The following is a 57,671-nucleotide window of genomic DNA, read 5'->3' on the forward strand; positions in this document are numbered from 1 at the left end:
GAGTAGGGGTTTCCGTCCTTTACGTTCTTGGCATCCAAGTTTGTTCCGATGACTAGACGTGGACTTTGGGAAGCCTCCCTGAAGACTCGGTCATTCATTTCCTTAAAATCCGGAATATTCTTTTTCCCTGGCTTATTTGGTTCCAAAAAAACCACCTCCATTGTTATTCTTGCATGAAATGGAACGGGGTATTCATCAATATTCTCATGTTTGGTGACTGTAGAGAAACAGGTGAAGGGAAGATGAACCGATCAAGCCGCTCTTGAAAAGATATTAGAGGCACAAGCTTTGCACCTGGAAGGTTCCGAACTGGAAAAGCAGGGTGCGGAAACCAATGCCCAAGATCGATTAACTGACTGAATGGTTTGTGGGAAATTAAAAAAATAAATGGATGAAAGCTTGATTGTAAAACGACAGGACAACTGAACAAGAAACACAAAAACGCTTGGCGGTGGAACCAAGCGTTTTTGTGAATGGTGATCGGTTTGTCAAGAACGCTTTTGCTTTTTTAGGGAAGAGGGCCGATTGAAGGACCCGGTTTCTTTCGTAGTGGTGCCTTGCCCCTCTATTTGAGAAGAACCTAAACGAGTTTGTGTGGCATCTTTTTTGTTTTTTCCATTCATAATTCATCACCTCAAGATTACTTTCCCTATTTCCTTTCCCTTCTATACATATATAGAAGGGAAAAAGGACAGGTTAGCAAGTAGAGGGGGTGTGTGTTCATGTCAAAAATCGGTGTTGAAGAATCATTAACGAACATTCAGGAAGCACTTCGTGAAAAAGGTTTTGATGTAGTTGAGATTAAACAAGAAGCTGACGCAAAAAACCTGGATTGTTGTGTAGTGACAGGATTGGAAAGCAATGTGATGGGAATCAGCGATACTTCATTGAAGGCGTCCATCATCGAAGCGAATGGTTTAACGGCTGATCAAGTGTGCAGTGAGGTTGAAAACAAGTTGAACGCAATTCAATAGTTCCAAAAAATGCCTAACCCTTTTGCGAGGTTAGGCATTTTCTTTTGGTCAGGTTTGCTGAGCAATAGAAATGGTTGCGTCCAATTCTATTGCTACATTCCCTTTGACCGCTCTTGATATCATACAGGAGGATTCTGCTTTTTCAGCAAGTTTCCTCACTTTTTCGGCCGTTTTTTCAGAAGTGTCCGGTGCCAATACAAGTGTCGGGCGATGAATGATTTTCTTGTAGGTGAATACACCGTTCGTAACATCGACCAATGCTTCGGACTGCATGGTCAAGCTATGATTTTTGATCGAGCTTCTCTCCAGCATTGCTGCCAAGGTGATGATATAGCAGGTAGAGGCTGCTCCAAGAAGCATTTCATCGGGATTGGTGCCAACCCCGGGTCCTTCCATATCGGTGGGGATGCTTATCTCTGTCTGGAGATTACCCGAATGGATTGTGCCAATATCATTTCTGCCGCCAGGCCATGAGGCCGTTAAATGAAAGTGATGCATTGTCATAGTAAAACCTCCTTCATAACCCTTAGTCTAAACGATTAAGGCAGTTTAGTATGTGATTTTGCTCTAAATTTTAGAGGGAACAGTTCGAAAATAGTCATTCGAAGGAGAACGGCTCGTGAAACAAAAGGCTAAGGCATTAGGCTATTTTAAGCACAATATCGGCCGGGCTTTTCTATAATGATATAGATAGTTTATCTCCATAATAAATCATGACAGAAAGGGCTGAAAAGTTGACAACATTGAGTGATATGTTCGATTTAACAAATAAAACGGCTATTGTCACCGGAGGCGGAAGAGGATTGGGCAAGCAGATTGCCATGGCATTGGGCGAGGCTGGAGCTAATGTCGTCATTGCATCCAGGAATCTTGCGGCATGCAAAGAAGCATGCGAGGAGCTGAAGGCTCTTGGCGTACAAGCAAGGGCTTTTGAGTGCGATATCACCAGCGAGAGTGAAGTTGATCTTGTTGTGCAAGAAACGGTTGCTCAATTCGGAACGATCGATATTCTCGTCAATAATAGCGGTACGTCCTGGTCAGGCCCGATGCTAGATCTTCCTAAGGAAAAATGGGAGAAAGTATTGAATGTCAATGTTACAGGCACATTTTTATTTTCACAGGCGGTTGCAAGGATCATGGTGCAGCAAAATTCGGGAAAAATCATCAATATAGCATCCGTTTCGGGTCTTGGGGGCACATTTCCGGAACTATTGGATACCATTGCTTATAACACGAGTAAAGGCGCTGTCATTACGATGACCAAGGACCTGGGAGTCAAGCTTGCTAGACATAATATCCAAGTCAATGCAATAGCACCAGGTTTTTTTCCGACCAAGATCACCAAGAAAATCCTTGAAAAATCAAATTATGATATTCTTGGCAAAACCCCTGCCCGCCGCTTTGGAAATGAAGCTGATTTGAAGGGGGCAGCCGTATTTTTGGCTTCACAGGCATCTGATTATATGGTTGGACATGTGTTAATCATTGACGGAGGAATATCGGCATTAGTGTAAACGGAGAAGAAAGGAAGATATATATGGCGAAAAAGACAGATTTTTATAAAGGGCTAAAATTGCTTGGATCTCAAAAAGAGCAAGAGCTGAATAGCCGCATTCAAGGCTTGCTCAATAATCGCAAACTATTGGAATCCGTAAGTGAAAACGCACAACTGCAGGTTCCAAAGATAAATAGGATGCAGGAAGCGTCAGAAAGAATGTCAATCATCATGAATTATCCTACAAAAAAAGACGTGGCAACTGTAGCAAAATTGGTCATCCAGCTAGAAGAAAAAATTGATAGGTTAGAAGAAATGCTTTCAAGCCTTGAAAAGAACGGGTATGTGAAAAGCGGGAGTTCTTCATCACGGGGAAAGAAGAAGTCAAGAAGCAGCTCCTCTGAAAAGGAAGGGAGTAAAAAAAGGATATCGGATTTCATCACGGAATCCTTGTTATTAAGTGCAAAGTTACCTGAGGGCAATGGACAGAATAATAATGTCTAAACGGAAAGTGCCATCAAATCAAGCTGGGATCGAGCCCAAATGGAAACATTTTTTGAATATTCCCAATCAACCTATGCCTGAAATGGGACTCACACCGAAAATTCCAGTGTGGAAAAAAAATAAATCCACACTGTGGCACTATCCATCGGCACAAAAAAAATATGATGTGCCGGTTTTTCTCATTTATTCATTGATTAATACTCCCTTAATCCTTGATTTGTCTCCGGGGAATAGTTTAATAGAGTCTTTCGTTAATGAAGGGTTCGACGTATATTTACTTGATTTTGGAAGTCCAGGATTTGAGGATGGAGAAATATCGATAGAAGATTATATCGTCGATTATATCCAAAACGGAGTAAAGCGTGCTTTGCGCCATTCAGGGGCATCAGAAATTACCGTCATGGGGTTTTGTCTGGGTGGCACGATATCGGCCATTTATGCAGCCATTGCAGACGAGCCAATCAAGAATTTAATCCTCTCCGTTACCCCGATCGATTTCAGCGCCTCGCAATTTTTCGATCAGTGGCAGGAAGCCATGAAAGAAGGCACTGCTGATTTCGACGAGACGATCGATATATATCAAACGATTCCAGCCAGTGCTGTTAAATATGGAATTCGCTTAATTACCTCACCCGTCTATCTATCACCCTATTTATCCTTGCTGAATCAAGCCGATGACGAGAAATATGTACAAAATTGGCGCCGTTTCAATGCCTGGGCCAATGGACATGTGCCATTATCGGGAGCCGCCGCAAAACAGATAACCAAGGATCTTTTGATAAAGAACCGCTTGGTCAATGGCGGATTCAAGGTACGGGGAAAAAAAGCGAAATTATCGAAAATCAATGCCAATGTATTGGTCATTGCTAGTAAGTATGATCGTTTGGTCCCCCAGGAAATGATTCATCCGGTCATGGACCATTTAACTTGTAAAGATAAAACATATAAAGTATTAAAAAGTGGACATGCATCCAAGCAATATGCGGGGAGTTTACCATCTTATTTAAAGGATTGGCTGCCTAAGCGTTCTTCTCCCATTCAATAAGATCTGTATAGGAGATGCAATAGGGAACGCAGCGGATAAAAAAGGGAAGTTCATGCCATTCCCGAGGTCTAGTGCAACATTCCTGGATTGTTAGTCGACATCATATTAAGGGGCTGGCTCGGCATATCGAGCCAGCCCAAAATCATTATTGGTAATACTTCACTCGTTCATCTATTGGGTTGAATGCTTTATCACCAGGTTCCGCAGTAGCCTTTCCAAAGGGCATCTGGGCAATGAGCTTCCAATGTGGGGGAATGTCCCATGTCTTTCTCACTTCATCGTCAATCAACGGATTGTAATGCTGAAGACTCGCACCAAAGCCCTCGATTTCCAATGAAGTCCACACAACAAACTGTAAAATGCCTGATGATTGGTAAGACCAAATCGGAAAGTTTTCGGAATATGTTTTGAATTGATCTTGGAGTCTTTCAATTATAACCTGGTCTTCAAAGAATAACACAGTACCATAGCCATTCTTGAATGATTGAATTTTTTCCTCCGTTTTGCCAAAGTCCTTTTCACCGACGGCCTTTCGTAATGTCTCTTTCGTAATATCCCATACCAGATCATGGTTTTGACCGGTTAAAACAACCAGCCTGGCGCTTTGGGAGTTGAAGGCGGAAGGAGAATATTGAACGGCATGGTCGATCACTTCTTTAATCCGATTATGAGGGACAACCTTTTCCTTGCTAAGAGAATAAAAAGAGCGCCTATCTTCAATTGCGTTATAAAAATCCTTAGTCAAATAGCACACCTCCATCATCTATACCGACCTTATTTTGACCTGAATTCGTTTTTTTATGATACGGGTGATAGGAAAGGTTGACAAATGGGCTTTCATCAATTATCTTTAAATCAAGATATTTTTATTAAAGGTATTTATTGTTGATTTAATATCTCGGATTCGAGATAAAATATCAGCGTTAATTTTTCTTGGTTAAGGAAAGATTGATAATAAAGATAGGAGTGATACGGATGGAACTAAAGGGATTGCACCATGTTTCGGCCATTACAGCAAAAGCGGGAAACAATTTTGAATTCTACACGAAAGTGTTGGGAATGAGATTAATTAAAAAAACGGTGAATCAGGATGATATAAATGTGTATCACTTATTTTATGGCGATCAAATCGGGTCACCGGGTACGGAACTGACATTTTTTGAAATTCCCCATGCTGCACGGACGCATGAAGGAAATAATAGCATTTCGGAAATTTCTTTACGAGTGAGTAATGATGAAGCACTCGAATTTTGGAAAAAACGTTTTATCGAGTTCGATGTGGATCATGATGAAGTATCGACCCGCTTTCGGCGACGGGTCCTGCCATTTAGAGATCCGGAGGGCCAGAGGCTTCTTCTTGTATCCGATCAGGAAAATAGGGGCGTCCAAGGTGGAATCCCCTGGGAGGGAAGCCCTGTTTCCCAAGAGTATTTCATTCTTGGTCTGGGACCAGTCAAACTTACCGTACCAAATATTGAACGGACAGAAGCTGTTTTAACTGAATTGCTAGGGTTCAGGAAATCAGGCACATATCCGTCGCCTATAAGCGGACAAAATCCGATTGTCGTTTACGAGACAGGTGAGGGTGGAACAGGAGCGGAAATCCATATTGAAGAAAGGACGGATATCCCCCGCGAACGATTAGGTAGGGGCGGAGTGCACCATGTCGCTTTTAGGGTCGATAATGAAGAAGAATTGAGAAATTGGATAGCAAAAATCAATGAATCCAAATTCACGAATTCGGGATATGTGGATCGCTTTTATTTCCGCTCCCTTTATTTTAGGGAACCGAATGGCATATTATTTGAATTGGCTACCGATGGCCCCGGATTTGCAACGGATGAATCGGAGCAGCATCTAGGTGAAACCCTTGCTTTACCCCCTTTTCTGGAATCGAAAAGAAAAGAAATTGAATCTAAGCTAAAACCGCTGAATACAAAGACGACCAATTAATCTTACGGAAAGGGAGGTATCGGCATGATTAAGCAAACGGATGGAATCCATCATATTACCGCAATAGTCGGTGATCCCCAAGAAAATGTTGATTTTTATGCTGGAATATTAGGGTTAAGGATGGTGAAAAAAACCGTCAATTTTGATGATCCAGGGACCTATCATTTATATTTTGGAGATGAGTCGGGGTCCCCAGGCTCCATCATCACTTTCTTCCCCTGGCCTGCAGCCTATAAAGGTCAAGTCGGATCAGGTCAAGTCGGGACTACAACCTATGTCGTTCCTGAGGATTCGCTGGCTTTTTGGGAAAGGCGATTGGATAAATTCAACATAGATTATGAAAAAACGAGCCGGTTCGGCGAGGATTATATGAAATTTCAAGATCCACACGGATTACAACTTGAACTGGTTGAGCGTAAGGAAGGGAAAACGAACCGGTGGTCTTTTGGCGGGGTCCCCTCTGAAAATGCTGTCAAAGGATTCGGCGGTGCCGTTTTATTGTCAGCGCATCCGACCAAGACGATGGAATTATTGGAACATGTGATGGGCCTGCAGAAAGTGGGGGAAGAGGGGGACTACATCCGTTTCAAATCCGCTTCGGACATCGGTAATTTAATCGATGTGAGGAAAACGGTCTTGCCAACTGGTAAAATGGGAGTTGGAGTGGTTCATCATATTGCATGGCGGGCGAGTGATTCTGATGATCATAAAGATTGGAGACTGCATATCGGAAACCATGGATACGGGGTGACGCCATTTAAAGACAGGCAATACTTCGATGCCATTTATTTTCGGGAAGATGGCGGCTTGCTTTTTGAAGTTGCCACAGATCCTCCCGGATTCGCCCACGATGAAACGAAGGAAACGATGGGCAGTAAATTGATGCTGCCCCCTTGGCTCGAAAAAAAGCGGGAGCACATGGAAAAAACGCTGCTGCCGGCAGTGCCGCGAGTATTGGAGGAGGATAAATCATGAAACATATTTATCAAAAAGGAAGTAATGTAGAAGCACCGGTGCTTTTGCTTTTACATGGTACAGGCGGAACGGAAACGGACCTCCTGCCACTAGCGGAAATGGTTTCACCTGGTTCTTCGGTGTTGAGCGTACGTGGAAATGTGCTTGAAAATGGAATGCCCCGTTTCTTTCGGCGGTTATCTGAAGGGGTTTTTGATGAAGAAGATTTAATCCTTCGTACAAAGGAACTTTATGATTACTTGGAATTGGCGTCAAAAGAGTATGATTTTGATAAAAACAAGGTAGTGGCATTAGGCTATTCCAATGGTGCCAACATAGCTGCAAGTTTGATGTTCCATTACAAAGGGGCTTTGCAGGGGGCGATCCTTCATCACCCGATGGTCCCAAGGCGGGGGATTGCCTTGCCGCCCCTTTCTGATATGCCTGTCTTTATCTCTGCCGGGAATAACGATCCGATCTGCCCGGCAGCAGAAACGAACGAACTTACCCGGATTTTAGAGGAAGCAGGCGCCAAGGTGGATAATCACTGGGAAAGCTTCGGTCATCAGTTGACGCGCTCAGAGGTTGAGGCAGCAGGATCTTGGTTTCATAGAAACTTTTTATAAGAATGGAAAGGGGGAAATAAATGATCTCCGTAATTCCTGAAAGCTTAACCGAGAGGGAAAACTATAAGTTTTTGACAGGAAGCATCATTCCTAGACCTATAGCCCTTGTTTTGACAAAATCTGCGAATGGGACGCTCAATATAGCTCCCTTCAGTTTTTTTAATATTGTCAGTTCCAATCCTCCGATGATTTCCATTTCTGTGCAACGGAAAGAAGGAGTTTCCAAGGATACAGCGAGAAATGCCATCCAAACTGGAGAATTCGTCGTTCATATCACCGATGAAGAAAATGTTGCGGAAGCCAATCGAACGGCCAAGGAACTTCCGCCTGAAGAAAGCGAGCTTGCATTGACCAATTTCACAACCACTGAGAGTGATGTCGTATCCGTACCAGGGTTACTTGAAGCGAAAGTCCGTTTTGAATGCACATTGGAAAAAGCCATACCGTTAGCAGGCACACCGGAAAAACCGGGTTGTGATTTATTGATCGGGAAAATAGTCCGCTACCATATAAAGCAAGAGATTTATCATAATGGACGAATTGACCCAAATGGACTGAAGCCTGTAGCCAGATTGGCAGGCCAGACCTACACAAAACTGGGCGAGTTATTTGATATCGTTCGTCCCTGATCCATATAAAGGTATCGGAAGGGAATCCATTCCGATACCTTTTTTTTTGAGACGCTTCCTATTGCCGGATGTCACCCGTCATTTCCGCCACAAATCCACTGCCATTTGGATTCGACCAAGCAAAAATCAGTAAAAGTTTCATAGAAAACGCCTTGTTCCCTTTTCCGATTGGATTATTGTCAGACAGAATATCTTGTTTTCGTTAATTAAGGGTATGTGGGAGGTCATTCAATTCTAATGATGATAAGGGAAGGGGATGTATATGTGGCAGTCCCCGAACCAGTGGATGTACTCCTGAATTTGAGCGTGATGGTATCGTTGCTGTTCATTGATCTGATAATGCTCTTACTAACCGTTCCAGACTGGGCCAACGTCGCCGCTACGCCTGAAAAGTTTGTAATGGAATAGGTACTGAAGCTATTCGGATCTTCCGTGCCGTTTATGTTCAGGGCAACATCCACAATCCTGCTTGAACCAGCAATCAAAGTAGATAGAACCGAAAATCCCAGGCTAATATTATAGTGAATCAAATATGTGCCGGACGCTGCCACCGTTACGGTGTTTGCAAGTAAATTGACAGTTGTATTCAATAGTGGACCAGAAGAAGTAAAATCAACTACTGAATCAGCAGTTACAGGGCCGGCGGAACTCGATCCGTAAACGGAGCCATACGCCAAAGCCCCGGATGCGTTTAATCCGACAGGCCCGATCGGCCCGTTGAATGCTTGCTTAGTCAGCTCATATTCACTGACAGCATGTTCTGATGGATCTGCATTTTCATCGTTGCTTTCGAAAGAGCTGGATCTCTCTTTTGACATATCATTTTCCATTGCGGCGTTCCTTTCAAAATGTTCTTTACAGCATGATATGTAGTAAATTGGAAATGTACTGGACATTTCCCGTAATACGGTTCTGGTCTGCCTGATCCAGGCATACAGTAAAAGGATGGAAGGAAAATGATTAAGGGGGTACTGCTTTGTCGGAAGGACTGCATAGTATCATTTTACCAGTGTCAATTGAAAACGTATGGGGATTTGTCAGTGTCATAGATCGATGGGCACCCCTTGTCCCCGGTTATATCAATCACGAGATGGTGGATGATGAAACACTCATATGGGAGTTTAAAGGCGACCTGGGATTGATGAAAAAGAAAATTAAGCTTGAAGTGAATATATTGGAATGGAACGAACCGGACAAGGTGACATTCAAACTTAAGGGAATAAATGAAAAATTTGATGGGTATGGCTATTTTTTAGCTGAAAAATATGGAATGGCAGAAACTAAAATGACAGGCTGTCTCGCCATCGTCGCAAAAGGAGCAAAAGCCCCAATTGCCAATGCCTTGCTCAAAACCTATGTTCCTCAAATGACAATCGAGTTTTCCGAGGCTATAGCACAAAATCTCCTCCTGCATAAATAGTTATACATATCGACTATAGATGCTATAGGCACTTGACAATCATACCTAGGGGATATGTATTATAATTTGTAACAATTTTATTCAGCTTCATTTTAAGCGGAAGCCGCTAGGGGATGAAGCCGGCTAAAAATGATAAGCTATAGGTATGGCAGGAGGTAGGCCTCACATGGAATATGAAAAGCAAATGAAAAATAGAGTGAAGCGAATCGAAGGACAGCTTCGCGGGATATTGAAAATGATGGAAGAAAATAAAGATTGCCGGGATGTTGTAACGCAGCTATCCGCGACTAGGTCTGCAATCGACCGGACAATCGGGGTTATCGTAAGCTCCAATTTTGTGGAATGTGTCCGCGAGGCTAATGAAACGGGAGAAAAGAACCCCGAGGAGCTCGTTAAGGAAGCCGTCAATTTGCTGGTGAAAAGCAGATAGGCCGTTTTGCCCTTGCGGCCTGAACAGGATGGACGGTAAATCATTTAATAAGTGGATGTTGGGCCTCTGAAGGAAGAGGCCCTTTTTTGCGAATTCTCTGTTTTCCTTTTCTAATAAGCAAATCCTTTGATATAAAGAATTTGCATGGTATCCTTAAAGGGATAAAATTTGAGTGAGGGTATGCTATGGAATTTACGCATGTTACATCAGTTTTGCTCGGCCTCGTTATCATTCTTAATATATTATTCGCAACGATCGTTATATTTTTTGAAAGAAGAGAAGCGAGCACGACCTGGGCCTGGTTATTGGTGTTATATTTTTTGCCTGTAGTTGGTTTTATTTTATATCTTCTTTTTGGCACTAGCTTAAGACATGCCCATTTATTCCAATGGGAGGATAAAAAGAAGATTGGGATCGAAGAAATATTGGATAAACAGATGGAGGAACTTTCAACGGAGAATTTTCCGTTTCGAAATACGTCATCTAGTCATTATCGGGATTTGATCTATATGCATCTGAGGAACAATGATGCCGTTCTGACTGAAGATAATAGGGTGGACATATTTACGGAAGGAAAAAAGAAGTTTGAACAGCTTTTTAAAGATATTGAAGCGGCCGAAAACCATATTCATGTACAATATTACATCATTCAAAGGGACGGTCTTGGTAAACGGTTCCTTGAAGCTTTGACTAAAAAGGCTAATGAAGGCGTCAAAGTCCGCTTGCTATATGATGAGTTGGGGTCAAGGGGAATGACAAAAAGCTTTTTCAAGGAATTTAGGCAGGCTGGCGGCCGAGTCGAAGCATTTTTTCCTTCCAAGTTGAAGTTTATTAATTTACGCCTGAACTTCCGTAACCATCGAAAGCTCGTCATCATTGATGGAAAGGTAGGGTATGTGGGCGGATTCAATGTCGGGGATGAATATTTGGGACTCAATCCGAAATTCGGTTACTGGCGTGATACTCATCTTCGCATAATGGGATCTGCCGTCAAAGCCATTCAAACGCGTTTTATCCTGGACTGGAATCAGGCTTCCAAAAACCATGATATCATTTATCAACCTCATTATTTTCCTACTTTAGAGCCTCAAGGCAATATAGATTTGCAAATCGTGACGAGTGGGCCGGATTCCGAATGGGAACAAATCAAAAATGGCTATATTAAATTAATTTCTTCAGCAAAGAAATCAATTCTCATTCAAACCCCTTACTTCATACCCGATGCAAGTTTATTGGATGCACTTAGGATTGCCAGCTTGTCAGGATTGGATGTTAAAATCATGATACCGAATAAACCTGATCACCTTTTCGTTTATTGGGCAACAACATACAATGCAGGGCAATTATTAAGGGCGGGAGCCAAGGTTTATATCTACGATAACGGCTTCATCCATGCAAAGATGATCGTGGTGGACGAGGAGGTTTCTTCTGTTGGGACGGCGAATATTGATGTCCGAAGCTTTAAATTGAATTTTGAAGTCAATGCCTTCATTTACGATGAAGGAATGGCGGAAACGCTGACCAGGTTTTTTTATAAGGATGTCAAAGTCTGCAGGCAGCTTACTATTGAAGAATTTGAAAAACGATCGAAATGGATCCGCTTTAAAGAATCGATTGCAAGGCTGCTTTCACCTATTTTATAATCATTAAATGAAGCGGTCCTTACAAAAGGGACCGCTTTTTTTGTTACAATGATGGTGTCGAAAAAAAAGGGGGATATATCATGAAAACTTTTATCATAACAGGAGCATCAAAAGGATTAGGGGCTGCCATTGCCAAGCGAGTTTTGGGCTCAAGGGATCGATGCATTTTGATATCTCGTACGAAAGATCCCGAGTGGGAGGGGGTGGCTAGCCAATCGGGGACGAAATTCACTTTCCTTCCGATGGACTTAAAGGAAACGGAAAAGCTTAGTTCGTTAGTCCGGGAAATGCTCATGGAAGTCGATGCAAAAAGTGATATATATTTCATTAATAATGCAGGTGTCATTGACCCGATTAAGCCGATTGGAAATCTAGGCCAAGAATCCTTGGAAACGAGCATGAGAGTTAATTTCATGGCACCCGCCGTCTTGACCGATGAATTCATTAAGCAAACAAAGGATTCCGACAGGAAGAAGGTAGTGGTCAACATCTCATCAGGAGCCGCAAAAAATCCTTACCATGGCTGGGCCGCATATTGCAGTACGAAGGCTGGACTGGAAATGTTCACAAGGGTGGCAGGATTGGAACAAGGTGAAGCACCTTTCCCTGCGTCTCTCATTTCTTTCTCTCCTGGTGTAATGGATACGGATATGCAGGGGACGATCCGGTCAGCAGATGAGCAAGACTTTGCCGATCGGGACAAATTTCATGAATATAAAGACAAGGGGCTGCTGAGGAGCCCTGAATTGGTAGCTGAAAAACTGCTGCAGCTACTTGACGCGGGAGATTTGGAGAATGGGAAGTTCTATGATATTAAGGATTTGCTTTGAAGGCTGAAAGGATGAATGGATCGGGAAGCAGGTGAATTACATGGGGGCATCCTTTTGGATTGCCTCCTTTTTTTGATGAGATTTGCTTATTGGCAAGTTAAAGTCGCTTTTGATCGAACAGGCTAAGGCGATATTCGTCTCCGTGAATTTGTGAGAATCCGTTCTATCCAAATGCCTGAATATCATAAACTTCTTGAAGGGAGTTTGGAGGGGTGTAAATGACGATCATTGTTGTGGAAAAAGGTGATAGTCTTTGGGGAATCGCCGAAAAAAATCAAGTTACCCCGTCGCGGATAATGGAAGTCAATGGATTGGACTCAACTGCTTTGGTTCCTGGCCTGGCGTTGTATATACCGGATGCAGCCGTCGCAAACCGAAAATATATCATAAAAAGCATGGATACACTTTCAATGGTTGCCCGTCGTTTCGGCACGAGTGCAGCATCCATCATCAAGGCCAATCCAGGCATTGTCGCAAACTCTTTGAAGGTAGGCACGGAAATTTTGATTCCGTCGCCTTATAAAAACCAATTGATCACGCTTGGCTTTGCCTTTCCGACTTCAGGAGGAGCGGTGTTTGAGACTCTTGAAGAGCATGGTGATAAATTAACTTATTTAGCGATTGTAGCTTATTCCTTTACGAGGGAGGGAAATGCTTACGTTGAAAGCGATGATCGACCGCTTATCGTGAAATGCAAGCAATCAGGGGTGACGCCGCTGTTGATGCTTCGCAATTTTCAAAACGGTGATTTTGATGCCGATTTAGCAGGAGAAGTCCTCGCAAGTTCAGTATCCAGGCGGAATTTAATCAATAGTTTGCTTAATTTCGTCAGGCAGAGGGAATATGGGGGAGTCAGTATGGATATCGAATTCATTCCTCCCGCTAGACGTTCCGATTATGTCCAATTTTTAAAGGAGTTAAAGGAAGAGTTGAACGAACTGACCTTACATGTGAACGTGCATGCAAAAACGGCAGATAACCCTGACAATCGCATTGTCGGGGGGCATGATTATCGGGGGATTGGGGAGGCAGCTGATCTTGTTGCAATCATGACGATTGATTATGGGTACCCAACTGGTCCGCCGGAACCGATTTCCCCGCTTTGGTGGATGGTCGAGGTTCTCCGGTATGCGTTGACGAATATACCTGAATATAAATTGCAGTCGGCATTCCCCATGTATGGGTATGACTGGATTATCCCAAGTCATGAGACAAAAGCCTTATCGGCTCAAAGTGCCCAAAATTTGTCAATTGCAATGGGAGCCGAAATCTATTTTGATACGACAGCGGCTTCCCCTACCTATTCCTATTGGAGAGAAGATGCAAAACATGTCGTTTGGTATGAAGATATCCGTTCGATTAGTGCAAAATACGAAATGATTGATGCTTATGAACTGATTGGTGCAACGTATTGGCAAATCGGTTTGGCATTTCCGCAAAATTGGGCGTTTTTGAATCAGAACATTATGATTATAAAATAGCATGATTATGTGAAGGAATAGTGGGCGTTTTGTCAACAAACTGAAAGGAGCCTTAAACAAGGCTCCTTTTCCGATATGTTGATGCTTTAAGACTCTTTCCTGCCCAGTTCCTTCCTTTTTAGAAGGGCATAAAGAAAGGCTAGGAACACGATTGCGGAAGAAAATTGAAACGTCGTTTTGACACCATATGTTTCCGTTATATATCCTAATAATAAGACAGAGCCGGCGAATGTAAGGTTGATTACCGCTCCCCAAACGGCATGAATTTTGGCTAACGTCTTTTCCGATGCGTGATCTTGGAACAGCTTGGTGTAGATTACATCGCGAATTTGTTCTGGGAATCCGTACAGACATGCAAACAACAAAGCCAATGCAGGCATCGTTGTCGATCCGAAAAACAGGATCAGCAAGGAATTGAGTAACAGCCCGATGATAATGAAGTCACGGGTATGCTTTTCAATGAATCTGGCAAAACGGATGACGATCAATCCACTGATGATCATGCCGATGAAGTAGCTTGTGTTGATGTATCCCCACCATTCCTCACTTAATTGCAAGTTCTGTTCAACATATACATATATTACGGCAGCCACCCAAACGCTTGAAGCTAAAGATGTTATGAAATCAAGCGAAATGAGGGTGCGGATGGTTGGGATTTGACGAATCGCCATCCATCCGGATGTAATCGAATCCCAGCTGGATGGATGGGTGTGGCCTGTAGTTTGTTCCTCATGAACTTCCATTTTCACAGCAAGGCCCGTTGATGCGGCAAATAAGATGACCGTAAACCAAATGATGAACTGGCTGTTCGTATTGATTAATAACACGGAACCAAGTGGCCATCCTGCTACAAAGATGGTCTGCGTGAGTACATTCAGGAAACCATTCGCTTTCATCAGTTCTTTTGCCGGGACCAATTGCGGAACCAAAGCTGCACTCACTGGGGCAGCGACTCCATCCAATAATGAGATCGAAGCAATGAAGCATATGACGACAATGGCAGAACCGTGACTGAAATGAAGGGTGATTCCCATGATAACGAGCAGGATTGTCTTCCACCATTGCGATTGGACAAGGATCTTTTTTAATGGGAACCTGTCGATAACGAGTGGCGCAAGCAAACTGCTGATAAACCGGAAAATCGTTGTGGTGAACGGAAGCAAACTCAAATAAAAGGCCGATCCCGTCATGGCATATATGAGTGAAATCAACCCGACTACATAAAATATATCACCGAGATTTGCAAATGCTTGCCCGACCCATAGGAAGCGAAACGATCTATTTTTCATGAATACCATCCTTATAAGATTTTTTTAGTTTAATAGAATGGTTGTAATCGTTACATTGGATTCACTCCTTGATTTGTTTTCCATGGGTCGGGCCGGTTTGGTTTATACAGATGATTTTACCATATTTCATCTACATGAAACCGTAATGCTTGCCGAATATCCAATATCGAATTATACTCCTTAGTATATGTATAAAAGGAGAAAATTTGATGATTCGACGTTTTGCTTCATATTATCTGCCGCATAAGCGGTTATTCATTATCGACTTTTTCAGTGCAGTCGTTGTTGCTGTACTTGAACTCGCATTCCCTCTCGCGGTTCAGTGGTTTATAGATACGCTGCTGCCTGGCGATGACTGGTCTGCAATTGTTACTGTAAGTGCAGGTTTATTGCTGATTTATATCATTAGTACCTTCCTGCAATTCATTGTAGGATATTGGGGTCACAAACTAGGCATAAATATTGAGACGGATATGCGTGAGGAATTATTCCAACATGTGCAAAAGCAATCTTTTCGTTTCTTTGACAACACGAAAACAGGCCATATCATGAGCCGTATCACCAATGACCTGTTCGATATCGGGGAACTCGCCCACCATGGTCCTGAAGATTTATTCATTGCCTTCATGACTTTTGTCGGTGCCTTTTGGATCATGCTGACCATCAATGTGAAACTGGCACTCGTATCTGTTTGTATATTGCCGCTCCTCGTTTTATTAATTGTCATAAGCAATTTAAAGATGAATAAAGCGTGGAAGCAAATGTATACAGAGGTTGCCGATGTCAATGCCCGTGTCGAGGATAGTGTCTCAGGAGTGAGGGTCGTTCAATCCTTCACGAATGAAGCATATGAAATGGACAGGTTTTCAACGAATAATCGCAAGTTCCGCAAAGCGAAGCTCGTTGGATATAAAGTGATGTCGTTCAGCTTATCGGGCATATACATGATGACGAGATTCATGACCCTGGCCGTATTGGTGATGGGTGCTTGGTTAACCTACCATGGGCAGCTTTCTAACGGGGAATTAGTGGCTTTCGTATTATATGTCAACGTGTTATTCAAGCCAATCGACAAAATCAGTGCTTTGATGGAGCTTTATCCAAAAGGGATGGCAGGTTTCAAGCGATTTACTGAACTGCTTGACGTCGCTCCTGATGTAGTCGATAAAAGTGATGCCATCGCAGTCAATTCCCTTTTGGGGGATATAGCTTTTAAACAGGTATCGTTTAATTATGAAGACAAAAAGCCTGTATTAAAAGGTATCGATTTAACGATAAATGCTGGGGAAACGATCGCATTTGTAGGTCCGTCAGGGGCAGGGAAAACGACGATTTGTTCATTGATCCCCCGATTTTACGATGTGAATGCGGGCTCCATTTCCATTGATGGAATCGATATCCGGGAGATGACGAAAAAGTCGTTGCGGTCCCAAATTGGGATTGTCCAGCAGGATGTATTCCTTTTTACAGGTACATTAAAGGAAAATATCGCTTATGGAATGCTTGATGCGACGGATGAAAAAATTCATGAAGCTGCTCGTAAGGCCCATTTGGAATCTTTTATCGGAGGACTTCCAGATGGTTATGAGACTCAAATCGGGGAACGGGGCCTGAAGCTATCGGGAGGACAGAAACAAAGGATTGCGATAGCGAGGATGTTCTTGAAAAATCCGCCAATATTGATTCTCGATGAAGCAACCTCCGCCCTTGATACGGAGACTGAAAGAATCATTCAGCAGGCCCTTACGGAACTTGCCGAAAACCGGACGACATTGATCATTGCGCACCGATTGGCAACCATTCGGAACGCTGACAAAATCATCGTGGTTACGGAAGAAGGTATTGCCGAAGAGGGACGTCATGATGATTTGCTTAAGAAGGGCGGCATTTTTGCCAATCTTCATCAATTACAATTTCAAAAATGATTGCCAAACCAATCCCTGGAGATTGATGGCGCTTATGCAATCTCCTTAAGCAGTGATATGATGGTGCACAAAATGAACTTGGATAAATGCCAAGTGCGTTCAGTTTGTAGACAAAAGAGATTCGGCATTATTAAATCTCGAACTTCTTTTGAACCTAAAGTTAACCCCCATTAACTGCAAAGGGAAACATGCGACATAAAGAGGGCTCTTCCACATTTTTGGTGGAAGGGCCCTTTTCTTTATTCTGCTTCTCCCACAAGCGTGAATCTTTGATTGACGTGTTTTGGATTCTCAATCTCATCTACAACGGCAATCGCGTAGTCAGCATAACTGATATAACTATTTCCCTGACTGTTTACGATGACATGATCTTTTCCTATTTTGTAAGATCCTGTGCGTATTCCTTCTGGATCGAAGAATGAAGCAGGACTAATGTATGTCCATGTGATGTCTTCTCTATTTTCTAGCTCAACCAATTGTTTCGTTGCATTGGATGCAGTCGGAATAACAAAATCAGGGAAACCAGGTGTTTCAAACAATCTTGTTGTTTTCTCTTCGTCTGCAAATAGACTGCCTGCGCCGCCTACAACCATTAATTTCGTATTCGGAGCACCTTTGAAAGCCTCAATCAACGCTTTACCGGATTCAACATACAGATGTTCTTCTCCATCCGGAGCTCTGTACGTGCTTACGACAACGTCAAATGGCTTAACATCGGATGATGTAAGACTAAAAAGATCTTTCTCCAAAACGTTTACGTCTGTGTCCGTAATTTTTGCTGCGTTTCGTACGATGGCTGTAACGTCATGCCCTTTCGTAATCGCTTCTTTCATAATAAGGCGTCCTACTTTGCCGTTTGCGCCGATAATTCCAATCTTCATGGTGAATTCCTCCAAAAAAATTAATTTATTGTCATTAGGTTGTATATCGAACCATGGTCATATAATATTACATTAGACGTGATTATGTAAGTAGTTATTTTTATGTAACATAGTCTTAAAAACAAGACCATAAGAGAGGATGGGGATTGGATATGGTACAGAAAGGTAATTTAGATCAGGAACAACCAGAATTTTGTCCCATTACAGAAACGCAAAACGTAATCGCGGGTAAATGGAAAATCATTATTTTATGGCAACTTACTAAAGGAACAAAACGATTCGGGGAATTACAAAGATTGGTTCCGGGCATTTCCAAAGGTATTTTAACAAGTCAGCTGCGTGAACTAGAAGCGGATCGAATGGTTATAAGAAAAGTGTACCCAGAAGTGCCTCCAAAAGTCGAGTATTCCCTAGCGGAAGCTGGAAAACAGTTTATACCTACGATGGAAAGTATGGGCGCGTGGGGACGAAAATATGCGAACAATCAATGAAAGTTTCAGCTCGCTCCTTATTGGTAAATAGGCAGTGAAAATTCCTGAAGTTAACGTTGGATGATAGGAAATGATTGCGGTAAATAGCGTAACCTTTCAGACATCCTTTTTAAAGCTTTTCCTATGAAACACCGTTAGGACATCGTAAGTGATCTTAACGGTGTTTTTTTATTGGCTGTTTTCGCCTGCTTTGTTGCTATTACCAAAGCAATGCGGTGTGGTTGATTTCCCCTCCAATGCCCAGCTTTACAATAAGGGCTCATCTGTCCCGCTGCTCCCGCAGGGTACTTGCAATCTGCTCCAATCAACCTTACCTTAAAAACAAAAATCCTTACAAAAAGTTCCTTTTTATTTTATGAGAGGGTTTTCTATGTCCTCTTCATTCTGAATATTTAATTAAAATGATTTTATGGCTATTCATTCCCTTTCGTATCACAAAGGTACCCTTTATATAACCATGTTATGTAAAAGAGACTACTTACAAAATAAACACTAACCATTTAATATGAACCATGGATCGAGTTCAATTATGCGCACAGCTTTTCCATACGAATTGATCTTGCCGTTTTATTCTGTGCTGCTGTATTAATAAAGTGCATTAACTGTATTGAGCGCTACGATATGAGTCGGAGTGCTATCATTGGGGGAAATGGAATGAATGGAAAAATAGATACAAAAGTAAACTCGAAAGCGATTATGATGACTTTCATGGTGGGAGCATTTTTCGCCATTTTAAATGAAACATCAATGAATATTGCTTTGACAAAGTTAATGGATGTGTTTCACGTCGATGCTTCTACCGTACAATGGTTGGCGACCAGTTTTCTGCTCGTCATGGGTATATTGATGCCCGTTTCTGCATTATTGATTCAATGGTTCACGACGAGGCAACTGTATATTGGAATTATGACCATCTTCTTAATTGGAACCGTGGTTGCAGCTTGTGCAGTGAACTTTCAAATGTTGTTAGTGGGACGTATGTTGCAAGCCGTCGGGACGGCAGTGTCCATACCGCTTACGATGAATGCGGTCCTTCTTATGTATCCACCTGACAGACGCGGAAGAATCATGGGTATATTCGGGATCGTCATCATGTTCGCCCCAGCAGCGGGAACGACGCTATCAGGCATTGTCGTGGATACGTTAGGATGGCGTTGGTTATTCATAATCATTATTCCGTTCGCAATTTTTATCGTGCTGTTTGCATGGAAATTACTGCAGAACGTAGGAGAGGTGACTCGTCCGCGTGTGGATATCCTCTCGATTTTGCTATCCACAATCGGGATCGGCGGGACGATTTATGGCTTCAGCAGCATAGGAGAAGGATCCGGAACAGGATCTTCAAGCACCATCTGGATTATCATTGTGATAAGTAGTATGAGCTTAGTGGCGTTCGTCCGTCGACAGTTAAAATTGGAGCAACCTTTATTGGATGTACGCGTGTTCGCGTATAAAGAGTTTTCAAAAGGTATGGTTTTATTCGTCATGATCAGTATCATCATGTTCTCTTCCCAAGTCCTGCTGCCGATGTTTGGACAAGGACCACTTGGATATGAGGCGAAAACAGTTGGATTGCTATTATTGCCAGGAGCCTTGTTAAATGGTGCTTTATCACCGAAAATTGGGATATTATTTGATAAGTATGGCTCAAGAAAATTGATCATTCCTGGAACATTCCTATTGATGGTGACTATCATTATTTATAGTACCATGTCATCTTCTATACCAGCCTGGGCATTTATCTTGGTCTATATGGCATTGATGTTGTCAATCGCATCCATCATGATGCCGTCTCAAACAGGCGCTCTCAACCAATTGCCGCCTCACTTGTTTCCGCATGGAACAGCCATGTCGAATACATTACAACCAATGGCAGGTGCTTTAGGGGTTTCCACTCTCGTAAGTATCATGACGCATGGCCGGACAAGCTTCTTGGAACAAGCAGGGGTGACGCCTACAAAAGGATTGTTGAACGAAGCGATGACATATGGTTTCCATCATGCGTATTGGTTCGCACTTGTTTTATGCTGCATCGGTTTTATGACAGCCCTATTCCTTAAAAAGAAAACAGCATAACAAGGAAAACCTTCTATCACTATATGAACAGCCCCCCGTTGTTCACCGTTATCGACGATGCAGAACAAATAGATCGGAAAAAAGCACTGCCTAAATGTTAAAACTTATTGGAGTGGAGTTGGCTTGCAAGACTCCTGTGTTAAAACGCGTCCAATCGAGTGCCTTGGACACACTTATAAAAAGACTCTAGACAAGCTGTATTTCAACAAGCTTGTCTAGAGCATGAAAGGACTTGGAGATACTCCAAGTCCTTTTTTGGCGGGGAACGATCATTCATCGCATCGTGGGCCTTGGACGGAAGTGGCGTTTAAAAGCCGCTAATTGCTTAAATAGAGGCTTAAATCTAATAGGTTAGCCTATATCAATAGGATTTGAGGTGCATACAATAAAGGGTAGACGGAGAGGACACATACTAGAAAAGAGTAAGGAGTGCAAATCGTGAAAGTAATGACCATATTAGGGACTCGGCCTGAAATCATCAGATTAAGTCTCATTATAAAGAAATTGGATCAGTATGCCGATTCACATATTCTCGTACACACCGGACAGAATTTCACCTCATCCTTAAGTGAGATTTTCTTCCAACAGCTTCAGGTAAGGAAGCCTGATTATGTCTTGCTGAATCAACAGAAAACCCTCGGCGAACAGTTAGCTGCCATTTTCAAGGATTTGGAAACCATCCTCTTAAATGAAAAGCCGGATAAAGTATTGGTGTTGGGGGATACGAACTCCGGGCTCAGCTCCATTCTAGCAGAAAGACTGGGAATACCGGTCATTCACATGGAAGCTGGAAACCGTTGCTTTGATCTTGAAGTACCAGAGGAGAAAAACCGACGGATCATCGATGCCGTTTCAAGCTTGAATTTACCTTACACACCTCAAAGTAAGGAGAATCTGTTGAACGAAGGAATTCCAAGTAAAAGGATCTATTTATCGGGAAACCCGATTCATGAGGTCTTGAACCACTTCAATAATGAGATTGAGCAAAGCTTTATTTTGGACAAAATCAACTTGGAAAAAGAGGATTATTTCCTCGTAACTATCCATCGTGCGGAAAATGTTGATTATGAAGACCGTTTGCTTGAAATCATGAAGGGCATTAATTTAGTTGCCGAAACGTATCAAAAAAGAGTCATTTGCAGTTTACATCCCCGGACAAAATCCCGCATAGAACGCAGTCCCCAATTAGATGTACACCCGCTGATTGAATTTCACGAGCCCTTCGGTTTTTTCGACTTCGTGAAGCTTGAGAAAAATGCCTATTGTGTATTGACCGACAGTGGTACCGTCCAAGAAGAATGTTGTTTATTCCATGTTCCTGCCGTTACCGTCCGGAAAACGACTGAAAGGCCGGAAACGATTGAGTCTGGCAGTAATATGTTATCGGGGATAAATGCTAAACAAATCCTCAATTGTGTGAACATTATGGTTAACCAACAAAAAGACTGGTCTTTTCCAGAGGGGTACGACCATAAAAACGTATCAGATAAAGTCCTTAAAATTATACTGGGAGGCCATGAAATTGATTAAGAATCGTAAAATTTTAGTAACAGGCGGTACAGGCTCGTGGGGATATGAATTGGTTCGGCAATTATTGGATTTTGAACCAAGTGAAATTCGGATTTTCTCCAGGAATGAATCAAATCAATTCACGATGAAACAGGAATTCGATAATAATCCAAAGCTGCAATTCATCATTGGCGACGTAAAAGAAAAGGAAGCATTGGTAGAGGCATGCCAAGGTGTCGATTATATTTTCCATTTGGCAGCTTTAAAGCATGTGCCTGTATGTGAAGATCAACCGATCGAAGCGCTAAAAACGAACGTGATAGGAACACAGAATGTAATAGAAGCAGCCATTAGCTGTAATGTACATTCCGTGGTGAACATTTCCACCGACAAAGCGTCCAATCCATCCAATTTTTATGGTCTTTCAAAAGCTATGGCGGAAAGATTGATCATCCATGCTAATACGTTAAACACGAAAACCAGATTCGTGTGTATCCGCGGTGGCAATGTTTTAGGAACCAACGGAAGCGTCATTCACGTCTTCAAAAAGCAAATTAAAGAAAAAGGGAAAATCGGTATAACCGACTTGAATATGACCAGGTTCTTTTTGACCATTCAAGAAGCGATAAAATTAGTATTCAAAGCAACGTTTGAAAGTGTCGGCGGAGAAATATTCGTGATGAAGATGCCTTCCTGTAAAATCATCGACCTTGCTGAAGTGTTGATCGAAGCATCGAAAAAGACAGATGTGGAAGTCGAGGTCCTGGGTATACGTCCGGGCGAAAAGCTCCATGAAATCCTGCTATCGGAATATGAAAGCACGACGGCCATTGCTTATGATGATGAATATTATGTCATCCTTCCAGCCATCCACATCAAGGGGATAAAGGAGCATTATGCCCAATACCAGCCTGTCAGTTTGGAAGATTATAACTCTGCCACTGGGTTGATCGATAAATCAAAAATCAAGGAAATGTTAAAGAATGGGGGCTTCATTTAACATGAAGGTACTAGTACTTGGTGGACAAGGAATGGCAGGCCATGTAATAAAAGACTATTTCACTCAGGACTCCAAGTATCATGTAACATATACGACGCGGGATCCGAATGATGTAAAGGGATTGTATTTGGATGTAACCGACGTAACGAGTCTTGAAGAAGTAATGGATAAGGTGAAACCGGACATCACGATAAATTGCATCGGTATTTTAAATGATCATGCAAGTGATAATACAAAACTAGCTTTTCAGGTTAACAGTGTATTTCCGCATCAGCTTGTTAAGCTGACTGAACGCAATAATGGGAAATTGATTCATATTAGTACGGATTGTGTCTTTTCAGGTTCAACAGGGGATTATACGGAGAAGGATACACCTGATAGTTCCACGATTTATGGTCAATCAAAACACTTGGGTGAAATAATAAGTGAAAAACATTTGACCATCCGTACCTCCATTATTGGACCGGAGTTAAAGGAAGACGGAATTGGTTTATTTCTTTGGTTCATGAAGCAAAAAGGTGAGATCAAGGGATTCGAAAAAGTGTTTTGGAACGGGGTGACAACGCTCGAACTGGCTAAGGTGCTGGACAGGATGATTCAGCAGAAGATTACTGGATTATATCATCTTGGGTCAGATGAAAAAATATCAAAAGCGGCACTATTAAAATTGCTGCAGCAAATTTTTCAAAAAACCGATGTCGAAATCATTCCTGATTCATCCATGCATTTAGATCGATCCATAAAGAATACAAGAATTGATTTTCAATATAAAATGCCTACGTACCAAGAGATGTTAGCGGAATTGAAAAAATGGATGGAAAAGAAATCCGGACAAACGTTTGAATAAGTTATCATGACATTCAATTAAGAATGGACTCGGTATGTAACTATCTCTTCGTACAGGAAACTTACCATTTAATAGGGCGAGCCAAAAAACTCCATCCTATTAAATGGTATCCACTTTTTAGTGATGATAAAGGTGGATGAATCAAGTTTCCTGGCGGGGAGTTGAACAAAATGTAAGCGTTATCATTATTGAGTTAGTTCCTGCTTAGGTTTATTTTTATAAGAAAGAAGGGTTAAGTCATGGAATTCCCTTAACCCGAAGAATCATCGATTGGCACCTCATCAAAAGGTTCTTGAGAATGTCCAGGTAACTACCGTTCACTTGAGAAAGAATAGGTTTCGGATAACCCTTGAAAGATATCTGTCTTTGGATCCCAATTCAGCGATTGCCGGGCTTTCCTGTTATCGAGGCAGCTGTGCTTGATATCGCCAGTCCTTTCGACTGAATGAAGGGTTTCCACGGCAGAGCCATGTATTTGCGTAAGCATATTCAGCAGTTGGTTTACTGATGTTTTTTGTGCAGTACTGACCTGGATCGTTTCTTGATTGCCGTGATTAACCGAGGCGGTATTTGCTCTGACAATATCCTTCACATAGATAAAATCACGCGTTTGTTCACCATCACCGTGTATGCGTAAAGGCAGCCCTTTTTTTATCCTTTCTAAAAAGACAGCGACGACTCCGCCTTCACCCTTTGCCGTCTGTCTAGGACCATACACATTTCCATAACGGAGAATCGTATACTCGAGACCATATAGCTGATGAAAAATACGGATATAAGCTTCCGCCGCTAACTTGGATAGACCATAATAAGAAACCGGTCCGGTCGGGTCACTTTCTGAGATCAAGTCCTTCTGTAAATTCCCATAGACTCCTGAAGTGGAAGAGAAAATCAGCTTCCTTACAGAAGCTTCCTGACATGCCTTGAGCATATTGATCGTTCCGTTGACATTAACATCAGCATCATACTGGGGATCGAGGATGGAGCGAGCCACATCTGCCTGTGCTGCCAGATGGAAGACCACGTCAGGCTTTACCTTCATGATCGTTTGAGCAGCTTCCTTGCTGCGTATATCTTCAGTATGGATGACGGCATTGGGATGTACATAATCGATGTGTCCGGATATCATATTATCCAATACATGTACCTCGGCACCATTCATGATAAGTTCTTCCACAAGGTGGGAACCGATGAACCCCGCCCCACCAGTTACTATAGCCTTCATGCATCATACCCCTTTTATCTATTTTTAGTATTGTATGTTAGCTGATTCATATTGGCTTAAGCTGTTACCTAGCATTCTTTAGAAAAAAAGCTACAGAAAGATGCTGAAATCCAATTGCCGGTCAGCATCTTTTTGTAGCTAGATATTATTTCTCTTTTGGGATAATGCATTTTCGTATACACCCAGCACATTTTGAACCGCTTTATCTGGGGACCAATGATCCATTCCCCACGTCAGGGCATTAACTCCAAGATTGTTGCGATAGGAATCATGTTCTAATAAATATTGGATATGGGTGGATAACATCTGCTCATCCCCGGCAGGTGATAATACCCCCGTGATTCCATGATCAATGATTTCAGGAATTCCTCCAACATCACTGGCAATGACAGCCATTCCGGAGATTTGCGCTTCTATTACCGACAAAGGTTGATTTTCCATCAAAGTAGGCAGTACAAAGATATCCGAAATGGATAATAAATAAGGAATATCATCCCGTCTGCCTAAAAAGACCACATCATCTTCCAAACGAAGAGCTTTCGTTTTATTTTTCAGCTCCGTTTCCATCGGGCCGTCCCCAGCAATCCAGCAAACCCAATCGGTTCTGGATTTTTTTAATTGAGATAGTGCATGTAATAAATGATGCACTCCTTTGAACTCACTCAGCCGGCCTGTATAAATTAGCACTTTCTTCTTTTCGGGTCGTTCGATTTCGGTTTTGTCATCCACCCGTTTCAGGAAGGCCTCGGTATCATAGCCATAATGAAAAACACTCAGTTGTTCTTTTGGAACTTTAAATTCATCAGTTAATACATCCCTCATCCATTCATTCGCCACTATCGTATGGTCAGCAGAAGTCGCCCCATCATATTCCAATTGATCAAAATGATCACGGCCTTCTTTTGCGATGCTCTGTTTAGGGACTTTAGAGCTATAGTAAGCACTCCTAAGTTCATGGGCAACACAACCGTGAAGCGTAGCGACGAGCGCTGTTTCTTTCGCTCTGATCCGGTTAATGCAGACAGTTGAAAAGATATCTTGCGTATGAATGACATCATATTTTTCCAGTCCTAAATAATCGGCCCCCTTCTGAAAGAAATCACACCGAGTTTCGTAATAGTGGATGATTGGATCAGGATGAGTGGGGGAATTATGCTGTTTCATGTATTGTAAAACCTCTTCGGAAAGCAATTCATCCATATCTATCCTGCGGTTTTCGTTAATGATGTGGACATATTCATGATTTTCACCGTAGCTAAGAAAGTCGACCTCATGCCCTAATGTTACAAGCTTATCCTTTAATTGCTGCATATAGTTCCAGACACCGCCAACATGTGGCGTGACCCAAAAAGTGGCAAGTAATATCTTCATGGCAATCTCCCCTTTGTTCATATTATTGAATGATCGAGCGTTATGTAACTCGTTATGAGCATTCGCTAAAAATGGGCTGTCAAGAGCCAACACATTATGTAGCTGGTTTAGGGGGCAAATAGAAAACATGAAATATATAAGGACGGGTACTTGTCCCACCATTTAGTACCCGCCCTGAAGCTATTCAAAAATGGCGCAACATCACCATTTACCGCTAAGAATCAATCAGTTGGAATAAGCAGCTGCGAAAAAACTCTCCGGTCCAGTACGGGTCGGTGCGATGACGATCCCGCTAGGTGTGCTGATGAATGCTTGATAGACCAAAAAGTTACTGGGTGCAGGTGGATTAAAGTCCGCACCGGACAATGAAATGATCGTTTCGGAGGCAACCCCCAAACCAGCTACCGGTAAGGTTTGTTGAGCGGAATAAACTAGAACCCTGCCGACACCTGAGCCCCTGTAAATCTCGATGTTGATGGGAGTCAAAATCGCGGCCAAGCTGCTTAAAGTAGCCGTGAAAGTGAATTCAACTCGAAGATTAGCTCCGGATCCGGTCGTATTAAGCCCCAATGAACCGAACAACGCTGGAGTTGCACTTACAGGTATGGAAATGGAATCCCGATAACTAGCATTCTGTGAAGTCTGAGCATCTAAAAATTTCCCCATATTGTTAACACCTCTTTTATTATGGAATACTCTAATATATTAAAGTGGCGCATGATTCGTATAGACGAGTTGTTCACTATCAAAAAAAATAGTCGGATTTTCAGCGGGGAAGCCTATGTCCAGGACTTCAAGGGAGTTTGCCCTTCAGTTTCAATGGGCAAACAAACGGTTACCCTTCATACGTTCAAGAACTATTCTGTCTTCGAGTGTGGTCGCCGATGTGGAGCTAGAGGAAAGAGGGTACAACGGTCCGGCATGGGGCCCAAATGAGTTAATTTCCCCTTTGGGCTGTGGATGTGAGAACAGCCCATGGCAATCAAGAAGATGCAGACATAATGTAATAGGGAAACTGTGTTTAAGATGGCGATTCATGCACCGCTAGAGATGGATGGCTTCACAAGTTGGTTTGGAGGAGGAAATAAGGTCTTTCCTGCCGCTCACTGGACAGACATTAAACATAGGGCAATCGTAGCGGTTATTTAGATCATTAACGAATGGATGAGAAGTCAATGAAGCAACGAAGGAAATTAATAATCACAGGGGCAAGCGGATTCACGGGCCAGCATGCATGTGCCCATTTTTTAAAAGCAGGCTATGACATTACAGCCGTTTCACGGAAAAAGATAAATGTAGATGCTCAGATTACCATGGAATATTGTGATCTTACGAACGGCAACGAGGTTTATCAGCTTGTCAAAAAGATCAAACCTCAGTATGTCCTTCATTTGGCAGGCCAAAATCACGTTGGTGCATCATGGGTGGATCCATTATCGACTTTAGAGGCAAATTCCATGTCCACAGCCTACTTGATCGATGCCTTACGCAGGGAAAGTCCAACCTGCAAAATCGTGATAGTTGGCTCAGCTCTCCAATTTGACCCTGCCTCCCTCAATTCGATTCCCCATCCTTATAGTTTGAGTAAGACACTTCAAGTACTTATTGCAGAATCCTGGGCAGCTTTATATAACATGGAAGTCATCATTGCCAAGCCGTCCAATTTGATCGGACCAGGTTTATCCACTGGGGTTTGTTCCATTTTTGCGCAAAAAATCATTGAAATGGAAAAGAAAGGATCAGAAAAGGTGCTTGAAGTCGAAAATCCCAACGCTCAACGTGATTTCTTGGACGTTAGAGATGCAGTGAGAGCTTATGATTTTCTGTTGAAGGATGGGAAGTCTGGCGAAACGTATGACGTTGCTTCAGGTCATACTTGTTCTTTGGGGCAAATCATTGAAGGGTATAGGACTGTAACGAAGGAAGAAATAAAAATGAGCGCACAGAGCAATGATTTAATCGACAATAAGCCAGCAATCCAACCTATTAAGCTGGTGAATTTGGGATGGAAGCCAAGTATTCCGCTTGAAACATCTATAAGGGATATCCTTACCTTTTACCGAGAGTTAAACTGACGAAGAAAAGGGCCTATATTAAGTGAAAGTTATTTTGGGAGGGTAGGCAATGGAGCCGAAAGTATCAATCATTATTCCATTTTATAATTGCCCCTATATCGATCAAGCCATTCAAAGTGCACTTGATCAAACTTATACGAACATAGAAATCATCGTGGTGGATGATGGATCGACCGATTTCACTGAGAAAATCGAGCCATTCCTTACGAAAATCCGTTATGAAAAAAAAGAAAACGGGGGAACCGCTACTGCGTTGAATCATGGAATCCATGCTGCTGCGGGTGAATATGTCGCATGGTTAAGCTCGGATGATTACTTTCTGCCAGAAAAGGTATCAAATCAAATTTCCTTTATGCTCGAACATGATGCAGAGGTGAGCTTTACGAATTTTGATAGTATCAATAAGGACGAAGAAATCATTCTGTCTTGGACGGGAGAACGCTTTACGGATATAGAAAACGGAGTGTACCATGCATTTTTACTTCGTAATGCCGTGAATGGCTGCACCGTGGTGTTGAAGAAGGACGTATTCGATGTGGTCGGCTATTTTAATACCTATCACCGTTATACGCATGATTATGAAATGTGGCTTCGTCTGTTAGTCAATGGGTATAAAATGTATTATCTGGATGAAGTTCTCACAAAATTCAGGATACACGAAGGGTCTGGTACAAGTAGATTCCAGCCTGAAATGCTAGCGGATATTCTCACGATTGAAAGCCATTATCGTCCAATTCTTAAAAAGAACTTGAAAAATTTATAGACTCTTTTCGTAAGGATCGTTGTTTTTCAAATGAAACGATTTAAGGTTGATTGGAGTGGCGGACTCCTGCTTGAGCAGCTGGATAGGCGGGACAATACAAGGTTCACGCGAGGCTCACTGCCGGCCTTCTATAATGATGAGCACCTGAGGGTAAATCGACTACACCGGATTACTTGGTGAATGGCAACAAAGTATGAGAAAACAGCCCATTCATAAAAAGAGCTTTTTGGAAGAGGGGGGAGTACATTTATGTCTGAAGGTGTACTGGATATTTTTATGCATGTTCCCAAAACAGGGGGAACGACGATCAATGAAATATTAAAAAAACAATACAAACTTAGAGAAATATATGATCATGACTCGTTCGAAAAGAAGATGATGAAGCTGTCCGAGTTAACGGAACAGGAAAAGAGGAATATCAAAGCGGTTTCCGGTCATTATTTCTATGGAATACATGAGGAGTTTTCAAAACCATTCCATTATTTTACGATGCTGCGCGACCCTGTAGATCGGGTCATTTCCGCTTATTATTTTTTAAGGGACTACCCAGGTTACGAAATGGTAAAAGATATGTCATTGGAGGAATTTGTAGTAAAAGGTCCCGAAGCATCGAATCTGCAAACATTGATGGTATGCGGGAGTAAGGAAATACCTGATTTGGAAAAAGCGAAGGAGAATCTTAAAACATTTTCAGTGGTTGGAGTCACCGAGTTGTTCAATGAAACCCTTTATTGCTTGAAAAAGCAACTTACCTGGGAAGATATACACTATACTAGAAAAAATATTACAAAAAAACGACTGGCAAAAAAAGAAATACCATCGGAATTAATAAACTTAATCAAGCAATATAACCACCTGGATATGTCCCTATACGATTTTGCAAAGGAACTGCTTCATGAAAAGCTTCAAACGTTGACAGTAGTTGAGCGTCAGCAATTGGAAGAATTCAAGCTTAAGCAGGGCTCCTGAATTAAACAGCTAGGGAAATGTCTCAATAAAATAAACGACAGCCGGAAAGAAATAATTCCGGCTGTTTTTCTTACTATTCAGAGGATATTCCTAGGGTTTCGAGCATTTCGATGAAATTGCGGGCATATAAATCTGGACTGAAATTCTTGATTACGTGCTCAAGCGCGTTCTCCCGTATACTTTCCCTCAGGCTCTCGTTATTCATTAGCTCCTTCGCCTCTTTGACGGCACTATCAATGTTGCCTAACGTATAAAATTTCCCTGTTTGATCATGGATGATGGAACTTCTTACACCATCGGAATCGGTCGTGAGCACCGGGCACCTGCAACTCATTGCTTCAAGCAATGCATAAGGAGCCCCCTCCACCTTGGAGGTGGAACATAAAAAGCCACCTGAATCCCCGATTACAGAGAAAAAATCGGCCATTTGCGAATTCGGAACATTCGAGTGCAAAGTAAGTCTGCTTTTCAAATTTAACCGCCTGACCGTTTTATCGAATTTGTTTCTTTCAATGGGGTCACTTAATGTGGGGTCTTCAAACATAAGTAATCGGATATCCGGATTGTAATTGTTGATTAGTTGATATCCTATCTTCAGGAATTCACTCCAATTCTTGTTATCTTCGATTCTTCCGATCCAGGCGATTTTTTTATAGCCATCCAAGGACATTTCTTTGTGTGAGAATTGAGTGGTATCAAAACAATTATTAAAAGAGAAAGTTGGAAAGGACGGGTAAAGTTCATCCAATAGCTGCATGATATGTGGCGTTTTCGGATTAAGGAACCCATCTGCATGTTCATTGACAACTTCAATGGCATTGGTAAGTGCCTTTCTGGCGACATGTTTCGGACCATATCCCTGTATTTCTATGATCATTTTTCCTTTATAGCCCATGGACCTGAATCTGGGCAAAGTATTGAAATCCGAAACGATGACGATAGCGGCATAGTTCCCATATTCCAATATTTCCTTGATTTCATCATTGTCATTCGTTACGAATGTTGGGGCACTATGGTCATTCAAGTATTTCCTTCTGTTTTCATAATAAAGAAAATGAGCATGGATACCGCGCTCTTTCAGCGCGATAAATCGCTGCCGATTCAATGTTTCCACACCGCCACTCGGAACGTAGAAAACAAACAAAATATTCATTCTTCCCCTCCTCATAAAAATGGAGCAACAGGGCTCTGGGTTTTTAATTTCATATTATCTGAACAAACCACCTATCCCTCCAATTCGAATGGATACGACCATCTAATATACGTATGACATGTATGATGGTTTTATAGCCGTTTTAATTTCAGTAATGACAAGACTAGGGAATGGAACACATCTTATACGTGTGAAATAAATATAACCATGGAAGAGTTCATCCCTATCCATAACGCATGGTTAGACAATCATTACTTGAAAGGCGGTTCGTACATGTCAAAAGTATCGATCATTGTTCCATTCTACAATTGTCCATACATTGAAAAAGCTTTGGAGAGTTTAATCAATCAAACCTACAAAAATATTGAAATAATCGTAGTTGATGATGGCTCTACATTATATTCAGAAAAAATCGAACCGTTTCTAGATAAAATCCTATTTATCAAAAAGGAAAATGGCGGAACAGCGAGTGCCTTGAATACTGGCATCGAACATGCAACAGGTGATTATTTATGCTGGCTTAGTTCTGATGACATCTTTTACCCGGAAAAAACGGAAATCCAGTTACGTTTAATGGAAAGGGAAAATGCCCAATTCAGCTATACGAGTTATTATTGCATCGATGAAAACGGAGAAATCATCACCCCGATCATTGGGATCAATCCGCCCACACGCCTTGAATTCATTAAAGCGATGATCAAGGGGAATATTATCAATGGCTGCTCCGTCATGATTCAGAAAAAGATATTTGAGCAAATCGGGGTTTTTGACGAAGCCCTCCTATACACACACGATTATGATTTATGGCTGCGCATCATGCAAAACTACAAATTTCACTTTGTGCCCAAACCGTTATTACAATATCGAATCCATACTCAAATGGGGACCAAGAAATATGCAGGCAGCATTAAAAGGGAAAATCGGTTCGTTGTCAATCGACATCATGCAAAAATGAAGCAATTGTTAGTGATGGAGCTGAGGAACCAGTAGGGAAATAGCCTTTCTCAAAGGGGCATATAGTTGGGGGCTTTAGCCTGGTGGTGTCTCCCTTGGACTCGCATACCGGATCCATCATTTCATCTTGCATGATAACTAAACTGGAAAAGAAGGCCCTTGAGGGGCTTTTTTTGTTGAGTGAATTGAGTGGCCCTTCTTCATGCATTGACTCTTTTTCAGACACAAGTCTATAGCATCCAAAGCTTTGATTGCATATCTTATAGAAGTTGCATATATGGCGGGGATGACATTTGTTTTGTTATGGGGTAATGGACATCGGACGAGCGCCAATGGCTTGGATTGTGATTGAAGTTATTGAAACAGCTCCTTTAAAAAGGAAATGCTTTGTAGGAGGATAACATGAGAAAGCTTATTGTTTTCGCGTTTATTGGATTTTTGGCTCAGCTAATCGATGGTTCTTTAGGAATGGCATATGGAGTTACATCCACCTCTTTGTTGTTGACTTTCGGAATCGCTCCGGCTGTAGCCTCTGCATCCGTCCATTTGGCGGAAGTCGTGACAACGGCGGCATCTGGCGTTTCTCATTTGAAATTCGGGAATGTCGATCGCAACGCGCTTTTTAAATTGATCATCCCCGGATCGATCGGGGCATTTGCAGGAGCGTGTTTTTTAAGTCAATTGCCTGGTGAAGTGATTAAACCGTATATTTCCTTGTTTTTACTGATTCTTGGCGCATTTGTCCTTTTTCGTTTTTTAAGTACGACTAAAACAAGTGAAAAGAAATCAATTAATCTCTCAAGAAAAAAATCGGTACTATTGGGACTTGTAGCCGGCTTTGCCGATGCAACCGGCGGGGGTGGATGGGGACCCATCACCACTCCAGTTCTACTATCACAAAAAGGAGTCCCTGCCAGAAAAGTGGTGGGTACCGTTGATACAAGTGAATTCGCGATTGCCGTTTCAGCAACCCTTGGTTTTCTCATTGCCCTGGGGTGGCAGGACGTGAATTGGTTTTGGGTCATCTCCTTGATGGCTGGGGGAATCATTGCCGCTCCCATTGCTGCATGGATCGTAACAAAATTGCCTTCGCATTTATTGGGTGTCCTCGTTGGGGGCTTCATCGTTCTGACGAATGCGCGAACGTTGATCGTCACTTGTGGCGTCGATTATTGGGCTATGGCCATTTATTTGCTGATATTGCTTGGGTGGGCAGGTTCCTTGATTTTTGTCATCCGGAATAATAAAAAACGGTAAAAGGGGAAATAGTGTGAGTCAACATGAGAATATCCATAAACATGTTTTTTCAATTACGAAACAGCATAGGCAAGCGCTGCACGGACATAAAAGCTATATTCTTTGGTTTACAGGATTATCAGGTTCAGGTAAGTCCACCATCGCAAATATGGTTGAGGCCAGGCTTCATGCAAAAGGTATTTCGACGTATATATTAGATGGAGATAACTTACGAAATGGTCTGAATGAAGATCTTGGCTTCAGTGCGAATGACCGGAAAGAGAATATAAGGCGAATAGGAGAAATGTCCAAAATTTTTGTTGATAGCGGAATCGTCGTATTGGCCACATTCATATCTCCCTATGCCAATGACCGCAAGGATGTCAGAAAAAAGGTGAAAACCGATGAATTTATCGAGATATATGTAAAGTGTCCGATTGAAGCCTGTGAAGAACGGGATCCAAAAGGATTGTATAAGAAAGCTAGAATTGGTGAAATCACTCACTTTACAGGCGTATCGGCTCCTTATGAAGAACCGGAGAATCCGGAAATCATCATTGAAACGAGTCAGAACACGATAGAGGAATGCGTGCAGCAAATCATCGACTATTTAGTCGATGATGGTATGTGATGTCGGTTTGAAAAGGAGCATATAAAACGAATGAAATCAAATGATTGAGAGGTTATATATGAATGTTCAATGGAACACTATCGATCCGCATGGCGGCAAACTGATCCAGCGTGAATTAACGGAAAAGGCCAGAAAACAGTATTTGGATATGTGCGAATCCTTATTTTCACTGACAATATCTAAATGGATTGCGTCTGATTTGGAAATGATTTCAAATGGTGGGTTTAGTCCACTAATTGGATTCATGGGAATAGCGGATTACGAAAGTGTCATTAATGATATGCATTTAGCGAACGGATTGCCATGGACGATACCCATCACTCTCCCTGTAACGAAGGAAGAGGCAGGGCAAATGAAAATTGGCGATGAAGTCGCGTTATACACGGATGAAGGAGAGTTTGCCGGCATCATTTTAGTTGAAGAGAAATTTGAATACGATAAACATCAGGAAGCAAAACTTGTGTATAAAACAGTGGATCATAACCATCCTGGAGTGAAAAAACTGTTTGGTCAGGGGGACATATATGTAGCAGGACCTATTCATCACGTAAACAAGGCCTCACATAAGCCCTTTGAAAAATTTCATTTGAATCCTGCACAAACAAGAAAGATGTTCGCTGAACTAGGTTGGAAGACGGTGGTAGGCTTTCAGACGAGGAATCCTGTACATCGGGCTCATGAATATTTGCAAAAAACAGCTTTGGAAACCGTTGATGGACTCCTATTGCACCCTCTGGTCGGCGAGACGAAAGAGGATGATATACCAGCAAATATTCGAATGGAAAGCTATCAGGCCCTATTAAAAAGTTACTACCCCACGAATCGGGTTTTGCTTGCCATTTATCCTGCTGCCATGCGCTATGCAGGTCCTCGGGAAGCGGTCTTTCATGCCATCGTCCGCAAGAATTATGGGTGCACCCATTTTATTGTTGGCCGTGATCATGCGGGTGTTGGCGATTATTATGGCACGTATGAGGCCCAAGAAATTTTCAGCCAGTTCGACCCGGTGAAGATTGGCATAAAACCGTTGTTCTTTGAGCATAGCTTTTACTGTAAAAAGTGTTTGAATATGGCGTCCTTGAAAACTTGTCCACATACAGAAGAAGATAGATTCATATTAAGTGGGACGAAAGTCAGGGAAATGTTGCGGAAGGGACTGATTCCACCGTTGGAGTTCACCCGTCCGGAAGTGGCAGAAATACTGATAAGAGGCATGAAGCTAAATGATAAAGGCAAGTAAACGATTCAGCATTCTTGCTTGGGATATCTCACTTAACAAACCTATGAAAACCCGAGCTTTCCAACCATGAATAATACTAGAAAAAATCAATTCGGACTCCAGGTTTACAGACCATACCCATCTCTTGTATGGTCCTGTTGTGTAAAACAGTGACCTATAAAATGTACAAAAGGTAAGCTGCCTGAAATCAATCAGGCAGCCTTCTGTTTTTTCCTCTGGAGAATCCACATTTCTGTCACTCCCGAACCGAGCAACACGCCTATAACGATCAATATCAGCCCGATGAAATGTGAAGGCAGGATTGCTTCTTTCAGAAAAATGACAGCCCCTACCAATGCGAATAAGGTATTTAAATTAAGAAATATGGAGGATTCCGCTGCACCGACCTGCCCAATAGCATAATTGTAGCTCATATGCCCCAGCGCAGTGGCAAAAATTGCCGAAAAGAAGAAAGCTCCCCACATGGAAGGGGGGGCAGCGGCAAGTGAAGATAAACCGTCCGGTTCCTTCCAAAAGCTGATGGCAAAAAGAATGAAAGAACCGAATAGCATCATATAGCCGGTCAATAGCCGTGGATCCATCGTTTTCGCCGCTTGATTAATCAAAATGAAGCTCAGCGCCTGTGAAAGGATGGATAACAGGATATCGACATCTCCGAGATTGATAGAATGGACGCCACCGCCTCCTGCCATGACGGTAAAGCTTACGCCCAAAGCGCCGCATAGAAAACCAAGAAGGCGGATCAATGTAGGTTTTTGGCGAAAGAAAACCATGGTCAAGATGACTGTCAATATCGGTCCCATACCCAAAATCAACCCAGCATTGGAGCCGGACGTCCTTGTTAACCCTTCAGCTAAGAAATAATGGTGAAAAACGACACTCAATAACGCTCCGCCAAAAACGTAAAATAGCTCCTTCTTCTTAGGGAGGCGTATCAGGCCTAGATAAAAAAGAATAAGAATGACGATAACTGAAGCTGTAAAGATCCTTAATGCTGTTATGGTTACTGGTTGCGTATTCATAACGATAAATTTAAGGACGGAAACGTTTAATCCCCAGGTGATCATGATGCCTGTAAGTAACATGTAAATTTTTACATAACTCATTCAAAACAACCCTTCCAAATTATTTAGCAATTGATTCAGTATAGCAAAGAGTGTAAATGTTAGGAACCTGGATAATGTAAAATACAATCTGCTAATCACTCAAAACGTGGGAGAAACCATGATTTTCATTACCATTAAATGGATTAATTCCTATTTTTCTCATGAAAAGAGCTGTAAATGTGTCAAATAAAAATTTAATTTCAAATTATCTAACTTTTCTATTGTTTTTGGTAGGGTTTTCATTTACAATTTCCTTATGAATTACCAAACCGGTTTAGTAAAATTATTCTTTTTCACTAAACCGATTTACTAACGAAAGCGGTTTGAATCACAACAGTAGCTTGGATTTGTGATTGGCCGAAAGAAGGAGGTACTGCATTGTCATCAAAATATGGTGTTTTAACGCTGGGTGACGCCATGATTACGCTAAATCCGGAAGAGACAGGACCTTTACGCTTCGTAAACCGTTTTGAGCGAAAAGTAGGAGGGGCCGAGCTGAATTTTGCCATTGGCTGTGCAAGACTTGACATGCGCGTGAAATGGCTTAGCCGGTTAGGAAATGATGAATTTGGCAGGGTGATATATAATTTCGCACGTGGAGAAGGCATTGATGTGAGTGACGTTGCCTTTGTATCCGGGTATCCTACATCTCTAAACTTTAAAGAAATTCGTGAGGATGGGTCGGGAAAGACTTTTTATTACCGGCATCAATCACCCATCTTGACTTTAAAGCCCGAAGATATAACAGGGAGCATGTTTGATGGGATTGATCTCGTCCATCTAACTGGAGTTTTTCTGGCGATAGATCCGAGGAATATACATATAGCCAAGCGTGTCATGGAAATGGCGAAACAAAAAGACATCCCTGTTTCATTCGATCCGAATATACGCTTGAAGCTCTGGTCCATCGAGGAAGCGAGAGCCGTCTATTCAGATCTATTCGGTTATGTGGATATTTTGCTTTCAGGTTTAGATGAAATAAGGCTGATTACAGGTAATGACTCGGAGGAATCCTTGGCGGAATTCGCAAAAGTAAATGGCGTTGAACAGCTTGTCATCAAAGATGGGGAAAACGGTTCAAAACTATATAACAAGGGCGAATGGCATAAAAAAGAAGCTTTCCCAGTTATGCCGGTTGACACTGTGGGTGCTGGGGATGGCTATGACGCAGGGTATATATACGGATACCTGCAAGGATTACCGATCGATGAAAGATTGACATTCGCCAATGCCGTCGGGGCAATTGTCACCACTGTTTCCGGTGATAATGAAGGATTGCCATACTTGGATGAAGTACTGCCGTTCATCCGCAAAGAAGCAGTTGTTGAAAGATAGACAATAGAAACAATGAGGAGGGAGAATATGGCAACAGTAACGATACAAGCAGAGGAAGCCAAACGATTGGTCATACAAAAATTGACTGAAGCGGGATTGGAGGAAGTAAGTGCCGAAAAAGTGGCAGAGGTACTGGTTCATGCTGATCTAAGAAATGTCAATTCGCATGGGGTATTGCGAACGGAGCATTACGTAAATCGGATAAAAGCCGGCGGTATCAATCTTGATCCGCAAATATCCTTTGAAAAGACTGGACCTGTTACGGGTGTTGTTGATGGGGACGATGGATTCGGACATGTGATTGGTGAAGAGGCGATGAATCACGCAATCGAAATGGCACGAAATAATGGTATCGGGATGGTGACCGCATGTAATAGCAGCCATTGCGGAGCGCTAAGCTATTTTGTCCAAAAAGCAACTGATGCGAAGTTGATCGGGATTGCGATGTCACATACGGATAAGATTGTCGTTCCATTCGGAGGAAAGACTTCATTTCTAGGAACAAATCCAATTGCATACGGAGTGCCTGCCAAAAGTAAGAAGCCCTTCATCCTGGATATGGCAACTTCAAATGCTGCATTGGGGAAAATCCTTCAGGCAAAAGAAGAAGGCAAGGAAATTCCTGAAGGCTGGGGAGTCGATGAAAATGGGGCTCCTGTGACGGATCCAAATCAAGTCGTTTCCCTTTCCCCTTTCGGCGGCCCAAAAGGTTATGGCCTATCCGTGATTGTCGATGTATTTTCCGGATTATTGGCAGGTGCAGCGTTTGGACCACATATCGGGAAAATGTATGATGATCTTGATAAGAAACGGAAACTTGGACATTACTTTTGTGTAATCAATCCTTCTTATTTTACGGATTCGGATATATTTCTGGAGCAAATGGATCGAATGATCGAAGAATTGCAACAGGTTGAGCCTGCTCCTGGATTCGATCGAGTATACATCCCAGGTGAAATTGAACAAATCAATGAAGAAAAAAACCTAAAAGAAGGTATTACGATAGCTTCGACTGTTTATGAATTTCTTACAAAGTAGGTGAAAAAATGAAAGCGGTTCAAGTACGGAAAGCACATGAGCTGGTCATACAGGAAGTGGAGAAGCCCCGGATTTCAAACCCGACGGATGTTCTTGTCAAAGTGAAAAGGGTCGGGATTTGCGGGTCGGATATGCATATTTACCATGGTACGAATCCCCTTGCAACGTTGCCACGAATCGTAGGACATGAAGTGGCAGGTGAGGTTGAGGAAATTGGTGAAGAGGTAGTCGGCATTAAAGTGGGGGACCACGTGGTCATAGAGCCGATTCGATATTGCGGAACATGTTACGCCTGCCGCAAGGGACGCCAAAATGTTTGTGACACATTATCTGTATTCGGTGTACATGAAGAGGGCGGAATGAGGGAATGGTGCGTCCTTCCCGAGAAACAATTGCACGTTGTCGACTCCGCTATTGCTTGGGAGGAAATGGTATTGGCTGAGCCATATACAATCGGTGCCCAGGCGGTTTGGCGGGGCGAGGTAGAGGAAGGTGACACGGTCCTTATCCAAGGAGCGGGACCGATTGGAATTTGCATATTGAAGATGGCCAAGCTGCAAGGCGCTTCGGTAATGATTACGGATTTAAGTGAAGAGCGATTGTTATTCGCCAAAGAAAGTGGTGCTGATGTTACCGTCCATGCCGGAAAAGAAGATGTTCAAGCACGAGTGCAGGAATGGACAGACTTTGAAGGAGCCAATGTCGTCATTGATGCGGTTTGTTTACCGATGACCTTTGAAATGTCCTTCAATGTAGTTTCTGCAGCAGGCAGGATTGTCGTGCTCGGTTTTGATGAACGCACTGCAGCGATATCCCAGCTTCCCATCACGAAAAAGGAAGTTTCGGTGAAGGGCTCCAGGCTGCAAACCAACCAGTTCCCTAAAGTGGTCAAACTGTTAAATGAAGGGAAGCTCAGACAAGAAGGATTAGTTACACATACTTTTTCCCTTGAGGATGTCCAGGAGGCATTCAATTTTGTTGAAAGCCATCCGGAACAGGTTCGCAAAGCGATCATCGTATTCAATGAAGGGGGAGCATGATGGAAAAACATTCAATAATCAATCAACTAGCCGAAATGAAGGTTGTCGCGGTAATTCGGGGTCAGCATGCAGAGGAGGCTGCCCAGCTGTCTAAAGCAGCTATCGAAGGCGGTATACGCGCAATTGAATTGACGTATACAACACCGCAAATAGAAGAAGCGTTCAAGCACCTGGTGAATACGAACGCCCTCATCGGAGCAGGCTCCGTATTGGATTCGGAAACGGCGCGGCATGCCATATTATCTGGTGCCCAATTCATTGTCAGTCCCTATTTTGTCGAGGGTGTTGCCAAGCTTTGCAATCGATATGGGGTGCCATATATGCCTGGTTGCATGACAATAAGGGAAATGGCTACAGCACTTGAAGCAGGGTGTGATGTGTTAAAGTTATTTCCGGCAAACCATTTTGACCCTTCATTCATCAAGAGTGTCAATGGTCCGCTGCCTAATGTACGGATCATGCCGACCGGCGGAGTTAATCTGGACAATATGAATGATTGGCTCCAAGCCGGTGCACTTGCGACAGGGATTGGCAGTGACTTGAATAAAGCTTATAAGAGCGGCGGCTATGACGCTGTAGTTGAATTGAGTAAAAAATACATGCAGAAAATTGCGGAATGATGGAGGTGGTGCACGATGAATATTACATTTAGATGGTACGGAAAGGACAATGATACAGTCACGTTGGAGCAGGTTAAACAAATTCCCGGAGTCAAAGGGATCGTTTGGGCATTGCACCAAAAACCGGTAGGTGAGGTATGGGAAAAGGAAGAAATCAAAAAGGAAATTGACTATATCCAATCCTTTGGTTTTCACACGGATGTTGTGGAAAGTGTTAACGTTCATGAATCGATTAAATTGGGCAATGAAGATCGCATGAAGTACATCGAGAATTACAAAGAGACGATCCGCAACCTTTCAGAGGTGGGCGTAAAAGTCATTTGTTATAATTTCATGCCGATATTTGATTGGACGCGAACGGAAATGTTCCATCCTCTCGAAGATGGTTCAACTGCATTATTTTATGAAAAGGGAAAAGTGGATACGTTAGATCCGCAAGAGTTGATCCGAACGGTAGCCGAAGCTTCGGATTTAACGCTGCCAGGCTGGGAACCAGAAAAAATGGAGCGGATTTCGGAATTGTTCGAAGCCTATAAACGCGTGGATGAAGAACAGCTGTGGGCGAATTTGGAAATATTCCTTAAGGAAATATTACCGGTTGCAGAGGCATCAGGCATTAAAATGGCTATCCATCCAGATGATCCACCATGGTCCATTTTTGGTTTGCCGCGAATCATTACCGGGGAAGCGAGTTATGAAAAACTAATCTCGATATCGAATTCACCATCAAATGCATTTACGATGTGCACAGGCTCGATGGGGGCCAACCCGGAAAATGATATGGTTCAGGTAGCTAAAAAGTATGCGTACCGTGCTCCTTTCTCGCATATCCGGAATGTAAAGATCTATGAAAACGGTGATTTTGTGGAAACGTCTCATTTTACACAGGATGGTTCCATAAACGTACAGGGTGTTGTAGCAGAATTGAATAAGCAGCATTATTCGGGCTATGTCAGACCAGACCATGGCCGCCATATTTGGGGAGAGGTTTGCCGTCCTGGTTATGGATTATACGACCGGGCTTTAGGGATCATGTATTTGCTTGGATTATGGGATGCCAATGAAGCTGCAAAATTAGGCGGCCGCTCATGATTCCCATCCATGAAAACCTATCAAGCAGAGTAGCGGTAATCACTGGAGGCAGCGGTGTATTGTGTTCCAAAATGGCAATAGAATTAGCTCGCCACGGAATCAAGATTGCCATATTGAACAGAACGGCAGAAAAAGGTCGGGAAGTGGTCGAGCTCATTGAACGAGATGGCGGCACTGCACTATCGATCGCGACCGACGTATTGGACAGGAGCTCATTGGAAAAGGCAAGAGAGGAAATCAAAAAAACGTTCGGCCGTGTGGATATATTAATAAATGGAGCAGGGGGCAATCATCCAGATGCGATTACAGCTCCTGAGACATATGGCGAGGAAACCGAAGGGAAATCGTTTTTCGATTTGGATGAAAATGGTTTCTCGCAAGTTTTTTCCAGTAATTTTACAGGGGCATTTTTGGCAAGTCAAGTTTTTGGGAAAGAGCTGCTGCAAGCGGAAGCACCAGCCATCATTAATCTGTCTTCCATGAGCTCATACTCTCCAATGACAAAAGTTCCGGCATATAGTGCTGCAAAAGCTTCAATCAATAATTTCACCATGTGGATGGCCGTTCATTTTGCCGAAGAGGGTTTACGAGTGAATGCCATAGCTCCAGGATTCTTCCTGACGAAGCAAAATCGAGATCTGTTGTTAACCGAAGATGGCAGCCTGACGGCTAGATCCAATAAAATCATTACGGCAACACCGATGAAGCGTTTTGGACAGCCAGAGGATTTACTTGGTACTTTACTTTGGCTGGCAGATGAATCATACTCAGGGTTTGTCACTGGGATAACGGTGCCTGTCGATGGGGGCTTCATGGCTTACTCGGGCGTCTGAATGCCAAAGCAATGGCATTGATGGATTGGCATGAACTTGCAGGCGTCATTCGTTCAATGTATGGGGAAACCAGAGCTTATTTCACTGCATAAGAAGTTGATTGTAAACGATCACTTTCTATAATAGAATATTCATTATATCTGAGCAATTTTATTTACAGGCTATTTAGCAGATAAATGAAATCACACGACAGGAATGAACGAAATGAAACCCATTACAATCACTGATGTTGCCAATCACGCAAAAGTATCAAAAAGCACGGTTTCCCAATACTTGAACAAGAGATATGAGTATATGAGCGAGAAAACGAGGAAAAAGATCGAAGAAACGATCGAAGAGTTAAACTATCAGCCTAATATCCTTGCTCGCAGTTTAAAGCAAAAATCCACTTTTACCGTAGGGGTGGTAGTGGCCAATATCCTTCACACGTTTTCTACGCAAGTGATTAGGGCGATAGAGAACTACTTCTACGATCATGGTTTCCATATCATCGTATGCAATGCAGATGACAATCCTGAAAAGGAAAAGAATTATATTGAAATGCTTAGAGCCAAACAAGTGGACGGGATCATCATATTCCCGACAGGAGACAATCTCGATTTATATAAGCGCATGAAGAGTGACCAATTTCCGATTGTCTTCATGGATAGGACCATTGAAGAATTGAATATTGCAACGGTCATGCTGGATAATCATCTAGCGTCAAAGCTTGCGGTTGATCGGTTTATTGAAAAGGGCATTGAACATATCGCAATCATAACCACATCAATAATCCGTGATATCAGTCCAAGAATCGAGCGGATCCAGGGGTACAAAGATGCACTCTCTTCACACGGAATACCATCCAATTCGGATTATATAAAAACCGTCAATATAGATGAAATTCCAATTGCGCTTTCAGAATTTTTCGATTTGGAAAGGCGGCCGCAAGCGATACTGGCAGGGAATGATATCGTCCTGAATGAAGTGTTGCGATATATGAAAAAACACGAAATCAATATTCCCGCAGATATAGCCGTTATCGGTATCGATGATGTACCGTATGCCAGTTTTTATACACCGACAATCACGACGATTGATCAGCCAGCGATTGAAATGGCCAACTTGGCAGCCGAATTACTGCTCAGTCAAATCAATAAAGAAGAAAAAAAAGACACAAGCGTTCATCGCTTGAAGCCGACTTTGCTTATGAGGAATTCGTGCTAGAGCCAGCAGCTCGAATTCCCCCAAAAAAAGAAAGCGCTTTTTTATTGGAGTTCTAAACCGATTTAGTCTGTCATTTAATTGGAATCAAGTTGGAAACGGTTTCAACTTAGCTGTATCAATTGTCGAAAACGTATTAGGGGGGTCTTTATGTTTTCAAATGGTAGAGGAATGATCATTGTTTTTTTGTTCTTGGCAGGGGTGATAAATTATTTGGATCGTTCCGCACTGTCCATTGCGGCGCCGTTCATTCAAGATGATTTATCTTTAACAGCAACACAGATGGGGATTATCTTTAGTAGTTTTTCGGTCGGATATGCGATATTCAACTTCCTTGGAGGAATGGCCTCGGATAGGTGGGGGGCAAAGTTGACGCTTTTCGTGGCAATGATTGTTTGGTCCTTATTTAGCGGTGCGCTTGTACTTGCCGTGGGATTTGCCAGTATGATCATCATCCGCATCTTGTTTGGGATGGGCGAAGGGCCGCTTTCGGCTACGATCAATAAAATGGTGAATAACTGGTTCCCGGCCAATCAGCGGGCATCCGTGATCGGATTGACGAATAGCGGTACTCCGCTTGGCGGTGCGATAGCAGGACCGATTGTTGGTTTTATAGCGATTTCCTATGGGTGGAGAGTGTCATTCATCGCCATTATGATCATCGGTCTGATATGGGCGATTTTCTGGTGGAAATTTGCCAAGGAAAAACCAAATGACTCGATCGCTCAGGAAAATCCAGGGAACCAATATGTAGCAGCAACAACGGAAGGAAAACTGAAATTCACGTTTTACCTAAAACAAAAAACCGTTTTATTTACAGCACTCGCGTTTTTTTCGTATAACTATATTTTGTTCTTTTTTTTAACCTGGTTTCCAAGCTATTTGGTCAACGCTCGTGGTCTAAGCGTGGAAAACATGAGCATCATCACGGTGATTCCTTGGATTTTCGGGTTCATAGGTCTTGCTTTGGGAGGTTTCGTGTCGGATTTCTTCTATAAGAAGTTCGCACAAAAGGGCGTTTTATTCTCCAGGAAGTTAGTGCTTGTAACGTGTTTGTTCCTATCTGCCGTCTGTATTGGCTTGGCAGGGATTGTAACGACGACGTTGTCTGCCGTTACGCTGGTGGCACTATCTGTTTTCTTCTTATATTTAACAGGTGCCATTTACTGGGCAATCATTAATGACGTGGTGGATCCTGATAACGTTGGCTCTGTTGGCGGATTCATGCATTTCCTGGCCAATACAGCAGGAATCATTGGACCGACTTTAACGGGATACATTGTCGATACTTCAGGTACATACACGGTAGCCTTCTTGCTGGCTGGAGGATTAGCTATTTTTGCCTCGCTTGCAGTCATTCGCTTTGTCCGTCCGATCGTAAAACCAGCATAGTGGATTAATAGAATGGAAGTGTCTCCCAAATGATATGTGATGGGGGACACTTCCATTTTACGTAGCCGGCCCATTCTTGGCGGGGACGGGCCTGTCTATCCGGGTATAGGCTGGAATCTTTATCTTAGCCCATTCGATTTTCCTTTTCGAAATACTGCAGGTGTTTTATCATTGTATTTTTTAAAGGTCCGATAAAATTGAGGCATGCTTTCAAAGCCGCACATTTCCGCGATGGAGGAAACGGTCAGATCCGTTCCCGATAACAATTCTTTCGCTTTGATGATTCTTTTCATGTTCAAATATACCACCAACCCGATTCCCGTCGTTTCCTTAAAAACCCTGCTGAAATGGGAGGGGCTGACCGAGGCTTTGCCGGCCAGCGTAGTCAGGGTCAATGGTTCACTCAAATTGTCATTGATATGGATCAAGATCGCTTGGATCCATTCTGGACTATATGTATGTCCAATATAGGGTGCTTGTTCATCATTGGCAATTACTCGATGTAAATCCAGCAGAATCTGATGAACGGTGAGAATGCAGGCATGCCTTGAGCCCAATGCGTCGCTGGTTGCTTCATGATGAATGTTGAGCAGCTGCTCCTCCAATCTTGATTGTTCGTTTTTTGGCAGGGATATTTTATGTTTCTTTCGCTTTTTCACCAGGTCAAACAGGTGTAAATATGAAAAAGGATCATCCATCATGCCTTTATATAGTAAGGTCGGACTGAAAAAGGTGATCGTTGAAGTAACCGGATCGGCCCTATCAGGCATTGCCCTATGAATGGTGTTGTTGGGAATCAGGAATACATCCCCTTGCTGCATATCATAAAACACATCACCAATGAAAAAGGTTCCTTTGCCGCTATATACATAGACGATTTCATAAAAGTCATGCATATGATCTGACAACTCATTCTGCGGGCTTTTTGTATCTTGAAAGAGGAAAGCAAATGGGAATAATGCATCATGGCCAAGTACTTTTTTAGATTTGTTCATATTTCATTCAGCTCCTGAAGGTATCATATATCAAAAATGAGTATATTTATAGCAAAAAACGCAATTTTTATTTCAATTATTGATGTTAAACTAGAAAATGAAAGGGCTTTCTACAAGCTTGGGCATGGGCGGTGATCACCGTTAAGAAAAGGAGAGGATAATATGGATAAAATCGTTCATTTGCATGCAGATGATAATGTGGTTGTCTCGTTGGAAGGAATTCGTAAAGGACAGATTCTCGAGATTCAATCAAGAGATAAAGGACTGCTACAAATAAAGGCACGTGAAGACGTCGGAAAAGGCCATAAGATGTTAATTCGTCCGGTTCAGCAAGAAGGTGACATCATTAAGTTCGGTTATTCAATCGGCAAAGCGAAAGAAAATATCGATGTTGGTGAGTGGGTTCACACTCATAATCTCCAATCCGGCCTGGAGGGGATATTGAATTATTCCTATCAGCCAAGCATCCCAACGATGGAAACGGAAAGTCCCAGCCAAACGTTCCAAGGATATATCCGTGATAATGGGGAAGCGGGTATCCGCAATGAGATTTGGATCATCAACACGGTTGGCTGCATTAATAAAACCTGTGAAGTGCTCGCGAAAATGGGAAATGAGCAGTATAAAGATCGTCAAATCGATGGGATTTACCACTTTCCCCATCCGTATGGTTGTTCGCAATTAGGGGATGATTTGTCTCATACGCAAAAACTCTTGGCAGCCTTGGCGCAGCATCCGAATGCAGCGGGTGTACTGATAGTAGGATTAGGCTGTGAAAACAACCAGATCGAAGCCTTCAAGCAAGTCATCGGTGATTTCCCCCCCAATCGAATCAAGTTCTTAAAAGCCCAGGAGGTTAATGATGAATTGGAGATGGGCTTGCGCTTAATCGGGGAGCTAGTGGAATATGCGGAAGGATTTCAACGGGTGCCAGTTCCGGTTTCAAAGCTGAAAATAGGGCTGAAGTGCGGAGGTTCCGATGGTTTTTCGGGCATTACGGCCAATCCATTAGTCGGGGAAGTATCCGATCTGATTGTAGAAAACGGCGGTACAACGATTTTGACCGAAGTGCCTGAAATGTTTGGAGCGGAAACGATATTGATGAACAGGGCAAAGGATGAAGAAACATTTCATAAAATCGTAAACCTCGTCAATGATTTTAAACAATACTTCATGCGCCATGATCAGGAGATTTATGAAAATCCTTCACCCGGAAATAAAGAAGGCGGCATTAGTACACTGGAGGAAAAATCACTGGGCTGCACGCAAAAAGGCGGTCATGCTTCGGTTGTGGATGTCAGCGCATATGGTGAAAGGATTGTGAAGCCAGGATTGAATTTGATTAATTCCCCAGGTAATGATCTGGTATCGGTGACGGCATTGGCAGCAGCTGGCGCACATATCGTTTTATTCACGACCGGAAGAGGCACACCATTTGGCGGGCCCGTGCCGACGGTCAAAATTGCTACGAACACCGAATTGGCAAATCGAAAAAAGCACTGGATCGATTACAATGCCGGCCAATTAATGGAAGGACATAGTATGAATGAATTAAAAGAAGATTTATTCCAATTCATTCTAGAGCTTTCATCAGGCAGAAAAGAAACCAATAATGAAAAATTCGGATATAGGGAGATCAGTATTTTTAAAGAAGGAGTCATCCTTTAAACGATGTGAGTTTCAGGAAAGCAAATATAAAAAAGGAGTGCTGAACCATGAAAAGTATCGTGTGTGAAAAACCATATGCATTTAAGATGATAGAATCAGAAAAACCGTTTCCAAACGAAGGGGAGGCTTTGATTCGGGTACGGCGAATAGGGATATGCGGGACGGATATTCATGCGTTCGGGGGCAATCAGCCATTTTTCAGCTATCCGCGAATACTTGGCCATGAACTATCCGGCTATATTGAAGAAATATCGGAAAACCCGGGAGGACTGAAGGCCGGGGACCAAGTATCAATCATTCCATACATGGAGTGTGGGAAATGTATCGCTTGCAGAGGGGGCAAAACGAATTGCTGCACGGATATGAAAGTGTTGGGAGTCCATGCGGAAGGCGGGATGAGTGAATGGATCACGGTTCCTTGCGATCATTTAGTGAGGACCGAGGGACTCACGCTTGATCAATCTGCCATGATCGAACCTCTAAGCATAGGGGCTCATGCTGTTAGACGGGCCGCCATACATGAAGGGGAAATTGCATTGGTCATCGGTGCTGGTCCGATTGGCTTGGGAGTCATGGCGTTTGCTAAAGAAAAAGGTGCGAAAGTGATTGCAATGGATATGAATGATGAACGGCTGGCGTTCGCGCGGAAATGGGCCAAAGTGGATCATACGTTGAATGTTTTGGAGAATCCATTGGAGAAATTGGCTGAGATGACGAATGGGGATATGCCAAGCGTGGTGTTCGACGCTACAGGGAACGCTAAGTCGATGATGAATTCATTCAAGTACCCTGCCCACGGCGGAAGGTTAATTTATGTAGGTTTGGTGAAATCGGATATTTGCTTTAATGATCCTGAATTCCATAGCAAGGAGCTTACATTGATGGGAAGCAGAAATGCCACGCGGCAAGATTTTGATGAAGTGGTGAATACTCTGAGAAATAAGCGGTTGGATTTAAGTATGTATATTACACATCGTGCAGAGCTGGACGAAATGATCGATCAATTTGAAGGTTGGCTACAACCGGAAGCTAAAGTGATCAAGGCCATTGTCGAAATATAAGCATGCATATACCGTAAGAAAGGAGTTTTGTGGCCATGCACATGAATGAAGGAAACTTGAAGCGATTAAATCGAAATACCCAGGCTGTCCAATCTGCACAAATGTTGCATTATCCGATAAAAGTTTTGCAGATTGGGGAGGGGAATTTCCTTCGCGGCTTCTTCGATTGGATGATAGCCGAAAGCAATAAACAAGGTCATTTCGAGGGAAGTATTGCGGTTACACAGCCTCGTCCTTCAGGAAAAAGGAAAATCGAAGAATTGAAGCAGCAGGACGGACTTTATACATTAATGATGCGTGGTTTCCATCAAGGTGAAGAGGTGGAGCATACAGAGGTCATTTCCGTATTTTCAAAGGTTATAAATCCCTATGAAGAGTGGAGGGAGTTTTTGGAAATGGCCGAAATTCCGACATTGGAATTCGTAGTATCCAACACGACAGAGGCAGGGCTTAAATATCAGCCAACTCCTTTTGTTGAAGGGGAGCCGATCGAAGCTTTTCCGGGAAGACTTACCGCTTTTTTATATCGGCGTTATCTCCATTTTCAGGGAGATCCGGAAAAAGGACTCATCATGCTTCCTTGTGAGCTTTTGGAGAGGAACGGCGATTCATTGAAGCAGTGTGTGCGAAAGCATTGTGTGGAATGGGAGTTGCCAAAGTCATTCATTGAATGGGTAGAACAGGACAACCTCTTCCTTAACTCGCTTGTTGACCGAATCGTAACGGGTTTCCCGGTTAAAGAGTCGCATGAGTTATTTTCTTCTTTGGGATATGAGGATACATTGCTTACCACTGCCGAAGCTTATCATTTATGGGTCATTGAAGGTGATCCGGCCCTCGATAAGCGCCTTCCGTTGCAGCAATCAGGCTTGAATGTACGTTGGGTGAAGGATTTGGCACCCTATCAGCTGAGGAAGGTCCGGATATTAAATGGGTTACATACATTAATGGCGCCTCTTGGGATTTTGTTTGGCTTGAAAGAAGTGAAACAAGCCATTGAACATCCGGATTTCCATCAATTGCTGTATCAGGCTATCGAAAAAGAAATCATTCCTTCCTTGCCATATGGCCATGATGAACTGCTCGAATACGGGGAAAGCGTTTTGGAGCGATTTGCCAATCCATTTGTTCAGCATTTCCTTTCCGATATCTCTTTGAATAGCATTTCAAAGTTTAAGGTCCGTCTTCTACCTACGTTGGAAGACTATCATGAAAGAAATGGGAAGCTGCCTGCCTCCATTGTAAGAGGTTTTGCGGGTCTGCTCCGCTTTTATAAAGGAGAAACAGTAAATGGGAAGAATATTGGCAAAAGCTTTGGCGGTCAGGAATATATCATTCAAGACGATTTGCAAATTATTGGATTCATCCAAGATCAATGGAGGCTTCACGATAAGAAAGAAGTCACAACCCGGCAATTCATCGAGGCCATTTTGCATAATCAGCAATTATGGGGAAAGGATTTGAACACAATACATGGCCTTGCAGAGGAATTAACCAATCACTTGACAGAGATGATTGATGGAGATTTTCAGATGAAAGGAATTGGTCCAGCTAAATTAAACTTTTAAGATAGGCCTGCTGTCATGAACTTTTTTGTAAAATCCTCATATATGAAGGAATAGCCAATATTTTGCAAAAAAACAGGTCTATCATTCCTTATTTTTTTCCTTTCATTTATTCGTAATTTTGGTATACTGAACTAGTGATATTTTTTATGGTATTTTCCTAAGAGGCCTATGCCATAAGTGAAGCGGAATTACATAGCTCTTCATTCCCGTGAAGGGGAGTAGCGTCAGGGATAACCTGAAATAAAGTCGTCATTACGTGGGAACCCCACCGGCTTTATTGGCCTAATTCATTTAGTGCTCAGCGAGACCTTTGCCATTTATGGCAGAGGTCTCTTTATTTTTGTATTAAAGGAGGAAGATGTGTTGGATTTTTTAACTGGTGAATTCATTTCAGGACTTTTAGCAATCATTATGATAGATTTGGTTCTTGCTGGTGATAATGCAATCCTTATCGGGCTTGCTGCCAGAAAGCTTCCGAAAGATCAGCAAAAAAAGGTGATCATTTGGGGAGCTGTCGGAGCGATTGTAATCAGGATCATTGCAACGCTGCTTGTTGTCGTCATCTTGGAGGTTCCAGGATTACATTTAATTGGAGGATTACTTCTCGTATGGATCGCTTATAAGCTCCTTATCGATGAAGAAGAACCAGATTTGAAGCCGGCAGATTCAATGTGGGCTGCGATTAAAACGATCATCATTGCCGATGCCTTGATGGGACTGGACAATGTCCTGGCTGTGGCAGGCGCTTCACATGGTAACTTCACGTTAGTGGTAATCGGCTTGCTTGTATCGATTCCAGTCGTTATGTATGGAAGCACATTGATCTTGAAACTGATCGAGCGTTTCCCATTCATCATCATTATCGGGGCAGGGATTCTTGGCTGGACAGCTTCCAAGATGATCGTTGCTGAACCATTCATGCAAGACTACTTTGCCAATCCATTCATGAAATATGGATTTGAAGCCCTAGTGGTGATCGGCATATTAGTAGCCGGAACCTCAAGGCAGCAAAAAATAGAAAAAGAAAAAGCAAAAGCAAGCAGGGAAAAAATGCAAATCGAACGCAATGGATAAAGAGAGAAACAAAGAGACCCTTCGCATTTGAAAGGTCTCTTTGTTTATATATGGAAGCTTACTAGCCATAAAATGATATAATTGCAATTGAGGCTTAATCATGAAAGCAACATTTCTTCTTCAATCACTAATAACATCTGGTAAGTGGCCATAGGACGAAAAAAAGCGGATGTAGGACGAGCCGCTTTATGGATGTGCACCGCTGAACTCGTATGGGAAAGTTCTCGATGGGTTTTGGAAAGCACGTTCAAAGAGTAAGAGAGATTTATAAAAGCTGAAGGCGGAGGCGAAGGTTAAACTTCCAAGCTTCATAATAAATCGAGAAGGGGGAAGTGTCATGAAAGAAAAAATAATAGAAGAATTAAAGGGTATTGAAGCAGCCTATGATGTCAAAATCCTGTACGCATGTGAATCGGGAAGTCGGGCATGGGAATTTCCATCGAAAGATAGTGATTACGATGTTAGGTTCATTTATATACATAAACAAGATTGGTATTTGTCCATTGATAAAAAGCGAGATGTCATTGAGCTGCCAATCAATGATGAATTGGATATAAATGGTTGGGAGCTTACGAAAGCCCTGCGGTTATTCAGAAAATCCAACCCTCCGCTTCACGAATGGTTGAACTCGGGAATCGTATATCATCAAGCTTATTCAATTGCCGGCAAGCTGAAGGAAATGAGTGACAAGGTGTATGTACCAGCCGCAGCATTGTATCATTATTTGAACATGGCCAAGGGCAATTATAGAAATTATTTACAAAATGAACAGGTGAAAATCAAAAAGTATTTTTATGTGCTTCGTCCAGTCATGGCATGCCTTTGGATCGAAAAATATAACACCATCCCCCCGATGGCGTTTCCGGCATTACTCGAAGGTATCATTCCAGGTGGACCCTTAAAAATGGAAATCCAAACTTTGCTCACGAGGAAAATAAATGGCGAAGAGTTGGACCTTGAACCTAGAATTGCAGTCATTCATGACTTTTTAGAAAAGGAAATGGCGCATTTGACGAATTATGCTAAAACATTAGATATGAAACCTGGAGACCCGACAGAGTATTTAGACCAACTATTTAGGGACGCTTTGGATGAGGCTTGGAAATAACGGGACACGATACATAATCCTGAAAGACTAATTAATGGAAACGCCGGGAACTTTGAACTGCAGCAAATACACTTTGGAAGATATTTGAATCTTCTGTTATAATTATATTGTCTACAGGTCCGTTTACGCGCCATTGATCGGTTGCTTGGAAAAGGAAGCACCCGGGATGATTCCACAAGCGAAAGGTAACATGAGGGAAACTTCAGGCAAGACCTGCCCCTTTCTCAATCCAAGGTTGCGATATACGGCAAAGTGTAGTCCTGTCCCCCTTAAAGCTCGATTTCTTGTTTTTACCATGCTTCCTTTCGTGGAAAGAGAGGGGTTCACCATGTCGATAAAAACATTAAATAATGAAGTGCAGGAAATCAAAATCTCATATAGAATGGTGTTATTGATGCATTTTCTAAAATTCCGCAAGGGGATGTGGTGGTCATAGTATGGAGTTGTCGTCTGAAAATAATCAGTATAAAAAAGTATTGATTCAATACTTGGAAGAAAATCAAACCTTATTTTTAAATGAATGGAACGAGACTATTAAGATCGATGAAATAGATCCGTATAAAGAAAAGATCAAAGAGAATGGCTATGGCATGTATACCCTGGTCATTCAAACGTTCAAGGGCGACTTATCTGATGACATGCTGACAAAATTGGCCCATCAAGTTGCAAAAGAGCGCCTTGAAGCAAATATTAACATCGGGGATTTTCTCTATAATATTAATTTAGGGAGAAATATCATCATAAGAAATATTTTCGGGGCGAAAATTCCTCTTTCTCATTTGCAGGAATTCATTAATGCGATTAATGTACACTTTGATACTTTCAGTTATCATGCCGTAACGGAATATACGAATCTTACGAATGAGTTAATTGAGGAAAAAAAGTCTTATATCAGCGAGAATCATAAAGATAAATTAGCGGTACTTGGGCAAATATCATCTAGCTTTGTGCATGAGTTCAGAAACCCGCTTACAGCCATTATGGGGTTCAATAAATTGCTGAAGCGAGAGAATCCAGAATTGAAATACTTGGATATCATCGATTATGAATTGAATCAGTTGAATTTCAGGATAACCCAATTCCTACATACTTCCAAATCTGATTTTAACGAGGAGCAAATAGAGGACATTTCCGTGTTGAATTTAATTGAAGAAATACAGGAACTGACATATGCCAATATTGTGGATGCCAGCGTTAATGTTGAAATAGACATTTTTCCGAATTTCTTCATAACAGCGAGCAAGGACGGTTTGAAACAAGTGTTTTTAAATCTCTTTATAAATTCCATTGATGCATTGAAGGACAAAGAACATCCTAGAATTTTGAGGGTACACTCTTCAATAGAAGAAAATGAACAAATCATTCGCATTTCCAATAATGGGCCTGTCATTGCCAGTGAACTGATTGAAACCATTTTCGAGCCGTTTGTCACCACAAAAGAGTTAGGAACGGGAATTGGTCTATACGTATGTAAAAAAATCATTGAAAGCAATGATGGGTATATGAATTGTGAGTCCAATGAAGCTTTAACCACATTCAGCATCCACTTCCCATATGCTGGATAGTGCACTTATCTTGGTCTGATACATAAATCATACATATTGAAATTGTTTTTCCTGTCCTTAAATAGTGAGCTTAGAATGTATAATGATTAGTAACAAGGAAAATAGGTTCAGTTTAACCATTTGGAAGATGCCGGTATCCAAGCAGTGAGTCGAGGCATCTTCTTTGTTCTATCATGAAAACATCAATCTGATTTATTCCAAACAGATATCTTGTTTTTGATTCAGAAAAGAATCGAAAAATCCATAATGAATCAAAAAAATCTTTTTTCAATTCATTATTGTATCGATTTTTCCTTTCAAAGGCGCTATGTGGACGTTTCTTTTTTGGCATGGATATTGCTCTAAAATATAATAGCTTTACCCATTCAAGTAGAGGAGGCCGAAGCACACGATATAGACTTCGTTTTTTGTGATTATTCCACTAGGGTACTAGGCTTTGCCTATCATTGGACTACCCAGGCGTATCACTGCAGATCAAGGATTAAGAAAAAAGAGTAAACGTACAAAGCTGTCCATAGTTTTTCCCGTCATTATGAATGTACATATAAGTTTTACGATCGATCTTCCAGAAGCGGAGAAACAAGGATTGGATCTCTTGTATCCACGTAAGAATGAAAGATTTCGGCTAGTAACCATGGCACGGAAATGGCATTATCGCAAAATGGAAATTTGACAGGTTTAAAGGATGGTGACAATAGTGGCTTTGCAATCGAATGAATTGAAGCATGGGCTCAAGACCAGACATGTGACCATGATCTCCATCGGCGGAGTTATCGGGGCAGGCTTATTTATCGGAAGCGGAACGATCATAGTTTCCGCAGGACCAGGCGCTATTTTATCCTATATCATTGCAGGTCTGATGATCGTACTTATCATGCGCATGCTAGGTGAAATGGCTGTGGTGAATCCTGATAGCGGTTCCTTTTCAACCTATGCACATCAGGCGTTTGGTCCTTGGGCCGGATATACGATTGGCTGGCTGTACTGGTTCAACTGGGTCATCATCATTGCCATTGAAACGACTTTATTGGGTACGATGGTAAACGATTGGTATCCTTCCATCCCCATGTGGGCAGCTAGTTTATCTTTCCCCATTTTGATGACCATCACGAATATCTATTCTGTAAAAGCCTACGGGGAATTTGAATACTGGTTAGCTTTTATGAAAGTTACGGCAATCGTTATCTTTTTATTTCTCGGTGCTGCCATGATATTTGGATTTGTGCCAGCATTCGAATCACCTGGCCTTTCCAACATTTCAAACGAAGGGGGATTTTTCCCAAATGGCTTTCTTCCCGTTCTCCTGAGTGTCATCTTCATTACTTTCTCGTTATCAGGCAGTGAGGTTGCGGCCATTGCAGCAGGAGAATCGGAAAACCCCGAAAAAAATATCATTAGGGCCATTAACGCGGTTGTATGGCGTCTGCTCCTTTTCTTTGTCGGGTCAGTTGCTGTATTGGTCATCTTGATCCCGCAAGGAGCAAATGAGTTATTGAAAACCCCCTATGCCAGCGTATTCGATATGGCAGGACTTCCTGCCGCGGGTCAAGTCATGAATATCGTAATATTCATCTCGTTGCTATCCGTTTTGAATTCTGGACTATATACAAGCTCTCGTATGCTGTATTCCTTATCAAAAAAAGGAGATGCACCGAAGATCCTCTCACGCGTCAATAAGCGGGGAATACCGATCTGGGCTTTAATGGCCAGTGTGTTCTTTTCCTATGTGTGCACAACATTTAAATTTGTCTCCCCTGATAAATTATTTGCATTTCTCGCTAATAGCTCGGGTGGAGTTACCATGATCATGTATATCTTCATCGCTTTTTCTCATTTGTACCTAAGGAAAAAGACCGAAAAAGAAAATCCAGGAACACTCAAAGTGAAAATGTGGCTTTTCCCTTACTTAACCTACACCACGATTGTCGCCTTATTCATCATTTTTGCCGCTCAAGCGTTCATCGATTCCATGCGGTTGCAATTCTTTCTGACGACCCTTCTCACGGTTCTCGTTATCGGAACATACTTTCTGTTTTATCATAAAAGAGCCGCCATCATTCCTGAACCACGAGAACAACTGAAAAAAATTCAATAGACCACGGCAATGGTAGATTGAATATTCGATAAAAAGGGTTGCTCCTTAAGGGGCAGCCCTTTTTGATATCCGGCTTTTTTATGAGTTTGGGTCTCTTCCTAGACCGCATTTCCCCAGGGGCCCCGCAAACGTTTTATCGTTATTACCATGACCCATTCATTCCGCTCTGCGTGAAAACCCACCGTGTACGTAGACCGTTGCTTACCACTACTGTGCTCGCCCTTCCAAAGGCTGTTGGGGAGCCTCTTCCTCATTCTCGTTAAACTTATGATCATGATTCATTTGCATCTTTGAGATCCTTTGCTAGAATATAAACATATACAAAATTAGGAGTGGTGACTGTGGCTGAAACTCCAGCTGAAGAATTGATTCATTATATTGTCCCGAAAGGCGAATTTATCACTTTTGTTGATGATGAAGATTATATTTCAAAAGGGTTGGAATGGAAATTGTTCACTGCCCGATCGGTAAAAAGGGAACTGGTATATAAAAGCGGCAGCTACCAAGGAAAGGTAAAATTGGCAGGGTACGAACAATATGGGAACGGACTTGATACGGTTGTCGTTGAATTTGAAAATGGAAAGCTCAGCTGTATCCATCCTTCCTACTTAAAGGAAATGCAAAGTTCCAATTTCGGAAAAGAGTTGTTGAGCGGACCTGTTACCGACATGACGGCAATTTCAAGTGAAAACGAAAAGGGGACGGACGCTCCCATATCGCAACCTTCCGATCCATTAAGTGAGGAACCAAAAAAGGCAAAAACGAAAAGCAAAAAGGCGACAGCGAAACCAAAATTGGATTTACCAGCTGAAAAAGTGCATTTTAATGCAACAGTCAAGGAATTCACGGCGAAAATGAACCATTTTACTGGTGAGGAAGATGAAGTTATCCTGCTGTCGAATGTCAAAGTTACGACGGAACCAGAGCTGACGATCGGGGACGCTTGGTGCGGGTATAGCAAGACATTGAAAAAAGCTGAGCTGACGATCGGCGACGAAATTGAATTTGATGGTAAAGTGGTCGAAAAGAAATACGATAAAGAAATCCGATATAAAGTCAATAATCCATCAAAGCTAGTGAAACGGGTGGAAGCCTGAACCATATATTGCCTGATAGGCGGTAGGCAAAGTGCTTACTGCCAGTTTTTAATTAAGGGTGTCCGAGCCTTCTAGCATGTCTCAAAATATAGAAGGTAACCAATTGGATAGAACGCAACGTCGTTTTTCCCTATTGTGGTTTCATCTAATCAAGTGTTGGGG

The 57,671-nt window shown here is 42.3% G+C and carries 55 protein-coding genes (1 of these 55 only partly in view); 42 read left to right on the forward strand and 13 right to left on the reverse strand.

Features of this window, described 5'->3' with window-relative positions; all coding sequences use genetic code 11:
- Together CVN76_RS13600 and CVN76_RS13605 are read right to left on the reverse strand one after the other, a co-directional pair.
- Positions 1-155, reverse strand: the 5' portion of a protein-coding gene (locus CVN76_RS13600) for a hypothetical protein (protein WP_232732227.1). Its footprint begins 46 nt before the window's first position; 155 of the gene's 201 nt are visible here — the first part of the coding sequence; the start codon lies at positions 153-155; the stop codon falls past the left edge of the window.
- A 333-nt stretch (positions 156-488) separates the two neighbouring features.
- The gene (locus CVN76_RS13605; RefSeq protein WP_100531693.1) at positions 489-623 is read right to left on the reverse strand and encodes a YuzL family protein; all 135 of its coding nucleotides are present in this window, start codon (positions 621-623) and stop codon (positions 489-491) included.
- Between the two features lie 99 nt (positions 624-722).
- On the opposite strand from CVN76_RS13605, the gene CVN76_RS13610 reads away from it, so the two are divergent.
- The gene (locus CVN76_RS13610; protein WP_100531694.1) at positions 723-974 is read left to right on the forward strand and encodes a YkuS family protein; all 252 of its coding nucleotides are present in this window, start codon (positions 723-725) and stop codon (positions 972-974) included.
- Positions 975-1,022: 48 nt separating this feature from the next.
- On the opposite strand, the gene CVN76_RS13615 is transcribed toward CVN76_RS13610, so the two are convergent.
- On the reverse strand, positions 1,023-1,478 hold the full coding sequence (locus CVN76_RS13615; RefSeq protein ID WP_100531695.1) for an OsmC family protein: 456 nt from the start codon (positions 1,476-1,478) through the stop codon (positions 1,023-1,025).
- A 248-nt stretch (positions 1,479-1,726) separates the two neighbouring features.
- On the opposite strand from CVN76_RS13615, the gene CVN76_RS13620 reads away from it, so the two are divergent.
- Genes CVN76_RS13620 through CVN76_RS13630 form a run of 3 tightly spaced genes read left to right on the forward strand, consistent with a single transcriptional unit; the run spans position 1,727 to position 4,018 of the window.
- The gene (locus CVN76_RS13620) at positions 1,727-2,488 is read left to right on the forward strand and encodes an SDR family oxidoreductase (RefSeq protein ID WP_232732228.1); all 762 of its coding nucleotides are present in this window, start codon (positions 1,727-1,729) and stop codon (positions 2,486-2,488) included.
- Positions 2,489-2,511: 23 nt separating this feature from the next.
- Positions 2,512-2,973, forward strand: coding sequence for a hypothetical protein (locus CVN76_RS13625; RefSeq protein ID WP_100531697.1), 462 nt, complete (start codon positions 2,512-2,514; stop codon positions 2,971-2,973).
- A complete protein-coding gene (locus tag CVN76_RS13630) occupies positions 2,966-4,018 on the forward strand; it encodes an alpha/beta fold hydrolase (RefSeq protein ID WP_100531698.1) in 1,053 nt (350 codons plus the stop codon). Before CVN76_RS13625 ends, CVN76_RS13630 begins: the two co-directional genes overlap by 8 nt.
- A 145-nt stretch (positions 4,019-4,163) precedes the next feature.
- On the opposite strand, the gene CVN76_RS13635 is transcribed toward CVN76_RS13630, so the two are convergent.
- Positions 4,164-4,778 carry a nitroreductase family protein gene (locus CVN76_RS13635; RefSeq protein WP_198512559.1) on the reverse strand — a complete coding sequence of 205 codons (615 nt, stop codon included), beginning with the start codon at positions 4,776-4,778 and terminating at the stop codon, positions 4,164-4,166.
- A 215-nt stretch (positions 4,779-4,993) separates the two neighbouring features.
- On the opposite strand from CVN76_RS13635, the gene CVN76_RS13640 reads away from it, so the two are divergent.
- Genes CVN76_RS13640 through CVN76_RS13655 form a run of 4 tightly spaced genes read left to right on the forward strand, consistent with a single transcriptional unit; the run spans position 4,994 to position 8,180 of the window.
- Positions 4,994-5,971, forward strand: coding sequence for a ring-cleaving dioxygenase (locus CVN76_RS13640; RefSeq protein WP_100531700.1), 978 nt, complete (start codon positions 4,994-4,996; stop codon positions 5,969-5,971).
- Positions 5,972-5,995: 24 nt separating this feature from the next.
- Positions 5,996-6,946: a ring-cleaving dioxygenase gene (locus tag CVN76_RS13645; protein ID WP_100531701.1), complete on the forward strand. Its 951-nt coding sequence runs from the start codon at positions 5,996-5,998 to the stop codon at positions 6,944-6,946.
- The gene (locus CVN76_RS13650; RefSeq protein ID WP_100531702.1) at positions 6,943-7,551 is read left to right on the forward strand and encodes an alpha/beta hydrolase; all 609 of its coding nucleotides are present in this window, start codon (positions 6,943-6,945) and stop codon (positions 7,549-7,551) included. The genes CVN76_RS13645 and CVN76_RS13650 overlap by 4 nt, the downstream gene beginning before the upstream one ends.
- Positions 7,552-7,571: 20 nt before the next feature.
- Positions 7,572-8,180, forward strand: coding sequence for a flavin reductase family protein (locus CVN76_RS13655; RefSeq protein WP_100531703.1), 609 nt, complete (start codon positions 7,572-7,574; stop codon positions 8,178-8,180).
- 224 nt (positions 8,181-8,404) lie between these two features.
- Here CVN76_RS13655 and CVN76_RS13660 read toward each other — a convergent pair whose 3' ends face one another.
- Positions 8,405-9,010, reverse strand: a complete 606-nt coding sequence (locus tag CVN76_RS13660) for a hypothetical protein (protein WP_100531704.1) — start codon at positions 9,008-9,010, stop codon at positions 8,405-8,407.
- Between the two features lie 146 nt (positions 9,011-9,156).
- Between CVN76_RS13660 and CVN76_RS13665 the strand changes: the two genes are divergently transcribed.
- From CVN76_RS13665 to CVN76_RS13685, 5 genes are all read left to right on the forward strand, one after another.
- A complete protein-coding gene (locus CVN76_RS13665; RefSeq protein ID WP_100531705.1) occupies positions 9,157-9,600 on the forward strand; it encodes a CoxG family protein in 444 nt (147 codons plus the stop codon).
- 166 nt (positions 9,601-9,766) lie between these two features.
- Positions 9,767-10,030 (forward strand): metal-sensitive transcriptional regulator, encoded by a 264-nt coding sequence (locus CVN76_RS13670; protein WP_100531706.1) that lies wholly within the window; start codon positions 9,767-9,769, stop codon positions 10,028-10,030.
- Positions 10,031-10,215: 185 nt separating this feature from the next.
- Positions 10,216-11,673: a cardiolipin synthase gene (gene cls, locus CVN76_RS13675; protein ID WP_061140299.1), complete on the forward strand. Its 1,458-nt coding sequence runs from the start codon at positions 10,216-10,218 to the stop codon at positions 11,671-11,673.
- An 80-nt stretch (positions 11,674-11,753) separates the two neighbouring features.
- The gene (locus CVN76_RS13680; RefSeq protein WP_100531707.1) at positions 11,754-12,503 is read left to right on the forward strand and encodes a (S)-benzoin forming benzil reductase; all 750 of its coding nucleotides are present in this window, start codon (positions 11,754-11,756) and stop codon (positions 12,501-12,503) included.
- Between the two features lie 218 nt (positions 12,504-12,721).
- The gene (locus tag CVN76_RS13685) at positions 12,722-13,984 is read left to right on the forward strand and encodes a LysM peptidoglycan-binding domain-containing protein (RefSeq protein WP_100531708.1); all 1,263 of its coding nucleotides are present in this window, start codon (positions 12,722-12,724) and stop codon (positions 13,982-13,984) included.
- A gap of 86 nt (positions 13,985-14,070) precedes the next feature.
- On the opposite strand, the gene CVN76_RS13690 is transcribed toward CVN76_RS13685, so the two are convergent.
- The gene (locus tag CVN76_RS13690) at positions 14,071-15,273 is read right to left on the reverse strand and encodes an MFS transporter (protein ID WP_157805663.1); all 1,203 of its coding nucleotides are present in this window, start codon (positions 15,271-15,273) and stop codon (positions 14,071-14,073) included.
- Between the two features lie 209 nt (positions 15,274-15,482).
- On the opposite strand from CVN76_RS13690, the gene CVN76_RS13695 reads away from it, so the two are divergent.
- Complete coding sequence (locus CVN76_RS13695; protein WP_100531710.1) at positions 15,483-17,198, forward strand: ABC transporter ATP-binding protein; 1,716 nt, start codon at positions 15,483-15,485, stop codon at positions 17,196-17,198.
- 239 nt (positions 17,199-17,437) lie between these two features.
- Here the strand turns inward: CVN76_RS13695 and CVN76_RS13700 are convergent, their stop codons facing one another.
- Positions 17,438-18,079: an NAD(P)-dependent oxidoreductase gene (locus CVN76_RS13700; protein WP_100531711.1), complete on the reverse strand. Its 642-nt coding sequence runs from the start codon at positions 18,077-18,079 to the stop codon at positions 17,438-17,440.
- A gap of 152 nt (positions 18,080-18,231) precedes the next feature.
- On the opposite strand from CVN76_RS13700, the gene CVN76_RS13705 reads away from it, so the two are divergent.
- From CVN76_RS13705 to CVN76_RS13725, 5 genes are all read left to right on the forward strand, one after another.
- Positions 18,232-18,570, forward strand: coding sequence for a winged helix-turn-helix transcriptional regulator (locus tag CVN76_RS13705; RefSeq protein ID WP_100531712.1), 339 nt, complete (start codon positions 18,232-18,234; stop codon positions 18,568-18,570).
- Between the two features lie 666 nt (positions 18,571-19,236).
- The gene (locus CVN76_RS13710; RefSeq protein WP_100531805.1) at positions 19,237-20,646 is read left to right on the forward strand and encodes a DHA2 family efflux MFS transporter permease subunit; all 1,410 of its coding nucleotides are present in this window, start codon (positions 19,237-19,239) and stop codon (positions 20,644-20,646) included.
- A 438-nt stretch (positions 20,647-21,084) separates the two neighbouring features.
- The gene (gene wecB, locus CVN76_RS13715; protein ID WP_100531713.1) at positions 21,085-22,176 is read left to right on the forward strand and encodes a non-hydrolyzing UDP-N-acetylglucosamine 2-epimerase; all 1,092 of its coding nucleotides are present in this window, start codon (positions 21,085-21,087) and stop codon (positions 22,174-22,176) included.
- On the forward strand, positions 22,169-23,155 hold the full coding sequence (locus CVN76_RS13720; RefSeq protein WP_061140292.1) for a polysaccharide biosynthesis protein: 987 nt from the start codon (positions 22,169-22,171) through the stop codon (positions 23,153-23,155). The genes wecB and CVN76_RS13720 overlap by 8 nt, the downstream gene beginning before the upstream one ends.
- 1 nt (position 23,156) lies before the next feature.
- Positions 23,157-24,002: a dTDP-4-dehydrorhamnose reductase family protein gene (locus tag CVN76_RS13725; RefSeq protein ID WP_100531714.1), complete on the forward strand. Its 846-nt coding sequence runs from the start codon at positions 23,157-23,159 to the stop codon at positions 24,000-24,002.
- Between the two features lie 310 nt (positions 24,003-24,312).
- Here CVN76_RS13725 and CVN76_RS13730 read toward each other — a convergent pair whose 3' ends face one another.
- From CVN76_RS13730 to CVN76_RS13740, 3 genes are all read right to left on the reverse strand, one after another.
- Complete coding sequence (locus CVN76_RS13730; protein WP_100531715.1) at positions 24,313-25,227, reverse strand: NAD-dependent epimerase/dehydratase family protein; 915 nt, start codon at positions 25,225-25,227, stop codon at positions 24,313-24,315.
- Between the two features lie 138 nt (positions 25,228-25,365).
- Positions 25,366-26,598 carry a glycosyltransferase family 4 protein gene (locus tag CVN76_RS13735; RefSeq protein ID WP_100531716.1) on the reverse strand — a complete coding sequence of 411 codons (1,233 nt, stop codon included), beginning with the start codon at positions 26,596-26,598 and terminating at the stop codon, positions 25,366-25,368.
- Positions 26,599-26,823: 225 nt separating this feature from the next.
- A complete protein-coding gene (locus tag CVN76_RS13740) occupies positions 26,824-27,264 on the reverse strand; it encodes a hypothetical protein (RefSeq protein ID WP_100531717.1) in 441 nt (146 codons plus the stop codon).
- Between the two features lie 509 nt (positions 27,265-27,773).
- Between CVN76_RS13740 and CVN76_RS13745 the strand changes: the two genes are divergently transcribed.
- From CVN76_RS13745 to CVN76_RS13755, 3 genes are all read left to right on the forward strand, one after another.
- The gene (locus CVN76_RS13745; protein ID WP_100531718.1) at positions 27,774-28,673 is read left to right on the forward strand and encodes an NAD-dependent epimerase/dehydratase family protein; all 900 of its coding nucleotides are present in this window, start codon (positions 27,774-27,776) and stop codon (positions 28,671-28,673) included.
- Positions 28,674-28,722: 49 nt separating this feature from the next.
- Positions 28,723-29,436 carry a glycosyltransferase family 2 protein gene (locus CVN76_RS13750; protein WP_100531719.1) on the forward strand — a complete coding sequence of 238 codons (714 nt, stop codon included), beginning with the start codon at positions 28,723-28,725 and terminating at the stop codon, positions 29,434-29,436.
- A 249-nt stretch (positions 29,437-29,685) separates the two neighbouring features.
- Positions 29,686-30,405 (forward strand): sulfotransferase family 2 domain-containing protein, encoded by a 720-nt coding sequence (locus tag CVN76_RS13755; RefSeq protein ID WP_100531720.1) that lies wholly within the window; start codon positions 29,686-29,688, stop codon positions 30,403-30,405.
- 73 nt (positions 30,406-30,478) lie between these two features.
- Here the strand turns inward: CVN76_RS13755 and CVN76_RS13760 are convergent, their stop codons facing one another.
- Positions 30,479-31,558: a glycosyltransferase family 4 protein gene (locus CVN76_RS13760; RefSeq protein WP_100531721.1), complete on the reverse strand. Its 1,080-nt coding sequence runs from the start codon at positions 31,556-31,558 to the stop codon at positions 30,479-30,481.
- Between the two features lie 273 nt (positions 31,559-31,831).
- Between CVN76_RS13760 and CVN76_RS13765 the strand changes: the two genes are divergently transcribed.
- From CVN76_RS13765 to sat, 4 genes are all read left to right on the forward strand, one after another.
- The gene (locus tag CVN76_RS13765; protein WP_100531722.1) at positions 31,832-32,548 is read left to right on the forward strand and encodes a glycosyltransferase; all 717 of its coding nucleotides are present in this window, start codon (positions 31,832-31,834) and stop codon (positions 32,546-32,548) included.
- A 366-nt stretch (positions 32,549-32,914) separates the two neighbouring features.
- The gene (locus CVN76_RS13770; RefSeq protein ID WP_100531723.1) at positions 32,915-33,769 is read left to right on the forward strand and encodes a sulfite exporter TauE/SafE family protein; all 855 of its coding nucleotides are present in this window, start codon (positions 32,915-32,917) and stop codon (positions 33,767-33,769) included.
- A gap of 13 nt (positions 33,770-33,782) precedes the next feature.
- Positions 33,783-34,379 carry an adenylyl-sulfate kinase gene (cysC, locus tag CVN76_RS13775; protein WP_100531724.1) on the forward strand — a complete coding sequence of 199 codons (597 nt, stop codon included), beginning with the start codon at positions 33,783-33,785 and terminating at the stop codon, positions 34,377-34,379.
- A 58-nt stretch (positions 34,380-34,437) separates the two neighbouring features.
- The gene (sat, locus tag CVN76_RS13780; protein ID WP_100531725.1) at positions 34,438-35,619 is read left to right on the forward strand and encodes a sulfate adenylyltransferase; all 1,182 of its coding nucleotides are present in this window, start codon (positions 34,438-34,440) and stop codon (positions 35,617-35,619) included.
- Positions 35,620-35,810: 191 nt separating this feature from the next.
- On the opposite strand, the gene CVN76_RS13785 is transcribed toward sat, so the two are convergent.
- Complete coding sequence (locus CVN76_RS13785) at positions 35,811-36,725, reverse strand: DMT family transporter (protein WP_100531726.1); 915 nt, start codon at positions 36,723-36,725, stop codon at positions 35,811-35,813.
- A 378-nt stretch (positions 36,726-37,103) separates the two neighbouring features.
- Between CVN76_RS13785 and CVN76_RS13790 the strand changes: the two genes are divergently transcribed.
- The 8 genes from CVN76_RS13790 (at position 37,104) to CVN76_RS13825 (ending at position 45,278) form a co-directional block, all read left to right on the forward strand.
- Positions 37,104-38,060, forward strand: a complete 957-nt coding sequence (locus CVN76_RS13790; RefSeq protein ID WP_100531727.1) for a sugar kinase — start codon at positions 37,104-37,106, stop codon at positions 38,058-38,060.
- Positions 38,061-38,087: 27 nt separating this feature from the next.
- Positions 38,088-39,098, forward strand: coding sequence for an ureidoglycolate dehydrogenase (gene allD / locus CVN76_RS13795; protein WP_100531728.1), 1,011 nt, complete (start codon positions 38,088-38,090; stop codon positions 39,096-39,098).
- Between the two features lie 8 nt (positions 39,099-39,106).
- Entirely contained in the window at positions 39,107-40,138 is a 1,032-nt protein-coding gene (locus CVN76_RS13800) for a zinc-binding alcohol dehydrogenase family protein (protein WP_100531729.1), read from the forward strand.
- The gene (locus CVN76_RS13805; protein ID WP_100531730.1) at positions 40,135-40,758 is read left to right on the forward strand and encodes a bifunctional 2-keto-4-hydroxyglutarate aldolase/2-keto-3-deoxy-6-phosphogluconate aldolase; all 624 of its coding nucleotides are present in this window, start codon (positions 40,135-40,137) and stop codon (positions 40,756-40,758) included. The genes CVN76_RS13800 and CVN76_RS13805 overlap by 4 nt, the downstream gene beginning before the upstream one ends.
- 15 nt (positions 40,759-40,773) lie before the next feature.
- Entirely contained in the window at positions 40,774-41,850 is a 1,077-nt protein-coding gene (gene uxuA / locus CVN76_RS13810) for a mannonate dehydratase (RefSeq protein ID WP_100531731.1), read from the forward strand.
- Positions 41,847-42,683, forward strand: a complete 837-nt coding sequence (locus CVN76_RS13815) for an SDR family oxidoreductase (RefSeq protein ID WP_100531732.1) — start codon at positions 41,847-41,849, stop codon at positions 42,681-42,683. The genes uxuA and CVN76_RS13815 overlap by 4 nt, the downstream gene beginning before the upstream one ends.
- Positions 42,684-42,887: 204 nt before the next feature.
- On the forward strand, positions 42,888-43,889 hold the full coding sequence (locus CVN76_RS13820) for a LacI family DNA-binding transcriptional regulator (RefSeq protein ID WP_100531733.1): 1,002 nt from the start codon (positions 42,888-42,890) through the stop codon (positions 43,887-43,889).
- 147 nt (positions 43,890-44,036) lie between these two features.
- The gene (locus CVN76_RS13825; RefSeq protein WP_100531734.1) at positions 44,037-45,278 is read left to right on the forward strand and encodes an MFS transporter; all 1,242 of its coding nucleotides are present in this window, start codon (positions 44,037-44,039) and stop codon (positions 45,276-45,278) included.
- Between the two features lie 119 nt (positions 45,279-45,397).
- Here CVN76_RS13825 and CVN76_RS13830 read toward each other — a convergent pair whose 3' ends face one another.
- A complete protein-coding gene (locus tag CVN76_RS13830; RefSeq protein WP_100531735.1) occupies positions 45,398-46,273 on the reverse strand; it encodes a helix-turn-helix transcriptional regulator in 876 nt (291 codons plus the stop codon).
- Between the two features lie 162 nt (positions 46,274-46,435).
- Here CVN76_RS13830 and CVN76_RS13835 point away from each other — a divergent pair, with 162 nt between their 5' ends.
- The 8 genes from CVN76_RS13835 to CVN76_RS13885 all read left to right on the forward strand — a co-directional run bounded on the left by CVN76_RS13835 (position 46,436) and on the right by CVN76_RS13885 (position 57,509).
- A complete protein-coding gene (locus CVN76_RS13835; protein WP_100531736.1) occupies positions 46,436-47,941 on the forward strand; it encodes a UxaA family hydrolase in 1,506 nt (501 codons plus the stop codon).
- Positions 47,942-47,988: 47 nt separating this feature from the next.
- Complete coding sequence (locus CVN76_RS13840) at positions 47,989-49,002, forward strand: zinc-binding alcohol dehydrogenase family protein (RefSeq protein ID WP_100531737.1); 1,014 nt, start codon at positions 47,989-47,991, stop codon at positions 49,000-49,002.
- A gap of 35 nt (positions 49,003-49,037) precedes the next feature.
- On the forward strand, positions 49,038-50,570 hold the full coding sequence (locus tag CVN76_RS13845) for a tagaturonate reductase (protein ID WP_100531738.1): 1,533 nt from the start codon (positions 49,038-49,040) through the stop codon (positions 50,568-50,570).
- Positions 50,571-50,933: 363 nt separating this feature from the next.
- On the forward strand, positions 50,934-51,644 hold the full coding sequence (locus tag CVN76_RS13850; RefSeq protein WP_100531739.1) for a TerC family protein: 711 nt from the start codon (positions 50,934-50,936) through the stop codon (positions 51,642-51,644).
- Between the two features lie 337 nt (positions 51,645-51,981).
- Positions 51,982-52,752: a nucleotidyltransferase domain-containing protein gene (locus tag CVN76_RS13855; RefSeq protein ID WP_100531740.1), complete on the forward strand. Its 771-nt coding sequence runs from the start codon at positions 51,982-51,984 to the stop codon at positions 52,750-52,752.
- A gap of 437 nt (positions 52,753-53,189) precedes the next feature.
- On the forward strand, positions 53,190-54,317 hold the full coding sequence (locus tag CVN76_RS13865; RefSeq protein WP_100531742.1) for a histidine kinase N-terminal domain-containing protein: 1,128 nt from the start codon (positions 53,190-53,192) through the stop codon (positions 54,315-54,317).
- A 688-nt stretch (positions 54,318-55,005) separates the two neighbouring features.
- Positions 55,006-56,412 (forward strand): amino acid permease, encoded by a 1,407-nt coding sequence (locus tag CVN76_RS13880; RefSeq protein WP_157805665.1) that lies wholly within the window; start codon positions 55,006-55,008, stop codon positions 56,410-56,412.
- A gap of 341 nt (positions 56,413-56,753) precedes the next feature.
- Complete coding sequence (locus CVN76_RS13885) at positions 56,754-57,509, forward strand: hypothetical protein (protein ID WP_232732216.1); 756 nt, start codon at positions 56,754-56,756, stop codon at positions 57,507-57,509.
- Positions 57,510-57,671: the final 162 nt, after the last annotated feature.

It is taken from the genome of Bacillus sp. mrc49, from assembly GCF_002803435.1.

Coding starts and splice junctions, on each gene's coding strand:
- CVN76_RS13770 (WP_100531723.1), top strand. CDS start 32,915: ATGAGAAAGCTTATTGTTTTCGCGTTTATTGGATTTTTGGCTCAGCTA.
- CVN76_RS13845 (WP_100531738.1), top strand. CDS start 49,038: ATGCACATGAATGAAGGAAACTTGAAGCGATTAAATCGAAATACCCAG.
- uxuA (WP_100531731.1), top strand. CDS start 40,774: ATGAATATTACATTTAGATGGTACGGAAAGGACAATGATACAGTCACG.
- CVN76_RS13865 (WP_100531742.1), top strand. CDS start 53,190: ATGGAGTTGTCGTCTGAAAATAATCAGTATAAAAAAGTATTGATTCAA.
- CVN76_RS13805 (WP_100531730.1), top strand. CDS start 40,135: ATGATGGAAAAACATTCAATAATCAATCAACTAGCCGAAATGAAGGTT.
- CVN76_RS13765 (WP_100531722.1), top strand. CDS start 31,832: ATGTCAAAAGTATCGATCATTGTTCCATTCTACAATTGTCCATACATT.
- CVN76_RS13625 (WP_100531697.1), top strand. CDS start 2,512: ATGGCGAAAAAGACAGATTTTTATAAAGGGCTAAAATTGCTTGGATCT.
- CVN76_RS13610 (WP_100531694.1), top strand. CDS start 723: ATGTCAAAAATCGGTGTTGAAGAATCATTAACGAACATTCAGGAAGCA.
- CVN76_RS13800 (WP_100531729.1), top strand. CDS start 39,107: ATGAAAGCGGTTCAAGTACGGAAAGCACATGAGCTGGTCATACAGGAA.
- CVN76_RS13695 (WP_100531710.1), top strand. CDS start 15,483: ATGATTCGACGTTTTGCTTCATATTATCTGCCGCATAAGCGGTTATTC.
- CVN76_RS13645 (WP_100531701.1), top strand. CDS start 5,996: ATGATTAAGCAAACGGATGGAATCCATCATATTACCGCAATAGTCGGT.
- CVN76_RS13735 (WP_100531716.1), bottom strand. CDS start 26,598: ATGAAGATATTACTTGCCACTTTTTGGGTCACGCCACATGTTGGCGGT.
- CVN76_RS13835 (WP_100531736.1), top strand. CDS start 46,436: ATGGATAAAATCGTTCATTTGCATGCAGATGATAATGTGGTTGTCTCG.
- CVN76_RS13605 (WP_100531693.1), bottom strand. CDS start 623: ATGAATGGAAAAAACAAAAAAGATGCCACACAAACTCGTTTAGGTTCT.
- cls (WP_061140299.1), top strand. CDS start 10,216: ATGGAATTTACGCATGTTACATCAGTTTTGCTCGGCCTCGTTATCATT.
- CVN76_RS13750 (WP_100531719.1), top strand. CDS start 28,723: ATGGAGCCGAAAGTATCAATCATTATTCCATTTTATAATTGCCCCTAT.
- CVN76_RS13760 (WP_100531721.1), bottom strand. CDS start 31,558: ATGAATATTTTGTTTGTTTTCTACGTTCCGAGTGGCGGTGTGGAAACA.
- CVN76_RS13785 (WP_100531726.1), bottom strand. CDS start 36,725: ATGAGTTATGTAAAAATTTACATGTTACTTACAGGCATCATGATCACC.
- CVN76_RS13700 (WP_100531711.1), bottom strand. CDS start 18,079: ATGAAGATTGGAATTATCGGCGCAAACGGCAAAGTAGGACGCCTTATT.
- CVN76_RS13620 (WP_232732228.1), top strand. CDS start 1,727: ATGTTCGATTTAACAAATAAAACGGCTATTGTCACCGGAGGCGGAAGA.
- CVN76_RS13690 (WP_157805663.1), bottom strand. CDS start 15,273: ATGAAAAATAGATCGTTTCGCTTCCTATGGGTCGGGCAAGCATTTGCA.
- CVN76_RS13630 (WP_100531698.1), top strand. CDS start 2,966: ATGTCTAAACGGAAAGTGCCATCAAATCAAGCTGGGATCGAGCCCAAA.
- CVN76_RS13745 (WP_100531718.1), top strand. CDS start 27,774: ATGAAGCAACGAAGGAAATTAATAATCACAGGGGCAAGCGGATTCACG.
- CVN76_RS13820 (WP_100531733.1), top strand. CDS start 42,888: ATGAAACCCATTACAATCACTGATGTTGCCAATCACGCAAAAGTATCA.
- CVN76_RS13685 (WP_100531708.1), top strand. CDS start 12,722: ATGACGATCATTGTTGTGGAAAAAGGTGATAGTCTTTGGGGAATCGCC.
- CVN76_RS13660 (WP_100531704.1), bottom strand. CDS start 9,010: ATGGAAAATGATATGTCAAAAGAGAGATCCAGCTCTTTCGAAAGCAAC.
- CVN76_RS13615 (WP_100531695.1), bottom strand. CDS start 1,478: ATGACAATGCATCACTTTCATTTAACGGCCTCATGGCCTGGCGGCAGA.
- sat (WP_100531725.1), top strand. CDS start 34,438: ATGAATGTTCAATGGAACACTATCGATCCGCATGGCGGCAAACTGATC.
- CVN76_RS13680 (WP_100531707.1), top strand. CDS start 11,754: ATGAAAACTTTTATCATAACAGGAGCATCAAAAGGATTAGGGGCTGCC.
- allD (WP_100531728.1), top strand. CDS start 38,088: ATGGCAACAGTAACGATACAAGCAGAGGAAGCCAAACGATTGGTCATA.
- CVN76_RS13740 (WP_100531717.1), bottom strand. CDS start 27,264: ATGGGGAAATTTTTAGATGCTCAGACTTCACAGAATGCTAGTTATCGG.
- CVN76_RS13825 (WP_100531734.1), top strand. CDS start 44,037: ATGTTTTCAAATGGTAGAGGAATGATCATTGTTTTTTTGTTCTTGGCA.
- CVN76_RS13655 (WP_100531703.1), top strand. CDS start 7,572: ATGATCTCCGTAATTCCTGAAAGCTTAACCGAGAGGGAAAACTATAAG.
- CVN76_RS13635 (WP_198512559.1), bottom strand. CDS start 4,778: ATGGAGGTGTGCTATTTGACTAAGGATTTTTATAACGCAATTGAAGAT.
- CVN76_RS13755 (WP_100531720.1), top strand. CDS start 29,686: ATGTCTGAAGGTGTACTGGATATTTTTATGCATGTTCCCAAAACAGGG.
- CVN76_RS13830 (WP_100531735.1), bottom strand. CDS start 46,273: ATGAACAAATCTAAAAAAGTACTTGGCCATGATGCATTATTCCCATTT.
- CVN76_RS13855 (WP_100531740.1), top strand. CDS start 51,982: ATGAAAGAAAAAATAATAGAAGAATTAAAGGGTATTGAAGCAGCCTAT.
- CVN76_RS13815 (WP_100531732.1), top strand. CDS start 41,847: ATGATTCCCATCCATGAAAACCTATCAAGCAGAGTAGCGGTAATCACT.
- CVN76_RS13650 (WP_100531702.1), top strand. CDS start 6,943: ATGAAACATATTTATCAAAAAGGAAGTAATGTAGAAGCACCGGTGCTT.
- CVN76_RS13640 (WP_100531700.1), top strand. CDS start 4,994: ATGGAACTAAAGGGATTGCACCATGTTTCGGCCATTACAGCAAAAGCG.
- CVN76_RS13730 (WP_100531715.1), bottom strand. CDS start 25,227: ATGAAGGCTATAGTAACTGGTGGGGCGGGGTTCATCGGTTCCCACCTT.
- CVN76_RS13840 (WP_100531737.1), top strand. CDS start 47,989: ATGAAAAGTATCGTGTGTGAAAAACCATATGCATTTAAGATGATAGAA.
- CVN76_RS13725 (WP_100531714.1), top strand. CDS start 23,157: ATGAAGGTACTAGTACTTGGTGGACAAGGAATGGCAGGCCATGTAATA.
- CVN76_RS13670 (WP_100531706.1), top strand. CDS start 9,767: ATGGAATATGAAAAGCAAATGAAAAATAGAGTGAAGCGAATCGAAGGA.
- CVN76_RS13705 (WP_100531712.1), top strand. CDS start 18,232: ATGGTACAGAAAGGTAATTTAGATCAGGAACAACCAGAATTTTGTCCC.